Source organism: Cohnella sp. 56, from assembly GCF_037963805.1.
GTDB lineage: Bacteria > Bacillota > Bacilli > Paenibacillales > Paenibacillaceae > Cohnella.
This window is the reverse complement of the sequence record NZ_JAZDQE010000027.1, coordinates 1-57,671: the sequence shown is the minus strand read 5'-3', so window position 1 is coordinate 57,671 and position 57,671 is coordinate 1. Positions and strand designations below refer to the sequence as shown.

Annotated in this window: 42 protein-coding genes (1 of these 42 running past the window's edge); 6 read left to right on the top strand and 36 right to left on the bottom strand. The window is 62.8% G+C overall.

Annotated features, from left to right (window positions below; all coding sequences use genetic code 11):
- The 4 genes from VQ071_RS28265 to VQ071_RS28250 all read left to right on the top strand — a co-directional run.
- Positions 1-1,172, top strand: the 3' portion of a protein-coding gene (locus VQ071_RS28265; RefSeq protein ID WP_340518137.1) for a stalk domain-containing protein. 250 nt of this gene lie to the left of the window's left edge; the window shows 1,172 of its 1,422 coding nt (coding positions 251-1,422); its start codon lies beyond the left edge, outside the window; its stop codon occupies positions 1,170-1,172.
- 132 nt (positions 1,173-1,304) lie between these two features.
- A complete protein-coding gene (locus VQ071_RS28260) occupies positions 1,305-2,486 on the top strand; it encodes a copper amine oxidase N-terminal domain-containing protein (RefSeq protein WP_340518135.1) in 1,182 nt (393 codons plus the stop codon).
- 135 nt (positions 2,487-2,621) lie between these two features.
- Positions 2,622-4,058, top strand: coding sequence for an NAD-dependent epimerase/dehydratase family protein (locus tag VQ071_RS28255; RefSeq protein WP_340518133.1), 1,437 nt, complete (start codon positions 2,622-2,624; stop codon positions 4,056-4,058).
- Between the two features lie 142 nt (positions 4,059-4,200).
- On the top strand, positions 4,201-4,581 hold the full coding sequence (locus tag VQ071_RS28250; RefSeq protein ID WP_340518131.1) for a hypothetical protein: 381 nt from the start codon (positions 4,201-4,203) through the stop codon (positions 4,579-4,581).
- 726 nt (positions 4,582-5,307) lie between these two features.
- Here VQ071_RS28250 and cysK read toward each other — a convergent pair.
- From cysK to VQ071_RS28175, 15 genes are all read right to left on the bottom strand, one after another.
- The gene (gene cysK, locus VQ071_RS28245) at positions 5,308-6,246 is read right to left on the bottom strand and encodes a cysteine synthase A (RefSeq protein ID WP_340518129.1); all 939 of its coding nucleotides are present in this window, start codon (positions 6,244-6,246) and stop codon (positions 5,308-5,310) included.
- Positions 6,247-6,384: 138 nt separating this feature from the next.
- Positions 6,385-7,353 (bottom strand): peptidylprolyl isomerase, encoded by a 969-nt coding sequence (locus VQ071_RS28240; RefSeq protein WP_340518128.1) that lies wholly within the window; start codon positions 7,351-7,353, stop codon positions 6,385-6,387.
- A gap of 15 nt (positions 7,354-7,368) precedes the next feature.
- Entirely contained in the window at positions 7,369-8,250 is an 882-nt protein-coding gene (hslO, locus tag VQ071_RS28235) for an Hsp33 family molecular chaperone HslO (protein ID WP_340518126.1), read from the bottom strand.
- 136 nt (positions 8,251-8,386) lie between these two features.
- Positions 8,387-9,151: a type III pantothenate kinase gene (locus VQ071_RS28230; RefSeq protein WP_340518124.1), complete on the bottom strand. Its 765-nt coding sequence runs from the start codon at positions 9,149-9,151 to the stop codon at positions 8,387-8,389.
- The gene (nadC, locus tag VQ071_RS28225; RefSeq protein WP_340518122.1) at positions 9,148-10,047 is read right to left on the bottom strand and encodes a carboxylating nicotinate-nucleotide diphosphorylase; all 900 of its coding nucleotides are present in this window, start codon (positions 10,045-10,047) and stop codon (positions 9,148-9,150) included. The genes VQ071_RS28230 and nadC overlap by 4 nt, the downstream gene beginning before the upstream one ends.
- Positions 10,040-11,653: an L-aspartate oxidase gene (nadB, locus tag VQ071_RS28220; protein ID WP_340518119.1), complete on the bottom strand. Its 1,614-nt coding sequence runs from the start codon at positions 11,651-11,653 to the stop codon at positions 10,040-10,042. The genes nadC and nadB overlap by 8 nt, the downstream gene beginning before the upstream one ends.
- A 69-nt stretch (positions 11,654-11,722) precedes the next feature.
- Positions 11,723-12,661 (bottom strand): quinolinate synthase NadA, encoded by a 939-nt coding sequence (nadA, locus tag VQ071_RS28215; RefSeq protein WP_340518116.1) that lies wholly within the window; start codon positions 12,659-12,661, stop codon positions 11,723-11,725.
- Between the two features lie 203 nt (positions 12,662-12,864).
- Complete coding sequence (gene tenpIN / locus VQ071_RS28210; protein ID WP_340518114.1) at positions 12,865-13,353, bottom strand: type III toxin-antitoxin system TenpIN family toxin; 489 nt, start codon at positions 13,351-13,353, stop codon at positions 12,865-12,867.
- A 442-nt stretch (positions 13,354-13,795) separates the two neighbouring features.
- On the bottom strand, positions 13,796-15,814 hold the full coding sequence (ftsH, locus tag VQ071_RS28205; protein ID WP_340518112.1) for an ATP-dependent zinc metalloprotease FtsH: 2,019 nt from the start codon (positions 15,812-15,814) through the stop codon (positions 13,796-13,798).
- A gap of 103 nt (positions 15,815-15,917) precedes the next feature.
- Complete coding sequence (gene hpt, locus VQ071_RS28200) at positions 15,918-16,460, bottom strand: hypoxanthine phosphoribosyltransferase (RefSeq protein WP_340518108.1); 543 nt, start codon at positions 16,458-16,460, stop codon at positions 15,918-15,920.
- A gap of 23 nt (positions 16,461-16,483) precedes the next feature.
- Positions 16,484-17,920, bottom strand: a complete 1,437-nt coding sequence (gene tilS, locus VQ071_RS28195; RefSeq protein WP_340518105.1) for a tRNA lysidine(34) synthetase TilS — start codon at positions 17,918-17,920, stop codon at positions 16,484-16,486.
- A gap of 23 nt (positions 17,921-17,943) precedes the next feature.
- Positions 17,944-18,867 (bottom strand): protein kinase domain-containing protein, encoded by a 924-nt coding sequence (locus tag VQ071_RS28190; protein WP_340518102.1) that lies wholly within the window; start codon positions 18,865-18,867, stop codon positions 17,944-17,946.
- Positions 18,851-19,603 (bottom strand): vWA domain-containing protein, encoded by a 753-nt coding sequence (locus VQ071_RS28185; RefSeq protein WP_340518100.1) that lies wholly within the window; start codon positions 19,601-19,603, stop codon positions 18,851-18,853. Before VQ071_RS28185 ends, VQ071_RS28190 begins: the two co-directional genes overlap by 17 nt.
- Positions 19,604-19,985: 382 nt before the next feature.
- Complete coding sequence (locus VQ071_RS28180) at positions 19,986-20,717, bottom strand: hypothetical protein (protein WP_340518098.1); 732 nt, start codon at positions 20,715-20,717, stop codon at positions 19,986-19,988.
- Positions 20,718-20,729: 12 nt separating this feature from the next.
- Positions 20,730-23,432, bottom strand: a complete 2,703-nt coding sequence (locus VQ071_RS28175) for an Ig-like domain-containing protein (RefSeq protein WP_340518096.1) — start codon at positions 23,430-23,432, stop codon at positions 20,730-20,732.
- A 276-nt stretch (positions 23,433-23,708) separates the two neighbouring features.
- On the opposite strand from VQ071_RS28175, the gene VQ071_RS28170 reads away from it, so the two are divergent.
- Complete coding sequence (locus VQ071_RS28170) at positions 23,709-24,821, top strand: helix-turn-helix transcriptional regulator (RefSeq protein WP_340518094.1); 1,113 nt, start codon at positions 23,709-23,711, stop codon at positions 24,819-24,821.
- Positions 24,822-25,197: 376 nt separating this feature from the next.
- Here VQ071_RS28170 and VQ071_RS28165 read toward each other — a convergent pair whose 3' ends face one another.
- Positions 25,198-25,365 carry a hypothetical protein gene (locus tag VQ071_RS28165; RefSeq protein WP_340518092.1) on the bottom strand — a complete coding sequence of 56 codons (168 nt, stop codon included), beginning with the start codon at positions 25,363-25,365 and terminating at the stop codon, positions 25,198-25,200.
- A 253-nt stretch (positions 25,366-25,618) separates the two neighbouring features.
- Entirely contained in the window at positions 25,619-28,222 is a 2,604-nt protein-coding gene (gene spoIIE, locus VQ071_RS28160) for a stage II sporulation protein E (RefSeq protein WP_340518090.1), read from the bottom strand.
- An 84-nt stretch (positions 28,223-28,306) separates the two neighbouring features.
- On the opposite strand from spoIIE, the gene VQ071_RS28155 reads away from it, so the two are divergent.
- Positions 28,307-29,326: a peptidylprolyl isomerase gene (locus VQ071_RS28155; RefSeq protein ID WP_340518087.1), complete on the top strand. Its 1,020-nt coding sequence runs from the start codon at positions 28,307-28,309 to the stop codon at positions 29,324-29,326.
- 342 nt (positions 29,327-29,668) lie between these two features.
- Here VQ071_RS28155 and VQ071_RS28150 read toward each other — a convergent pair whose 3' ends face one another.
- The 19 genes from VQ071_RS28150 to VQ071_RS28060 form a co-directional block, all read right to left on the bottom strand.
- On the bottom strand, positions 29,669-30,580 hold the full coding sequence (locus VQ071_RS28150; RefSeq protein WP_340518085.1) for an IS1595 family transposase: 912 nt from the start codon (positions 30,578-30,580) through the stop codon (positions 29,669-29,671).
- Between the two features lie 611 nt (positions 30,581-31,191).
- Entirely contained in the window at positions 31,192-31,650 is a 459-nt protein-coding gene (locus VQ071_RS28145) for a S1 domain-containing RNA-binding protein (RefSeq protein WP_340518083.1), read from the bottom strand.
- A gap of 144 nt (positions 31,651-31,794) precedes the next feature.
- A complete protein-coding gene (locus tag VQ071_RS28140) occupies positions 31,795-32,112 on the bottom strand; it encodes an FtsB family cell division protein (RefSeq protein ID WP_340518082.1) in 318 nt (105 codons plus the stop codon).
- 122 nt (positions 32,113-32,234) lie between these two features.
- Positions 32,235-32,837, bottom strand: a complete 603-nt coding sequence (gene yabQ, locus VQ071_RS28135; protein WP_340518081.1) for a spore cortex biosynthesis protein YabQ — start codon at positions 32,835-32,837, stop codon at positions 32,235-32,237.
- On the bottom strand, positions 32,834-33,115 hold the full coding sequence (yabP, locus tag VQ071_RS28130) for a sporulation protein YabP (protein ID WP_340518078.1): 282 nt from the start codon (positions 33,113-33,115) through the stop codon (positions 32,834-32,836). The genes yabQ and yabP overlap by 4 nt, the downstream gene beginning before the upstream one ends.
- A 120-nt stretch (positions 33,116-33,235) precedes the next feature.
- On the bottom strand, positions 33,236-33,517 hold the full coding sequence (locus VQ071_RS28125) for an RNA-binding S4 domain-containing protein (protein ID WP_340518076.1): 282 nt from the start codon (positions 33,515-33,517) through the stop codon (positions 33,236-33,238).
- Positions 33,518-33,520: 3 nt separating this feature from the next.
- A complete protein-coding gene (locus VQ071_RS28120) occupies positions 33,521-33,793 on the bottom strand; it encodes an HU family DNA-binding protein (RefSeq protein ID WP_340518073.1) in 273 nt (90 codons plus the stop codon).
- A gap of 202 nt (positions 33,794-33,995) precedes the next feature.
- Positions 33,996-35,480 carry a nucleoside triphosphate pyrophosphohydrolase gene (gene mazG, locus VQ071_RS28115; RefSeq protein WP_340518069.1) on the bottom strand — a complete coding sequence of 495 codons (1,485 nt, stop codon included), beginning with the start codon at positions 35,478-35,480 and terminating at the stop codon, positions 33,996-33,998.
- A 180-nt stretch (positions 35,481-35,660) separates the two neighbouring features.
- A complete protein-coding gene (locus VQ071_RS28110; protein ID WP_340518068.1) occupies positions 35,661-37,484 on the bottom strand; it encodes an oligosaccharide flippase family protein in 1,824 nt (607 codons plus the stop codon).
- Between the two features lie 224 nt (positions 37,485-37,708).
- Positions 37,709-39,835 (bottom strand): alpha-galactosidase, encoded by a 2,127-nt coding sequence (locus VQ071_RS28105; protein WP_340518066.1) that lies wholly within the window; start codon positions 39,833-39,835, stop codon positions 37,709-37,711.
- A 147-nt stretch (positions 39,836-39,982) separates the two neighbouring features.
- Complete coding sequence (locus VQ071_RS28100; RefSeq protein WP_340518065.1) at positions 39,983-42,370, bottom strand: alpha-L-rhamnosidase-related protein; 2,388 nt, start codon at positions 42,368-42,370, stop codon at positions 39,983-39,985.
- Between the two features lie 598 nt (positions 42,371-42,968).
- On the bottom strand, positions 42,969-45,443 hold the full coding sequence (locus VQ071_RS28095; RefSeq protein ID WP_340518063.1) for a spermidine synthase: 2,475 nt from the start codon (positions 45,441-45,443) through the stop codon (positions 42,969-42,971).
- A gap of 6 nt (positions 45,444-45,449) precedes the next feature.
- Positions 45,450-46,292 (bottom strand): carbohydrate ABC transporter permease, encoded by an 843-nt coding sequence (locus tag VQ071_RS28090; RefSeq protein WP_340518060.1) that lies wholly within the window; start codon positions 46,290-46,292, stop codon positions 45,450-45,452.
- A gap of 6 nt (positions 46,293-46,298) precedes the next feature.
- A complete protein-coding gene (locus VQ071_RS28085; RefSeq protein WP_340518058.1) occupies positions 46,299-47,246 on the bottom strand; it encodes a carbohydrate ABC transporter permease in 948 nt (315 codons plus the stop codon).
- 297 nt (positions 47,247-47,543) lie between these two features.
- The gene (locus VQ071_RS28080; protein WP_340518056.1) at positions 47,544-48,899 is read right to left on the bottom strand and encodes an ABC transporter substrate-binding protein; all 1,356 of its coding nucleotides are present in this window, start codon (positions 48,897-48,899) and stop codon (positions 47,544-47,546) included.
- Positions 48,900-48,999: 100 nt separating this feature from the next.
- Positions 49,000-51,156, bottom strand: coding sequence for an amylo-alpha-1,6-glucosidase (locus VQ071_RS28075; protein WP_340518054.1), 2,157 nt, complete (start codon positions 51,154-51,156; stop codon positions 49,000-49,002).
- 147 nt (positions 51,157-51,303) lie between these two features.
- On the bottom strand, positions 51,304-52,323 hold the full coding sequence (locus VQ071_RS28070) for a LacI family DNA-binding transcriptional regulator (protein WP_340518053.1): 1,020 nt from the start codon (positions 52,321-52,323) through the stop codon (positions 51,304-51,306).
- 160 nt (positions 52,324-52,483) lie between these two features.
- Complete coding sequence (gene spoVT, locus VQ071_RS28065; RefSeq protein ID WP_340518052.1) at positions 52,484-53,026, bottom strand: stage V sporulation protein T; 543 nt, start codon at positions 53,024-53,026, stop codon at positions 52,484-52,486.
- A 316-nt stretch (positions 53,027-53,342) separates the two neighbouring features.
- Positions 53,343-57,671: Ig-like domain-containing protein (locus VQ071_RS28060; protein WP_340518050.1), on the bottom strand; the 4,329-nt coding region annotated here is incomplete at its 5' end.

The window sequence follows — 57,671 nt, the reverse complement described above, 5'->3', positions numbered from 1 at the left end:
CGCAGCTAACAAGTGATCTGGTGTTGAAAAAGGACGGAACCGTGTGGTCGTGGAACAGCGAGTCCGGAACGGTCGTGCAGGTGGAAGGGCTGGGCGGAATTGCAAAGATCACATCCGGACAGTTCGGGCATTTGGCATTAGAGCGCTCGGGCAAGCTCTGGGCTTGGGGCGGGACCTGCCAGGTCGCACTGGCGACAAAAAATGCTTATTGGGGCGATATTTGCAGCTCTACTGACAGCGAAGCGGTCAAGCAAGCGCTGGATGAACTTGAAATCATGCCAGCACTGGTCGGAGAGCATATAAAGGATGCCGACTTTAAGGCTGATCTCGCTTTTATTGACGCTAGCGGGACAGTCATACAGCATTATTCGGGAGATAACGTTCATTTCGGATTTTATTCTTACAAGGTCCCAGCGCCGCGTGAGGCCCTAGCAGTAACGGGGACGTCTACGCCTTCGAATCGTGGTATCGTTTTTATTCTCGATGATAAAGGGTCAATCGGGATCGGTGGCTTCGACGTCCTCGAGTCATACAAGTGGAATGTTACGTTCAAATCTATGGACGGCGGCGTCACGGGTTCGGCATACGCTCTGGCAATTGATAACAGCGACGCCGTATGGGCGTTGACGGGATTCGGCAATAAGCCTGCTGCCGTTAGATTGCCCGGCCTCGGCGACATTCGGAAGGTCGTCGCGCGCTCCATCAACAGCGGCCTGGCCTTGACTGAAGACGGACGAGTCATGCGCTGGGGACCAGCGGAACCCGACTGGCAGCACGAGAGCACGGCGCTAACTGCCAATGTCCATCCCCAGCCCGTGAACGCCGCCATCTCCGTCACCTGGAACGGCAAGCCGATGGTTTTGTCCGCCGCCCCCGTCCTGCGCGATGGTACCGTGCTCGTGCCCATGCGGGAGCTGTTCGAGGCGTTCGGCACGACGGTCGCTTACAAGGACAGCGTCGTGTCCGCCGCGAAGGGCAGCCGTGCAATCAAGCTGACGGTGTACAGCAGGACTGCAGTCGTGGACGGGCGCAAGGTCGCGCTCGGCACGGCGCCGACCTACGTTGGCGGCAAGACGTACGTCCCGCTGCGATTCCTCTCGGAGTCGCTGGGCGCGAAGGTGGCCTGGGAGACGGACCGCAACAATGCGGCGATCGTGCTGCCAGCGGGGTGAACGGGCGGGCCGACACCGGGCGGCGGCGGATTCGTCTATCGCTGCCATGGGGAACTGTGCTGTACGCCGTGTCGTCCGTAAGTTGAATAGAGACGAAGGCTACCACGACTATCAATATAATGAGGTGTCCGAATGCACCAGTATAAATGGAACAAGCATAAAATCCGCCTGTTCGGCCTGGCCCTGCTGCTGGCCGGTACGGCGACCGCAGCTTCATCCGGCGGCACTGTCGCCGCAGCCGCAACCGCGACCGCCAAGCCGCTGAAGCTTGTCGTGAACGGCAACGCGGTCTCGGCCGGCTCCCAGGCGCCCTTCCTGGACAGCAGCGGCAGCGTCTACGTCCCGCTCCGTATGGTATCGCAGCTGCTCAAGTCCTATGTAGACTGGGACGGGACCAAGAAGCTCGTCTCGATTTACGCGCCGAATCACACGGTCAAGCTGACGCTAGGTGCCAGGACGGCGCAGCACAACGATCAGTCCTTTACGCTGAATGCGCCCGCGAAGCTTAAGAACGATGCGGTTTATGTGCCGATCCGCTTCGTCGCCCAGTCGCTCGGCGCCGACGTCAAGTGGCAGAGCGAGACGCGCACCGTCACCGTAGACGATGGCAACCCTTACGAATTGGGCTATTCGTTTACGAGCGTGACGACCGTCTTCTGGCTGGACAAGAAATCCGGCAATCTGTATACCTCCGATCCGGCCAGCACGCCCGCCGTGCTGACGGGGAAGCTCGATTATACACACCACGACTTTACCAGCTTGCACGTAAACATGCTGAAGTCCGGCGAATTCGTCGTGACAATGACGGATGACTTCGGCGAGCCGCATGTGCACACGGAATATACGGCAGGCTATGTCAAGAACAAGAAGCTAATCGATCAGGCAGCGGTGCGTTTCTTCCAGCGTGTGACGCCGAATGTGACGCGGCTCGGCAATCAGGCCGTACTCTCGGACGGCAAGACTGTGCGAATTCTGAACGCGGACGGCAGCATTGACAAGTCGTACGATCTGAAAAAGCTGGGCGGGTTGGACGAGGTCTATGGCGTGGAGGGGATCGGCGAGAACTACCTGCTCATCCGTCCGAACCAGACCGGTCTGCTGATGCTGGTGAATCCGGAGACAGGCAGCAAAAAAGAGCTGTACGAACTGCTCGATCCGTCGGATCAGGAATACGCGCTCATGAACGATACTCCCTATCGCGGCGACGCGCTCGTCGTAGACGACGAGCACGACGGCGTGCTCGATCTTCATTACATCTCCATCAAGGACCACAAAGAGCATAAGCTTGAGGTGAAGCTCAGGGAATGGCTGTGAGCCTGGGCCATGTCCGCCCTGCAATCGCCCTGCGCTGCTCGCTCTCCCTTCAACCCCGCCGGCCGGCGGGGTTGTTACTTGTCCCGTGTTAGCGGGTACGTGACGTCAGAGACGGTCCTAAGGAGCAATCAAGCGATGACTATACAGAACGATAGCGCAGCCAAAAGGCCTGTCGTCGCCTTGACAGGAGCCAGCGGCTATATCGGCAGCAATCTGCTGAAGCGGTTGACGGCGTTCGCGGATGTGATCGCGCTGTCGCGCGGCGGTGACAGCCGGCAGGACGAGCCGCATGTCACTTGGCGCTCGTGCGATCTTTTCTCGCTGATCGATGCGGAGCGGGCGCTGGCCGGTGCCGACTATGCGGTGTATCTGGTCCACTCCATGCTCCCCTCGGCCAAGCTCACCCAAGCTCGCTTCGAGGACATGGACGTGGTGCTCGCCGACCACTTCGCCAGAGCCGCCAGCAAGAACGGCGTGCGCCAGATTGTATATCTCAGCGGCATTATCCCGCCGGATGTGCCGCCCGACCGGCTCTCCCGCCATCTGCGAAGCCGGTTGGAGGTAGAAAAGGTGCTCGCCTCCTACGGCGTTCCCGTGACGACTTTGCGCGCAGGTCTCGTCGTCGGGCCCGAGGGCTCCTCTTTTCCCATTCTGCTGAAGCTCGTACGTCGTCTGCCCCTCATGATTCTGCCCAAGTGGACCCGTACGCCGACCCATGCGATCGCCTTGTCCGAAGTGCTGGACGCTCTGACGGCAGCCATCGGGCGCACCGACGTATATCGCCGCGCGATCGATATCGGCGGACCCGACGTGATGTCCTACAAGGAGATGCTGCGCCAGACAGCGGACACGCTCGGCAAAAAACGGTTTTTTATTCCCTTTCCCGCCTTCTCCGTCTATCTGTCCCGTCTGTGGCTCGCGCTGATCACCGGCACGCCCAAGGAGATGGCCTATCCGTTGATCGAGAGTCTCGTGCATCCGATGGTTGCCCGGCAGGACCGGCGCGTACATGGCATCGGGGAAGGCGTTATCCCGTTCCGTCAGGCAGCCGAAGAGGCGATTGCGCATGAGCGGGCAAGGAGCGGCGGACGTACCGGTGACAAGCAGAAGCGCAGGTCGGGGGACGCATCGCGCGCGGCCAGGTCGGACGTCCGTTCGGTGCAGCGCATGAGGCTGCCCGCAGGCATGGACGCAGGCTCGGCGGCAACGACTTATCTGGGCTGGCTGAACAGGGTCGCCGGGCCGCTGATCAACGTGTCGCACGACAAGTCGAACATCTACCGAATCTACATCTCCCCGCGCAAGACGCCCCTGCTGGAGTTAACCTACTCGGAGGAACGAAGCTCCCCGACCCGGGCGCTTTATTACATTACGGGCGGTTCGTTCTCAAGTCCGAAGCAGACGCATCGCGGGCGGCTGGAGTTTCTGCAAGTACCCGAGTCTGACGACTGCATCGTCGCCATTCACGACTATCTGCCCTCGTTGCCGTGGTTTATTTACAAGTACACGCAGGCCAAGATTCATCTGTGGGTGATGCACACATATCGGCGGTATTTGAAAAAGAAAATATGAGTTTGCAGACATCGCGCGTGTCATCCGGGGATTGCGCCGGACTCGTGATGGCAGCAAGCGCTGCGCATAGCGCGCCAGCTCGTCATCCATACTACGTTGACCGGACCGGCGCCTGATGCCGGTCAAAAAGGAGGACGACGCAATGGCGGAACGGGCGGTGCTGGCCTACTTCAACACGCCGGACCAGGCCGATGAGGCGCTGGAGGGATTGAAGCGGCTGCGTCTCTCCGAGTATGAGATCGACAGATTCGACGGCTATCCCGGCACCGGTATGGAGCATCTCGACCAGTTGGGCGACACGATTGCCGGCACGTTTCGCAGCCTCGGCTTCCTGACGCTCGGCGGCGACTTCGACAGTCCCGACGCCGCTGCGCTGGCCGCGTCCAGCGTCAGCGCGAGCGGGATGAGCTCCGGCGGCCCGAACAATCGGGTGACGGGGCGCGACATTCTGCTGACGGCCATCGTCGACGTCGACGATTACGACGAGGCGGTAGCGATCTGCCGACAAGCGGGCGCGCTATAGTCGAAAAGAGGGCGCAAGCCCTCTTTTTTGCATACCGCAGCTCGACTGCTGTCTGCTGGACAAATAAGAATGCGGCACATCGTTATCCCGACCAAGTAGCTCTCTGCCTGCCAAATAAGGATGTGTCACATCGTTATCCCGACCATATCACCCTCTGCCCGCCAAATAAGGATGTGCCACATCGTTATCCCGACCATATCGCTCTCTGCCCGCCAAATAAGGATGTACCACATCGTTATCCCGGCCATATCGCCCTCTGCCCGCCAAATAAGGCTGTGCCACATCGTTATCCCGACCATATCGCCCTCTGCCGACCAAATAAGGATGTACCACATCGTTATCCCGGCCATATCGCCCTCTGCCGACCAAATAAGGATGTACCACATCGTTATCCCGACCAAGTAGCTCTCTGCCCGCCAAATAAGGATGTGACACATCGTTATCCCGACCATATCGCCCTCTGCCCACCAAATAAGAATGCGACACATCGCTATCCCGGCCATATCGCCCTCTGCCCGCCAAATAAGGCTGTGACACATCGTTATCCCGACCATATCGCTCTCTGCCAACCAAATAAGAATGCGACACATCGCTATCCACGCCATGCCGCCGCCAGCCGCGCCTCCGGAGCTGTCCGGCGTTCTGTGCCGCCTGCCTCACCCGTCGCGCCAACGCAAACAATCCGGCCACCCTCAAGGGGCGGCCGGATCATCTATGATGCCGATATTAGTTCTCGAAGTTGAACAGCGGCGTGCTCAGGTAGCGTTCGCCGTTGGACGGGACGACCGCGACGACGCGCTTGCCTGCGCCGAGCTCCTTGGCCACCTGCAGCGCTGCGTAGATGGCCGCGCCGGAGGAGATGCCGCACAGGATGCCTTCCTTCTTGGCTGCCGTGCGCGCCCATTCGAAGGCGTCTTCGTTCTCGACCGCGATGATCTGGTCGTAGATGTCGCGGTTCAGAATCTCGGGCACGAAGTTCGCACCGATGCCCTGGATCTTGTGCGGGCCGGCCTTGCCGCTCGAGAGCAGCGGGGATGCCGCAGGCTCGACAGCAACGACCTTGATGCCCGGGAAGTTGTCCTTGAGCACCTTGCCTGCGCCGGAGATCGTGCCGCCCGTACCGATGCCCGCCACGAACGCGTCCAGCTTGCCGTCGAGCGAGTTGATCGCCTCGACGATCTCGGGACCGGTCGTCTCGAGGTGGATCTTGAGGTTCGCCTGGTTCTTGAACTGATCGGCCAGGAAGTAGTCCGGGTTGTCCTTGAGCAGCTCCTCGGCCTTCTTCACGGCGCCGTTCATGCCTTCGGAGCCGGGCGTCAGCACCAGCTCGGCGCCGTAGGCGCGCAGCAGGTTGCGGCGCTCAAGGCTCATCGTCTCAGGCATAACGATAACCGCACGATAGCCCTTCGCAGCTGCGACGAGAGCAAGGCCGATGCCGGTGTTGCCGCTGGTCGCTTCGACGATCGTGCCGCCCGGCTTCAGCTTGCCTTCCTTCTCGGCTTCTTCGACGATGCTGATGGCGATCCGGTCCTTGACGCTCGCGCCGGGATTCTGATATTCCACCTTCACGTACACTTCTGCGCTGCCTTCGGGTACGATGCGGTTCAGGCGGACGAGCGGCGTATCTCCGATCAGGTCCGTGATATTCTGCACGATTCTTGCCATGGCGAATGATTCCCTCCTCATCATAGTACGGACGGCTCTCGTCCATTTATCCTATTCCGACAATTTCAGTCGGCTTTTATCTTTTCTCATATTATCAACGTTGCATAGGATTGTCAATAGAAGGATGATGCCGCATGACTAAAACTGCAGCGCCCCGTCTAGTACGCTGGCCCCGTATTTGTCCAGCAGCGACTGTTCGACCTGCGGCAACGGCAAGGATACGGACAGCGCATACTGACGCCTTGCTTCTTCGCGCAGCGCGGCTGCGTCCTGTTCGTCCGCATCGCGGCGTCCCGAGACGAGGACGAGCTCGTAGCCGGCCGCCGTGCGGATCGGTCCTGCCGCTTCGCCGACCTCGAGCTTCGCGGCCGCAGTCAGCAGCCCCGCATCCACGAATGGATCGTCCAACGCGACCCATCCCAGATTGCCGCCGTCCTGCGCCGTATCCGCATCCGTCGAGCTCGCGGCCGCGAGCTGCGCGAAGTCTTCGCCTTGCCCGAGCCGATCCAGCAGCCGCTCCGCGTCCCGCGCCCGGGCAACGACGATATGGGACAGCCTCAGCTCCGTGCGCGATGCGAATTCCTCCGCATGCTCGCTTATATAGCGGTCGACGTCCGCCTCCGTCACCTTCGCGCCCCGGATCGCCAGCGCCTCGAGCAGCAGCTTGTACGTCAGATCCTTGCGCACATCCTCGCGCGTCATGCCAAGCTGATCCTGCCGCGCCGCATAGAAGGCGTCCAGGCTATCGTACCCTGCGCTCGCCTTGCGCAGCTCGCGCTGTAACGCCTCATCGGACACCGACAGGCCTACGGCCTCGGCTTCCTTCTGAACGGCCACGCGCAGCATCATCGTCCGGATCGTCTGCTCTCCGTACGAGTCCAGCAGCGCATCCACCAGCTGCCGCCGGGTAATGCGCGTCTCCCCCACAATCGCCACGGTATCGCCCGCTCCCCCCGGCGCCCCCGTCATCGCCCCGGTCGGGAGCGAATCCGGGCCGGAGGGCTCCGCCGGATGCGCCGATTTTACCGTACAACCGGTCTCCGCAGCCAGCGCCCAGGTCAGAGCCAGCAGAACGATCGGCTTCGCCAGCCGCTTCGTCTGCCTCATGGCCGTATCCCTCCCTTAAGAAGACGTAGCGCGGTCCAGTATATCCCGGAGCTGCTCGCCGCTGAATTGGTAAGCTTCGTTGCAGAAGTGGCAGCTCAGCTCGGCTTGTCCGTCCTCGTCGATCAGCTTGCGCAGCTCCGCTTCGCCCATGCTGATCAGCGTGCGCTCCACGCGCTCGCGCGAGCAGCCGCAGGCGAACTTGGGCTCGATCCGGTCGTGAATCGTCAGATCGTCGCCCACGAGGAAGCCGAGGATGCCTTCGGCCGATTCGCCCTGGTCGAGCAGTGCAGTCACATGCGGCATCGCCGCGACGGCCTGCTCGAGCCGGGACAGCTGCTCGTCCGTGATGTCAGGCAGCACCTGGACGACGAAGCCGCCCGCGTGCAGGACGGAATTGTCGGTGTCCACCAGGACGCCCAAGCCCACCGCCGACGGCGTCTGCTCCGAAGCCGCGAAGTAATACGTGAAGTCCTCCGCCAGCTCGCCGGAGATGAGGGGCACGCTGCCGCGGTACGGCTCCTTGAGCCCCAGGTCCTTGATTACGTTGAGATAGCCGGTCTTGCCGACTGCGCCGGATACGTCCAACTTGCCCAGGCTGTTGCTGGGCAGGTGGGTGTGAGGGTAGTCCACATAACCCTTCACCTCGCCGGCCGCGTTGGCGTCCACGACGATCTGGCCGATCGGCCCGTCGCCCTTGACCTGAACCGTGAGCCTCTCCTCGCCCTTGAGCATGAAGCCCATCATCGCCGCCGCCGTCGCGGTCCGTCCCAGCGCGGCCGACGCCGTCGGATAGGTGTCATGCCTGCGTTGAAGCTCGCGCACCAGTTCGGTCGTCTTCGCGCCGAATACGCGGACCGCGCCGCCCCATGCCGTGCCTCTAATCAACTCGTCCGTCACTTCATCCGCTCCTCTGCCATTGATGTCATGAGCCGGAGTCGATACCCGCCAGCGTGCCGCGTGCCACATGCCGAACCGCGCCCCTGGCACGTCCTCGACACCACCCGACGGGAGGACATCGCTCCGGTCCCGATCTTTATAGGTTGCGTTCGTAAATGATTCTTAACCCTTCCAGCGTCAGCATCGGATCGACCGCCTCGATCGTCTCCGACTCGCCCGCGATCAGCTCGGCGAGTCCGCCGGTGGCGACGACGCGCGGGGTGCAGCGCTGCTCGGCGCAGATCCGCTTCACGATGCCGTCTACCTGGCCCGCGTAGCCGTAGATCGCGCCGGATTGGATCGCGGCCACCGTGTTGCGGCCGACGACCGCGCGCGGCTTCGCCAGCTCGACCCGCGGCAGCCGTGCCGCGCGCTGATACAGCGCCTCGGCCGAGATGCCGATGCCCGGCACGATGACCCCGCCCAGATACGATCCCGACGGGTCGATATAGTCGAAGGTCGTCGCCGTGCCGAAGTCGACGACGACGAGCGGGGCGCCGTAATGCTCGATGCCGGCGACCGCATTGACGATCCGGTCCGCGCCGACCTCCTTCGGATTCTCGTAGCGGATATTGAGGCCCGTCTTGATGCCGGGCCCGACGACAAGCGCGTCGCGGCCGACGTACTTGTCGAACAGCCGCTCGAGCGTGGGCATGAGCGGCGGCACGACGCACGACACGATGACGCCGTCGATGTCCGCCGCGCGGATGCCCGCGATGTTGAACAGGTTGGTCAGCATGATGCCGTACTCGTCCACCGTCGCCGAGCGGTTCGTGCTGAGCCGCCAATGATGGAGCAGGTCCGTGCCTTGATACAGACCGAGCACGATATTGGTGTTGCCGACGTCGACGACCAGAATCAAGACACTTCCCCCTTCTTGATCTCGTTCAGGTCCAGACTGATGTCCAGCGCCGCGAACGAATGCGTCAGCGCTCCGACGCTGATGACGTCGACGCCGGATGCCGCGACTTCGCTGACGCGCTCCGGCCGGATGCCGCCCGACGCCTCCAGCACGATATGCGGCGCGATGCGGCGCAGCTCGGCGCAGGCCTCCTGCATGCGGGCCGGCGACATGTTGTCGAGCATGATGATGTGCGCGCCCGCCCGGGCCGCCTCGACCGCCTGCTCCAGCGACTCCGCCTCCACCTCGATCATCATCGTGTGGGGAATCCGCGCCTTGGCCGACGTCACGGCCGCAGAGATGCCGCCCGCCGCCTTGATATGATTATCCTTGATCATGACGGCATCGTACAAGCCGAACCGGTGATTGCGTGCGCCGCCTACGCGCACCGCGTACTTCTCGAGCGTGCGGTGTCCCGGCGTTGTCTTGCGCGTGTCCACGATCCGCGCCGGATAGCCCTCCGCCGCGTCGACGTAGATGCGCGTCTTGGTCGCGATGCCGGACAGCCGCTGCAGCAGGTTCAGCGCGAGCCGCTCGCCGGTCAGAATGCTGTGCGAAGCGCCCTCGACGACCGCCAGCACCGTGCCGCGATCCACGCGGTCGCCGTCCTGCGCGCGCGAGTCGACGACGAGCGCAGGGTCGACGACGCCGAACACGAGCCGCATGAGCGGCATGCCCGCCAGCACGCCCGCTTCCTTGGCGTGGATGATGCCCTTCGACCGGTGTCCGGGCGGCACCGTCGACATCGTCGTCACGTCCCCGCTCCCGATATCCTCGGCGAGCCAGGCTCGCAGCTGCGCCTTGACGGCCTCGAGCGCCGGCCCCGCGATTTCCCAATCCTTTTCCGATTCAAACATCGCCTATGAACTCCTCTCCGATGCCCCGTTCCCTGTGCATGAGCGTATGCTTGCGCCAGAGCAGATCGTCCTTGTCCGGGAAGTCCTCCCGGTAGTGCGCGCCGCGGCTCTCCTCGCGCATGAGCGCCGACTCCATCATGAGCGTGGCGCAGATGAGCAGGTTCGCATACTCGAACTCCTCACGCGACGCCATCACCGTCTGGTACAGCGGCGCCTGCCGGTGAAGCTCCTCGACTCCCTTGGTCAGGCCATGGGCATCGCGGCGCAATCCCGCGAAGCGCACCATCAGCTTCTGCAGCTTCAGCCTGCGCTCCGCCATCTTGCCCGCGGGCGCGCCGATCCGCTCGGACGCATAGCCGGTGCGCGCCTCTGCCGACAGCGGCGGCAGCGAGCGGACGCGTTCGACGATGCGGCGGCCGAACACGATCGCTTCGGACAGCGAATTGCTCGCGAGCCGGTTCGCACCGTGCACGCCGGTCGACGATACTTCGCCGCAGGCGAACAGCCGGGCGATGCTCGACTCGCCGTTCATATCCGTGCGTACGCCCCCCATCATATAATGGGCAGCCGGCGCCACCGGAATCCAGTCCGTCGTCATATCGAGACCGTAGTTCAGACAGAATTCGTATATGTTCGGAAAACGATGCTTGATGAGATCCGGCGATTCATGCGTAATATCGATATAGACGTAGGTCGACTTCGTCAGTTCCATCTCGCTGACGATGGCGCGGGCAACGACATCGCGCGGTGCGAGCTCCAGCTGCGGATGGTACTTGTCCATAAAGCGGTCGCCCCGGATGTTGCGCAGCACGGCTCCCTCGCCGCGGACCGCCTCCGAGATGAGAAAGCGGGGCGCGCCGGGATAGCAGAGCGACGTCGGGTGGAACTGATTGAACTCCATATCGCGGATGACCGCACCTGCCCGGTATGCCATCGCGATGCCGTCCCCGGTCGCTACCTCCGGATTGGTCGTGTAGCGGTAGAGCTGGCCCGTACCGCCCGAGCACAGCACCGTCGCGTCCCCGCGCACGATGACGCGGCTGCCGTCCGGCCGCTGCACGAGCGCGCCGATGCAGACGCCGTCCTCCGTCAGCAGGTCGAGCGCGAAGTGATCGTCCCACACCTCGATCTGCGGCACGCTCTGCACCTTGGCCGCCAGCGCGCGCACGATCTCGTAGCCGGTCGCGTCGCCGTTGGCGTGGAGAATGCGGCGCTGGCTGTGCGCGCCTTCCTTGGTCAGCGCGAGATGCCCGTCTTCCTCGTCGAAATGCGTGCCGTACTGGATCAGCGCCTGTACGCCGTCCGGCCCCTCGTGCACGAGCACGTCGACCGCCTCGGGATCGCACAGGCCGGCGCCCGCGATAAGCGTGTCCTGCCGATGGAACTCGGGCGAGTCATCCTCCGAGATGACCGCAGCGATGCCGCCTTGCGCATAGCGCGTATTGCTGTCGAACAGCGACTTCTTGGTGATCATGAGGACACGCCTGTCCTTGGCCGCCTGCAGGGCCGTGAATAGTCCCGCGATCCCCGCCCCGATGATGATCATATCCGTCCGTACGGTCTCCAGCTGCGCCGGATCAAAATCGACGATGTACCGTGGTATCATAAGCCTCTGCGACTCCCCGTCTGAAGTTATTGGTCTTAGCCGGCCGCAGCCGGCCGTGCTTGGCGGCGTTTACTTGACGAGCAGCATGCGTTCGAGCGACAGGCGGGCCTTGTCGGCCACGTCCTGCGGCACGTGAATTTGCGGCTGCATCGTTTCGAGCGCCTTGACGACCTTCTTCAGGTTGTTGACCTTCATATTCGGACAGACGAGGAACTTGCTCGCAAAATGGAACGTCTTGTCCGGGCTGTCTACCCGCAGCTGGTATCCTGTGCCGTCCTCGGTGCCGACGATGAACTCCTTGTGGCTCGATTCGCGGCAATATTTCAGGATGCCGGTCGTACTGCCGACGAAGTCCGCCAGCTCGACGACCTCGGGACGGCATTCCGGATGCACGACGAACTGGGCGTCCGGATACTTGGCGCGCATCTCGTATACGTCCTTGACGGTCAGCATGTCGTGCGTGTTGCAGTAGCCTTCCCAGATGATCATCTTCTTGTCCGTATGCTGCTGCACGTAGTGGCCCAGATTTTTGTCCGGGCACCAGATGACCTCGTCGCTATCGACCGAGTTGACGACCTTGACCGCGTTGGCCGATGTGCAGCAGATGTCGGTCTCCGCCTTCACGTCCGCCGACGAGTTGATGTAGGTGACGACCTGCGCATTCGGATGCTTCGCCTTCAGCTCCCGCAGGCCGATCGGATTGACCATGTCCGCCATCGGGCAGCCCGCGCGCTCGTCGGGCACGAGCACAGTCTTGTTCGGCGCGAGGATCTTGGCGCTCTCGCCCATGAAGTGAACGCCGCAAAATACGATGACGTCCGCGTCCGTCTGCGCCGCCTTCTGGGCGAGCAGGAACGAGTCGCCGCGGAAGTCGGCCACCTCTTGAATCTCGTCGCGCTGATAGTAATGAGCCAGAATGATGGCGTTGCGTTCCTTCTTCAATTGCGCGAGACGCTCGCGCAACTCGCGATTCTGCTCCGCCTTGCGCTCAAGGGCCAAAGCTTCCATGATGAATTCTCCTCCTGCGGCGAAAAAACGCCGGCATCTATTTACTTGTGAAAATAAGCACAAATTAGACCGCGAAAGAAAAATGGGGTTGCCAAAAACACAACCGTTGCCAATGAGATAACAATAAATTTACACGTGCCAGGGGGTACTGTCAATGAATGTTCACAGATTTTTGGAAGAAGTTTTTCTCTTCATTTGTATAATTATTTATGGATTAGTCCAAATTCTGCATGATAATTTTGGAAAGTCGAATACTGATAATTTCTTAAAATATTTTGGTCATTTTTATTGACAGCGTTAATATACCTTCGAATAAATTTTTCAAAATCAGCAATAATTTTATGCTCATTATCATTAATTTTGACATAATCACTTTTGTCCGCAAGCATAAATTCACGTTGAGTAATAATAAATCGATCTTCAGTGATAATAACTGCTTTTGTATAATCTAGTCCATGCCTAACCTTCTTGCCCTCAGGACTGTGGATTTTCGTTGTGAAATTTCCAGGATGATTCATGCTCATTTTGGAACGCAAAGGAATAGCAAATTTATAACCTAAAACCTCAACTAGAAGCACACCGTAACCGCGCCCTTTATCATGCCCGGGTTTATCAGCCATTTCAACTAAATGCGTGTGCTCCTTATAAAAATCCTGAGAAAGCTGATGAAACACAATTTTTTTGTCAGACATAATAAACCCCTTGCATAAATTTTAATGAAGAAAAGACCTAAGATAATCTTAGGCCTTTTCTTCCAATCATACAATGGGGGTTTTAATTTTTAACGTGGGGATCTCACCCTTCCGCCACTTCATACAATGGGCTTTCTTTTTTTAACGTGGGGATTGCCCTTCCACCACATCATACGTGAGCTTTGTTTTTTTAACGTGGGGGTGCTCTCCCGCCACATCAGTATTTTTATTATATATGTATTATTCTATTCAGTCAAATCAGTTCCGGTTCTTCTCATTTTCATCCAAAATCGTTCCTGCCCAAAGCTTCGAAGACAGTAAAGTCGCTTAATCTCGCTGACGATGCCGGAATAATGACAGCTTACCGTGCCGACTCCTGCAAAAACCCGCGATCCCGCTGCCTTGGGCAGCGGAATTGCGGGTTTTGTCGTCGTACTGCTATTTACTTCGGCTCGTTGTCTTCGTCCGTGCGTTGGTCGGGATTCGGAGGCGTCTGGTTCGCGCTCGTCTCCTCGTCGCGCGGCGTGATGCGCACGCGGACGTTGCCGCCGAGCGTATCGATCGTCGGCTCTGCGCCAGTCGGCTCGCTGCCGGAGTCTCCGCCATCGCTGTCGACCGCTGCGTTGATGTCGCCCTTCTCGATGAGCGCCTTGATCTGTTCCAGATCGAGCGTCTCCTCGGAGAGCAGCGTGTTCGCCATCAGATGGACTTCGGCGCTCTTCTCGGTGAGCAGCTTCTTCGCCCGGTCGTAGCACGACTGGATGATCGACTGCATCTCCTGATCGATCTCGTAGGCGATCGCGTCCGAGTAGTTCTGCTCGTGACCGATGTCGCGGCCGAGGAATACTTGGCCTTGCGTCGCGCCGAACTGCATCGGCCCGAGCTTGTCGCTCATGCCGTATTCCATAATCATGCTGCGCACGATGCCCGTCGCCTGCTTGAAGTCGCTGTAGGCGCCGGTGCCGATCTCGCCGATGAACAGCTCCTCGGCCACGCGGCCTGCGAGCAAGCCCGTGACTTTATCCAGCAGCTCCTGCTTGGTGACCAGCATGCGATCTTCCTTGGGCAGCATGATGACGTAGCCGCCCGCACGTCCGCGCGGAATGATGGTCACCTTGTGTACCATGTCGGCATGCTCCAGGAAGAAGCCGACGATCGTATGACCGGATTCGTGATAAGCGACGATACGCTTCTCGCGGTCGCTGATGACACGGCTCTTCTTCTCCGTGCCGACGACGACGCGGTCGATCGCTTCGTCGACTTCCTGCATCGCGATGTCCTTCTTGTTCTTGCGGGCGGCGAGCAGCGCCGCTTCGTTGAGCAGGTTCTCCAGATCGGCGCCGGTGAAGCCCGTCGTCCGCTTGGCGATCGTGCCCAGCTTGACGTCCTTGGACAGCGGCTTGTTGCGCGCGTGAACCTTGAGCACCGCCTCGCGGCCCTTGACATCCGGACGGTCGACCGTGATCTGACGGTCGAAGCGGCCCGGACGCAGCAGCGCGGGGTCGAGGATGTCGGGACGGTTCGTCGCGGCGACGATGATGATGCCCTCGTTCGCGCCGAAGCCGTCCATCTCGACGAGCAACTGGTTCAGCGTCTGCTCGCGCTCGTCGTGTCCGCCGCCGAGGCCTGCGCCCCGCTGACGGCCGACGGCGTCGATCTCGTCGATGAAGATAATGCATGGCGCGTTTTTCTTCGCATTCTCGAACAGGTCGCGCACGCGGGATGCGCCGACGCCGACGAACATCTCGACGAAGTCAGAGCCCGAGATGCTGAAGAACGGCACGCCGGCTTCGCCCGCTACGGCGCGAGCCAGCAACGTCTTACCGGTACCCGGAGGGCCTACGAGGAGCACGCCCTTGGGAATGCGGGCTCCGAGGGCGGCGAACTTGCGGGGGTCCTTCAGGAATTCGACGACTTCGACGAGCTCCTGCTTCTCTTCGTCCGCACCCGCCACGTCCTCGAACGTCACGCGCTTTTTCTCTTCATTATAAAGACGGGCCTTGCTCTTGCCGAAGTTCATCACCTTGCCGCCGCCGCCCTGCGCCTGATTAATCAGGAAGAAGAACAGGATGAACATAATGACGAACGGTATGATGGAGGTGAGGAACGTCAGCCAGAAGCTCTCGCCCTGCATCGGTTTGTTCTTGAGATCGAAGCCCTGCGCTACCGCCGCGTCATTAATCGCGTTGGCGTCGCGCTCGGTCTGAATCCGGGTCGAGAACGCATCGCCCTTGTGATCTGCAGGCGCCATATCCTTCTTGAAGTGGCCGGTCAGCAGATAGGTGCCGCGGTTGACCTGCATCTCGAGGTCCTGGATGGCCTTCGACTGGATCGCAGTCATCAATTGGTTGTAGGTGAGCGGCTCGGTGGTCGTGTTCTTGCCGATAAAAAATTGCACGATCCCGACGGTCACCAAAAATATAAGCAAATAAAATCCTGTATTCCGGATAAACCGATTCATCCCTGACCTCCTCCCGACACGCTTTCATCATTTTACCATAGCCTGTCTTGGTATCTCAATAAAACGCGCGGCTGCGCGGAAAAACACCGGAAGGCGGCAAAACTTAGCGGTTCGAGTAAATTTCCTCTTTTAAGATGCCAACGTAAGGCAGGTTGCGGTAGTGCTCCGCATAATCGAGTCCGTAGCCCACGACAAATGCGTCGGGAATGGTGAAGCCCGTATAATCGGCGTTCAGATCGACGGTGCGGCGGCCCGGCTTGTCGAACAAGGCGACGACGCGCACGGACTTGGCATTGCGGCGCTCGAGTACGTCAATCAGGTAGCTGAGCGTCAGACCGCTGTCGATAATGTCCTCCACGATCAGAATATCCCGGCCTTCGACCGAAGTGTCGAGATCCTTGACGATGCGAACCTCGCCGCTCGAACGGGTCGAGTTGCCGTAGCTCGATACGGCCATGAAGTCCAGCTCGAGCGGGATGGCGATGTTCTTGGACAGATCGGCCATAAAAATAAAGGCGCCCTTCAACACGCAAATTACAAGCGGGTTGCGCCCCTCGTAATCGCGGCTGATGGCGGCTCCCAATTCCTGTACCTTCGATTGGATCTGTTCTTCCGAGTAGAGTACTTCTTGAATGTCATTCTGCAACGATGGGACCTCCCGGGCCGATATTAAACGGTATGATGGCTTGACTCCGAACATGTCACGCGAATGGCCGCGCCCTCGCCCCCCGGCATGGCATGCCGCGATCGTCTGAGCCCCGGCAGCCATAGAATACGGCCGGAACCGTCGGCGAGCAACGGCAACAGATCGCGCCGGCTGCGGGGAACCTTGGCGTCGATGAATATATCTTGCACCTTCTTGGAGCCTTTTAGTCCCAGAAGGTCTATACGGTCGCCCGGTCTGCGGCTGCGCACGACGAGCGGCATAGACAGCTCCGATTCGTCAAAAAAAGCCTCCCGGCGGGAGTCCGGCGATGCATCGCGGAGCTCGTCCTCGCGCCTGAAACGGAATATAAGTCCGCACTCCGGCACGATCAGCTCCAGCTGCCCGGAGCGTCCAGGGAACGCTGCGACGGAATGGCTATAGCCGGCATGCGCGAGCGGCGCAGGCCCTATGTATGCGAAGCCATACTCCCGGATCAGCACGGAGCCGCCCCCGACATCCATGCGGGCGACGCTCGGCCTCTCGGCTGCCACCGCCGACACAATGTCGTCCACACGCTCATAATGAGCCTGGGAATGCAGTCCTGCAAGACCATTTAATATTAGTTTAATCATTCTGCGTTGTAAAGCAAGGTGAAGCCCACGGAAATACGCCGCGTCCAGGCGCCAGCCCTCGCCCGACCGCTCGGCTCCCGCGGCCAGTCGTCGTCTCGCCTCCGCCTCCATATAGTCGTCCTCCGCCGAGGCCAGCTCCGCAAGACGGCCCAGGCCCGTCCGCAGCTCCGGATTGTACCGTTCGAGGAACGGCAGCGCCTCCAGGCGCACGGCATTGCGAAGATAATTCATCTTGACGTTGCTGCTGTCGTTCGCGGACGGCACGCCGAAGCGCTCATTATAAGCTAGCAACTCACCTTTGGTAATACGCAGCAGGGGGCGGATCAGTTCCAACTCCTGCTCGGACCGTCGCATGGGAATTCCTGACAGGCCGGTCATGCCGCTGCCGCGGAGGAATCGCATGAGCACCGTCTCCGCCTGATCGTCGGCATGGTGAGCGACGGCGATCGCGGAAGCGCCGTACGCCCGCGCCGTCTCCCGCAGAAACGCGTACCGTCGCTCCCGGGAAGCCGCCTGCGGATTGAGGCCGGTAGCGGCGATATAGGCCGGCATGTCGATCTCGGCGACCGCCAGCTGGATGCCCCAGGCAGCGGCCGTCTCCCGCACCAATGCCGCCTCGGCATCGGACTCGGCGCCGCGGAACCCGTGATTGACGTGGGCCGCCACGACCCGCCAGCCGTCCCGCTCCGCCGCCGTCTTCATCATATGAAGCAGCGCCATCGAATCCGGCCCGCCGGATACTGCGGCGACGACGCAGTCGCCCGGACCGATCCCGAACATGTCCCGCAGCGATCGTGCGACCCGGTCCGCCGTATCTAGAGCCTTCACACGTACTTCCCCCAATTCCCCTTCTATTGAAGCAGCCAGAACGCCGCGGCGGAGACGCATAGCAGGAGCGAAGCTGCGAACAGGCCGGCCATCCATCCCGGCACCTTGCCGCGGCTCGGCGCCATGGCGGCCGCCGAGGCCGCCCTCATGCATGCGCGCCAGTGCTCGGACGCCTCGCGCGCGTCCCTGAAGCGGCCCCAGAGCGCGCGCTCCATCCAGCTCTCCATCGGCTTGAGATCGGGGCAGCCCCTGACCAGCGCCATCAGCTCGCGGGGGTGGCGGTTCTGCGGCAGCAGCATCTTGGTCATATGCAGGAGGCGCCTGCCGTCGAACGCGTGAATCCACAGCACGGCCACGGAGAAAAGGTCGTAGCCGGAATCCGCCGTCCGGCTTCCCGCCGACCAGTAGCCGCGGTCGTAAACCTCGGTGAACTGGCGCACCGAGCGGCCGAGCGCCGTCATGCCGCCGTAATCGACGAGCGAGACGCGCCCGTGGTCCGTCACCAGAATATTGTCGCTCTTCACGTCTCCGAACGCCCAGCCGGCCTCGTGCAGCTCGGCCAGGCGGTTCAGCAGGCGGTAGCCGACGACGCCGAACCAGGCTCCCCCGTGCTCCGCCAGATAGGCCTTCACCGGCACGCCCGGTATATACTGCATGACGTAGAACGGCAAGAGGCGACCGCCCCACTCCGCATCATCCACATCCAGCAGAAAAGGCGGACGCTTCCGCTCCCTCTGGTCCAGAGAGGCGAGCACGTTCGCTTCCGCCTGCAAATCCTCGATCTGCATTCCAATCTTCAGCGCATAAGCGCGCAAGCCGCTGATCGCCATGTATACTTGTCCGTTGGCACCGGCTCCGAGCATGCGCTCCAGCCTGTACGAGCGACCGTTCCATTTCCCGCGCAATACCGTCCCCGCCGGCACGCGCGTATCAGACGACGTAATCACTCCGCATCCCGTCCGTATCTTCACGCCTCGCAGGCGCGCTCTTCTGCGGTTCTGCATCCAGTTTACCACAAGTTTCCCGGAAAAACTCAACCACGCGCAGAAGCGCCGGCCCTGTCGGCGTCGTCCCCTTCATGCTGAGACGCCCGAATATGGAGCCGAGACGGTCCGCACGATCCGTCCAATCCTGGTCGAGCAGGCAGGCCTCGTGCGAGCGCTCGCCCGGAAAGTGGAACACCGCGACCGCGCTCTCCCCCCTGCGCGCCTGCAGGCTGAGCGCCAGGTCACGAACCGCTTCCTCGACGGCTCTGAGCTTGGGCTTCATGCTCGCGCTGGCGTCGATCAGGAGCGCGACGCGCAGCTCCGCCGACTCCCCCAGATCCTCCATGACGCGCACGACGTCCGCACGCTTCGCCGGCGGCAGCTCCGCGACCGAGGAGGCGCCGAAAATCTGCTTCAGCTCGCGGTTCACCTCGCCGCGGATCGTGCCCTGCACAGTCTGGCGCGTCACCATCTGCACCGTCTGCGACAGCAGGGCCGGCGAGACAATCCGGCTCATGCCGCCGCCCGCCCGCGCGATCTCCGCAATCTCCAGCGCGCCCTGCTCTCCGATCCCCCCGTCGTCCACGATGCCCACGACATTGACGGAGATGCCCTCCGCCTGCGCGATCGACGCCGCGATCGCCGGGCTGTCCCCGACGTTCGAGCAGCCGTCCGTAATCAGCAGGATTTGTCTCATGCCACTCATCCTTTCTATTAACATCTTAATAGCAAGTGTCGCCAGGAGCTGGGAGATTTAACCCCGCTCGCGGGCGGACTTCGCGGGAGAGCGGCCGGGGGCGGCTGGGGGTGGCGAGGTATCCGTCGGGCCCGCAAGGATGGATCGCCTCTCCCGGTGAGGGCATCCAGGATGTGCGATCTTGCCGGCGGACGCCGCAGCAAAAAGAGAGAGACCGCGAAGGTCTCTCTCCATGCAGCATGCAGCATGCCCACGGCACGCACAACAAAACCTACTACATCCTCCCGTCTGTCATCTGCACGATCCGATCGGTCTGTCCCGGTTGCCACTTGGCCCGATGAGTCCGCTCCCGTGGCCACCACCCGTTTCGGCCGCGCTGCCGCTACCGCCCGATCCGATCGATCTGCCGCACGTCGGCGAGCAGCGGCTCGATCTGCCGGGCAGCCGTCTCCGCGCCTGCGCGCTTGTCCTGGACCTTGGTCATCAGGTCGAGCTGGATGAACTGCACCCGCTTCCTGGCGGCGCCGATGAACACCTGATCGGCCGGCGTCGAGACCGGGAGCGCATCCAGCCGATCGAGGATCGACTTCGCCTGCAGGCGCGTCTCCTGCTCCATCGCCCTGCCCTGGTCCGCGGCCTCGCGGAGCCAAGTCAGCGCTAGCCCGGCCGCCTCCTCATAGTCGTCGAGCATGCCGTCATAGGCCGCCGCGGACGCAGGATCGCGAGCGATCTCCATCAAGGCGATCGGGTTGCGGATGCCGCCGAGCGGATCGGCCGGGAACGCCGCCGCAGCGTTCAGCAGCCGGCCGGTGTCTGCCACGTAGCCGTCGATATTGGCGCGGATGCGCTCGATCTCCTGCTCGAACGGCTCCACCTTGCCGACGGCGATCAGAACCAGCGCCAGATACTGGGCATGAACCTTGTGATAGTCGAAAAAGTGGTTGGCGTTCGGGCTGTTCGCAGCCAGCTTCACCAGCTGCTTGAGCAGGAAGTTGGCGCCCTCCCGCGCCGCCATCAGCCCGTACTTGTCGTAGACGGCCTTCGCCGCGCTGCGGAGGGACTTCTCCCCGAGCACCTTGTCGTCGTTGCGCCTGGCCTTGACCGCGTCGCCCATCGCTGCGCCCCCCTATCTGGACCCGGCGGCCACGAGCGGCGAAGATCGGGACCCTGCATCTTCCTGTTCGTCCGCTGCGGCAGGCGCAGGATTAAGCAGCGCATAAATCTGCGCGGCGGCCTGATCCTTGTCCGTCAGAATCTGCACCGCGAGCCGCTTCATCTCCACCTCGGCCTCGAGCAGCGAGTTGCGCAGCTCCTTTTCCCGGACCGACTCGGTCTGCAGATTGCGTGAATAGCTGTCGAGCGCCTCGCCCTGGCCGAGCAGCGCCTCGACGACGATGCCGTCCGTCCGCAGCACATGGCGGTTGGCCGCCAGTATGATGCCCGGCACCGCGATGCTCGTCCCCGCCGCTTCGTCGCGATAGACCGAAGTGTAGTCCTTTTTGACGCGCAAATAGTTCGAAGACGGGATGGTGTTGCCGTCCTGATCCTTGAAGGGCAGCTCCTCGACGAAGCGATGATGCTTGTCCTGATAATCGAAAATGTTGGCGAGCTGATAGATGATGGCGTTGCGGACCTCGGTCCGCTTGTCCGGGACGATGACCTCCTCCAGCAGCGTGTCGAGCTGCGGCAGCGTCACCTCGCGGTATACCTTCTTTTCCAGACCGTTGACCAGATCAATCGTGAAGTAGCCGATGCGCACATCGACCAGATGCAGCAGCGTGATGAACTCCTGGTTCATCTGGCGGAACACGTAGTTCAGCGTGCGGCTGACGTTGATGTTCTCGATCTCGCGCACGATCGACGTCTCCTCGCCGGTCGTGGTCTTATCCTCGTATGTCGTGTTGATCTGCATGTCGCGCCGTGCGGACGCCTTGGCGACATGCTTCTGCGTATTGTTGGCGACGTTCTTGGCGAACTGCTCGCGCGCTGCGTTGGAGCCGCCGCTCATGCTGGCGCTCACCTTGGCGCTGCCCCAGCCCCAGCTCGCTCCCGCTTCGGCCGACAAGCTGTACTCGTTGCTCTCCTCGTAGTTTTTCTTGTCAGCTTGCTCTTTGGCAATCGACTGCTCGAACTCGTCGGAGATGTCGTCGGTCACCGAGTCGAGGATCGTGGCCGCACTCTTCATCGTCGATTCGCTCTGCGCGTAGGAACGGATGCTGATCTTGCTCTTCTCCCCCGGCAGCAAGGAAAACGTCTTGATCGTGCGGCCTGCGCCGTAATTGGCGAGATACGAGGACAGCCGGTACGACTCGACGAGGATGATCCGCTTGAGCCGCGAGTTCACCTCCGGCGTGATCGTGACATTGACGGCAATGGTCGTCTCGACGACGTTGCCCGCCTTGTCGTAGGCGCGGGCGGTGACGGTATGCATGCCGCCTTCGTTCACCGACAGCGTGCCTGTCCACGTCGACCAATCCTCGGGCGCCCGCTCGGCGGCGCGTACGCCGACCGGATTCAGGTCGAGCGCCAGCTCCACGTACGCGATGCCGCCCGCATCCGATGCGGTGCCCGACACCTGGATGACGGCACCCGTGGAATAAGGACCGGTCACCTGGGCGTTGTTCGCGGGTGAGGTGATGGCGACGGACGGCGGCGTATTGTCCACGTGCAGCGTGATGCTGTGCGTGCCCGCGTTGCCCGCGGCGTCGAACGCCTTGACCGCAATCGTGTGGCTGCCGCCGGTCAGGGAGACCGTCTTTTTCCAATGGGCATAGCCGTTCGCGCTCTCCGCGAGCTGCGGGTCGGTGCTGTCGACCGACAGCTCCACGCGGGCGATGCCTCTGTCGTCCGCTGCCGTGCCCTCGACCGTCACGTTCACCGCAGCGCCTTTGCTGCTGAGCAGCGCGCCTGCGGTGGGCGAGACGATCTTGACAGTCGGGACGGATACGTCGGGCTGCGGCGCGAGCTGAACTGTCACATTGATCTTGCTCGACGCCGTGATCAGCTTGGCGGCATGCTTCGCCTTCGCCGTGATCGCCAGCGGACCGGCCGTCTTGAGCACGGTCTGGTACGACCATTCATTGCCCGACAGTGTCGCCGCCTGAAACGCGCCGTCGCCGACCTGCACCTGCACGGAGCCGATGCTGCCCCCGCCGCTCTCGACATAGGCGGTGCCGCGAATCTCCACCGGCGCGCCGGTGTAAGGGCCGGACACCGTCGTGTTGGCCGCCGGCGCGGCGATGCTCACGGCGAGGATGACCGGGTCTTGCTCCGGCGGCGGATCGCCCGGCCCCTCCGGCTCCCGCGGCAGCATCGACGGGACGATCCCGTCCGTCTCGCCGCTGCCGGTCCCGCCGGCCGGCGCCCTCAGCAATCCCGCACCCGCGCGCAGAGCCATAGAAGGCCCCGACTCCAGCGCCGCTTCGGTCGCCAACCTCGCCGGCGTGAATACATATGACAGCGCGCCGGTCATCGTCCTGACGATGTTCAGCTTGCGCCCCTCAGCCTCCTGCCGCTCGACTTCCTCCGGCGTGAGATTCGCCAGACGGGTCGTCATCCGCTCGCCCGAGCGCTGCTTCGAACGCAGCAGCTCGACACCCGTCGGCTCCCGCTCGTCCGCACCCGCAGCCGCGGCAGCGAAGCTCTGCAGGCCCGCCGCGTCGGCGGCGGTCGGCATGAAGTAGCCGTCATGCAGCTGCAAATCGATAAAGTTGCGGCCGCTGTAGGCGGTAGGCTCCGGGACGTTGTAGCTCAATACGGGAGCGACGCCGTTCGGCTGCAGCTTGATCATCGGTTCCTGGCCGGGCTTGGCGGGGGTTTCGTTTGCCATTCCATCATTCATCTCCGTTTCGGTTCAAATTCGGACAGCAGACCGTTATCCGTCTGTCACCCCCTAATATTGTCAATCGTACCCATCACAGACTAGTGCCGACGGTCATACAAAAGTGTCATGCGCCGGGAGTCTCGCAGCAAACGCGCCCACAGGCCACTTCTTGTCGAAGCAGAGCCGAAGCTGTCGAAAATGAGAAGCCCGCATACAAGACAATAGCTGTCATATATACATGTTAAAATAACGAATAAACCGCTCGCGAAGGAGAAGATGACGATGAGAGCCGATCGGCTGCTGCGAATACTCCACTGTCTTCAGACGAACCGACTGACGAGCGCGCGCGAGCTGGCGGCGCAGCTCGAAGTATCCGAGCGCACGGTCCACAGGGACATGGAGGCGCTGGCTGCGGCGGGGTTTCCCGTCTATGCGGAGCGGGGCCCTCGCGGGGGCTGGATGCTGCCCGAGGGATATCGGACCCGGCTAACCGGACTGACCTCGGCGGAGATCGCGGGGCTCATCGCCCTGCAATCCTCGAGCGCGGTCGGCGATCTGAAGCTGGCCGGAGAAGCGGGGAACGCGCTCGCCAAGCTGGCCGCCGCGCTGCCCGCGCCGGCCCGCAACGAAGCGGACTTCGTGCGCAAGCATCTGCATATTGACGGCGCGGGATGGCACGATGCCAGAGAACCCGCGCCGTATCTGGAGCTGGTGCAGCAGGCGGTGTGGGAGCGGCGCAAGCTGCGGATCCGCTATGTGTCCGCAGAAGGCAAAGACGGCACAGAGAGCGTCGTACTGCCCTGGGGGCTTGTAGCCAAGCGGCATACCTGGTACTTCGCCGCCGTCAAGGATGCGTATGAGCCGGAGGGGAGACCGGCTGCGGAGAAGACGAACAAGCCGGCGGTCGTCGCCGAGACGCCGACGGAACCACGCGAGCTGCCCGGGGAAGCCGACACATCCGGCATACCTGAGCCCCGAACTTACCGTGTCTCCAGGCTCGCTGCAGTCAAGCTGCTGGAGGAACGGTTCGAGGTGCCGGACGGCTTCGATCTGGGACGTTGGTGGGAACGGTCGGTCGCTCGCTTCCGCAGCGAGCTGCCTGTCTATCCTGTACGCGTCCTCGTTCGCGAGGCGGCGTGGCATCGATTTTCACGGGAAAACTATATTCGCGTGCGGAAAATGCACACCCGGGACGACGGATGGGTCGATACCGAGGCTGATTTTCATACGCTGGATTCTGCTTTGACACTCCTCCTCGGGTATGGCGCATCCGTGCGCGTTCTGTCGCCCGAAGCGCTCGTAAGATCGGTCGAATCCGAAGCAAAGGCGCTTCTGGCGCTGTACGAGGGGCCGGACTCGGCCCCCCATGACCAAGGCCATATATATGTCAACTGACGCGGCGCGCGGCCGCTGCCATTCATCATTACAGATTGCTTGTTGCCGTATAGCCAGAAAACGGTTCTCACCTCCAGGATGTCAGCTCTGCGACGGTAATCTATGAGAAGCTGGCGGACCTGTCTTGCTGGTCTCGCCTTCTTGTGTATGGGGTTCCGCCGGCTGTCTGCGATCGCGCGCGCGTACCGCCAGCCGCAGTGCAGGCTGCCTTGCGGCGCGGATCGGCCATGACGCCCTGCCGCGTGCGCGCGGCCTCGCTGCGGACGGGACCGCGATCCGCCCCTGCTCGGCAGCGGCATCTCCGCCGCCGGACATCTGCATCAGCCGGCCTTCGGCAAGCGCCTCCGCCCCGCGCCGCCCGCTGGCGGCACCGCTTCTAAGCTCGAGCAAACGTCTGCTGATCGAGGAAGACCAATGCGGAGGCGGGGCGTAGCTCCGACGGGAACGCGCCGTCGCGCCGTCGCCAATGTCCGCTGCGGATGGACGCAATGACAGCCATGATGCGGACGCCGGCCTTGACGGAGATGGCGATGAAGGCGGCCATGACGCCAAAGGCTGCTCTTGGGTATGCCGGGCTGTCAGCGACTCCAGCCGCTGCACCACCTTATGTACCTCTTCGGCGATGGCCTGCATGCGCGTGTCCGGCGGGAAGGTCTCATGTCCGGTTGATACAGCCGGCACAGTCGTCAACGTTGAGGACGAGTGCCTGACGAGCCTCACTCTTTTACCCATGCCCAACTTGCCCTGAATCCGCTTCGCCATCTGAATCGCTCCCTCTTTTAATTTAGAGATCATGCTCAGCTCACCGTCCTCGGCCGCTCGAATCTGGAGGCGCCGGACCAACGGAAGGACGCCCATTCGGGCTGATGCTTGTTGATGCGGGTGACGACGACCGTCATATCGTCCTTGACCGCGCCTCCCGGATATTGCCTGAGCGCGATGTCCAGCAGCTCGTCCGCAATCTCCTGCGGTTCCTCCGCTTCGATCTCCTGCAGCACGCGCTTCATCCATAACTCCTTGTTCATCGCATGCACGGCATGGCCCGGCGAGTCCATGATGCCGTCGGTCATCATGACGAGCGTATCGCCCGGCTGCAGCTGTACCCGCAGCACGTCGATCTCGATATCCTTGAGAATGCCGATGGGCAGATTGTTCGCCGCGATCGGGATCACCTCCTTGCCCCGCTTGATGAAGCTCGGCGTCGAGCCGATCTTCAGCATCGTGGCGTTCGCGCTGTACAGATCGATGAGCGCCAGGTCGACGGTCGCGAACGTCTCCTCCGGGGAGCGCAGCAGCAGCACCGAATTGACCGACTTGATCGCGAGCCGCTCGTCGATGCCCGACTGCAGCAGCTGCTCCAGCATCGACAGCGCCGCACTGCTCTCCGCCCGCGCCCGCGCGCCGTTGCCCATGCCGTCGCTGAGCGCGACCGCATACTTGCCGCTGCCCAGCTCGATCGCGCTGAAGCTGTCTCCGGAGAGCACGTCGCCGTCCTTGGCCGCGCCCGCCATGCCCGTCTCTACCTCATAAGCCTTCGCCGATGCAAAGGTCACCGTCGTGAGCTGTCCCGGGCGATCCGATGCGCGCTCATGCCGGACGGACACCGTCTCGCCCAGAATATCGGACAGCAGCGGCGCGATCACCTTGCGGCTCTCGTCGAAGCCCGGCTTGAACGCATGCACGATCTCAATCTCGATCTGTCCCTCCTCGAGGCTGATGATATCGATATGCTGGATGGCCAGCCCGAGCCGATCCAGCTCCTCGCGAATTTGCTCCTCGTGATGACTCTGCTCGCGCGCTTCCCGCCGAATCTCCTTCACCAGATCGTCCATCACCTGCGATACCCCCGACAGCTGCTCGGCGACGAGCATTCGGCTGTCCTGCAGCTGCGTGCGCCAATGCAGATCGTGCCGGTACAGCTCGTACTGCCGCTTCAGCACGTCCAGCACCTGCGGGACTTTGACGCACTGCCGGTGCATCGGCTTCGGGATCTCGCCCGCAGACAGATCCGGCCGTTCCTCTACGGCGGACATGAGATCGGTCATCAATTTATAGGTTTGGAAAAATTGTTCGTCCCAGCACTGCCCACGCTTGTGACAGCTGGCACAGTTGCGCTCATGCACCGCGTTGATGAAGTGTTCGAAGTCCTGGTTCTGCCTCGTCGTCTCCCCCGCCTGCGTCATCTGCGTGAAGCTGCGGGACAGCTGACGGAACACCTCCGAGAACCGTTCCACCCGCGCAGCCGTCAGATCGCGAACTTTTTGCGCGTATTCTTGCTGATTGCGTGCATAATTGGACGTCCCCGGAACATATTGTGCTATAGAGTCCGTCCACGACTTCGGGGTGACCGCAATCAAGATCGAAGCGGCGAGCGACGCCCATATCGAAGCCATCGTCTCGGCGGAGCTGCCCGTATACAGCGCCAGCACCGTCGTACCCAGCAGCAGGCCGAACACGGCTGCGGCCTTGCCGCCTTCGCGCAGCAGACCGGCCAACAAGCCGCCGAAGGCAAGCAGGCTGATCTGCGGTACGGAGCCAAGGTCGGACAGGCTGAGGATGATGCCCGCGACGACGCCGGCCGACGTCCCGAGCGCAGGGCCTGCGGACAGTGCGAACAGCAGGACGATATAGCGTGTGAACACGGCGCAGAGGGCAACACCGTAGATCGTCCAGCCGGATAAGCCCGTCATGACCGAGGCCAGCAGAATCATGAGCCCGATCCATTCTTCATGCCGGAGCTTGGCCACCTTCGATGTCTTCGCCAGCAAGGGCATCGCATGGACAAAAAGCAATGTTAGGACCAGGGATAGCCCGGCTTCTACACCGGTGAGCACGTAGGGCAGCCAGCTCTTGTCGTCCTGCATGATTGTGCCGAACAATCCGACTAGCAGACTCGCAGCGAAGACGACGATGGGCGCGTGGGAGAGTTCGGTCCGTTCATAGGCGTCCAATCCGCGAAACAACAGATAGATGACGCCGATCTGCGCGGCGATGGCCGCAGGCTCCGGGGCCTGCGCCCAGAAGCTCCCCGCGATCAGCGCAATTGCCGCCCACCAGGCATGCTCCCTCCGCAAATATAGCGTGACGCCATAATAAGCCGCCGCAAACGGCGCAATCCCTTCCAGCATCGAAGCGCGCCCGAGCAGAAAGCCCAGCACTACGACGGCCAATACCCACAGACCCTTTTTCTTCTGTAAAGACGAACCCCATGCGCTTCGCTCCTTCACTGCAGCCGGAGACGGATAACCGACCGCAGCGAGCGCAGCCCCCGCCATCGTCCCGCTCCTCTCCTTATGGCCGAACCAGTGCTTTCCTTTTGCCTTGCGCTTGTCCGATGCTGCTGCGCCCGGTCCGTACCCGGAGCGGGGAACGAATGGAATAACGGATGGCTGCTTGTCCATGCCTGGCACCTGCTTTCCTTTAGTTCAATCGCGTGAATGTTTTTAATTATAGAAGCGCGCAAGCAGGAAGTTTGTCAGAAGGCGTTGGCGAACCAAAAGTTTTTTCCGACAGAACTTCCCGACGATCCGCGCGGTTTGTGCGGCTTGTGTGGTTTGCGGAATACCGCGCCACAGCAGCGGTTGGCGATATGTTCGCGGCCTAACCGCAGCCGCCAGCGCTTAAAAACCGCCGCTATCCGACGGCAATTCGAGGTTGCTGCACTGACGGCATTCGGGACCGGAATGGCGTACCGGCGCGAATGGCGCTATCCGGTGTTGCGACATGGAATTACTTTGGAGCGATATGCTATGATACGGGAGGTGAATGAGGATAAAGGGGGCATAAACATAATGAATGGCAAACGAACACAAGCTTTAAGCATGCTGCTCCTGCTTGCAGCTGTATTGACGCTAATCGCGGGCTGCGGCAGCAGGCTGAACGAGAACCGGTCAGGCGGCGCTATATCTTCGCCCGCGACGGCAACCGCCACCGCTTCAGCCTCGGCAACGCCAGCGTTCGATCCGTCTTCGGACAACGATCCCATCGTCATGATCGAGATGGACAGCGGAGACAAGATCGTCATCGAGCTCTATCCCAAAGTCGCGCCGAATACCGTCAACAACTTCATCTCTCTGATCAAACAAGGCTTCTATGACGGCACGATCTTCCACCGTGTCATACCGGGCTTCATGATCCAGGGCGGGGACCCGGATGGCACCGGCATGGGCGGACCCGGATACGCCATTAAAGGAGAGTTCGCTGCAAACAACGTGGACAACCCCTTGCTCCATACGCGCGGCGTCCTCTCCATGGCTCGCTCAAGCAAGAGCAACGATACCGCCGGCTCCCAATTCTTCATCATGGTGGCCGAGCAATACCCCTCTCTTGACGGCCTCTATGCGGCCTTCGGAAAAGTCGTATCCGGCATGGAAACCGTCGACCAGATCGTCAGCCTGCCTACGGACGAAAACGACCGCCCCAAAACACCGCCCGTGATGAAAAACGTAACGGTCGATACAAAAGGCGTTACCTATCCCGAACCCGAGAAGGTTACTCAGAGCTAGTCCGTTTGCTCCGCTGAAATATAAAAAGGGCAAGGCAAGGAAGCTCCAAGTGAGCGACTTTGCCTTGCCTCTTTTGCGTTACATGGGGTCCGCGCAGAAGTATATATGAGCTTTTTTCCCTTTTCGGGCCTTATCCCCTTCGCTCAATTTGGTAGCCTCTCTACCTACACTCTATCTACCCCATGCCCAACGCTATGTTGATTTCAGTTCCACTTACGAAGCCCCATCCTATGTGCGTGACCTGCGAAGCTCGAGTACTTGTCAATTTTGGCGCATGCTACGCAAAGCAAGCCATGGATTTTGCGTCCAACAGGTACCAGAGATAAAGCTATGCAAGATCCGTTAACAAACTCTAGAAAGATGTCTCCACTTGCTGACCCGCAGCTGCAATCGCCGCCTCGTCAGCTGACGGCAGGTCACCGTCCGCCGCGTTCCGCACAGCTGCAGCAGATGCCCGAGCACTTGGTCGCCGCGCTTCGATATGTTGAACACAAACGATTGATGGTTTAAATACGCCTGCAAATACTTCGGTCCAATCCCCTGCAGCCTGTGGTCGAACCAATTCATCGCATGCCGAAGTAGCGCCGACAGCGGCTTCAGGCTCTTGACTCCATAGTAGGGGTACATTTTCATCGACTTCACGCTCTCCGGCGCATGGTGCTCCGCGAACTCCTCATATACGAACCGGCCCAGCAGCCGCGAGTTGCCCGTCACGCTCCGGTCCATATGCTCCATCTTGATCTCGAGCAGCTCTTCGTTATCGTCCATCGCCGCGCCGATCACGACCGGCTGATGCTCGGGCTTCATATGCAGGCTGCCGCCCGAATACCACTTGAATCCATAGATGCCGCCCGTAACCGCCACTGCACCTGTGAGCTGCTGCCCCTCCGCCTCCTGCGTCAGCGCATCGCGCAGCTTGTGACCGATCAGCCATGCCGTCTTGTAGGTCACCTGAAGAATCTCCGCCAGCTCGACGGACGTGCCCTCCTCCGCCACCCACAGCATCGCCCGGAACCACAGCCGAAGCGGCGTGCGCGTACCGTGCATCACCGTGCCTGCCGTGATCGACGTCTGCCGCTTGCAGGAGGAACAGATGTAGAGCGGATACTTGCGCGTCCGGAGGACCGAGCAGTGCGCGTAGTTGCAATCCGGGCAACGAAAGCCGTGCGGCCAGCGCGCCTGGTACAGCGCTTCGACACACTGCGCCTCCGTCCACGACTCCCAGGAACCTGCAGGCAGATCGATCAACAGCATAGGTCACGCCTCCAAATAAGGAACATTTGTTCCCATTTTAAATGGTGACAAAAGCGGTTGTCAATTGTTCCCTGGAGATTCGTTGAGCGAGCGGGATGAGCCCCGAAAAGGAGGAAAAGGGGACGATCACGGGTCCCGGACTGAGCGAAAGGGATAAGCCCCGAAAAGGAGCGAATGGGGACGATCACGAGCCCCCGGACTGAGCGAAAGGGATAAGCCCCGAAAAGGAGTGAACGGGGACGATCGCGGGGCCCGGACTGAGCGAAAGGGATAAGCCCCGAAAAGGAGTGAACGGGGACGATCGCGGGGCCCGGACTGAGCGAAAGGGATAAGCCCCGAAAAGGAGCGAATGGGGACGATCACGGGTCCCGGACTGAGCGAAAGGGATAAGCCCCGGAAAGGAGCGAACGGGGACGATCCTGAGCCCCGGCGTGAGCGAAAGGGATAAGGGCCGAAAAGAGGCGGAGAAGCAATAGCGCCTGCCAAGAGTGAGCGAAGGGGATTAGGCTGTAAAGAGGCGGAGGAGCGGGCATGCGGTAAACAACAAAAAACCGGACCCTGGGTCCGGTTGGTATCTATATAACGCGAGAACGATGAACGACGAATGCCGTTCAGGAACGGCGTCCGCCGCGTCCGCCGCGCTTAGACTCTGTGCTTTTCTTCAGGTTAGAGATACGTTCTTCACTGTCCTTTAGGAAGCGGGATACTTTGTCCTCGAAAGTGGCGCGGGTCGGTCCTCCGGGTCTGAAGTTCCTGCCTCCGCGATCGCCTCCGCCGCCGCGCGGACCGCGGGGTGGATATTGCTGCTGTTGCTGCTGTTGTTGCTCTGGCGGTTTGTCGACCGCCTGCCGGATCGACAGCCCGATCTTCCCGTCTTTGTCAACGTTGATGACCTTGACGGTGACGACATCGCCGACCTTCAGATGGTCCTTGACGTCCTTGACGTAGCTGTCTGCGATCTCGGAGATGTGCACGAGGCCCGTAACGCCCCCGGACAAGTCCACAAAAGCTCCGAAATGCGTGATGCCGGTTACTTTACCCTCCAATTTGGAGCCCACTTCGATGGCCATAAAAACCGAATTTCCTCCCTGAAGAAAGTGTGCCGAGATCCTAGCGGCTTCAAACGATAAGTCCGGCTGTGCTGATTATAACCGATGTAGAAAAGTAAGGTCAACCGACGTCCGCCCTTGCAGGGCTTGGCCTCCCGGATTTGCTCACGGCGCCTTGGGCTTCAACTGGATGGACTGCTCGCCAGGAAGGGTCATCCCCTGCTGTCTGGCGATCTGTCCGATGTATTCGTCGTCGTTCAGCCTGGCAATCTCTTGCTTCAGCGCCTGATTCTTCTGTTCCGTCTCGGACAGCTTGGTTCTGGCATGATTCAGCTGAGTCGATCGGTCGGACGCATGGCTCTGTTGAACAATTAAAGTGTAGATCGCCCAGCTCATGAACAGAACGACAAGGAGCAGCAGCAGCTTCAGACGCCGCTTAAGCCCGACCGATGCCGACGTATTCGCAGATGTACTAGTAGGCATGCAGCCGATCCTCCTTGCAGTTCACACGCGAGTGCTACATCTTTGGTAGAATTCATTATAGCATAGTTGGGAAAAATCAAAATATCCATCTTGCGTCATGCTTTGCGAGCGGAACTTGTCGGTTACTCGTCTTTATTCGAGCCGCGCAAGATAAGCCATACTTCCTTTACCCGGTCCCGGATACGTTGAAACATCTCTCTCAATCGATTAAATTGCCGGCGTACCGGGAGCAGCCTGTCCCACAGCCAGCGGCCAAGCGGAGTCAACGGTCGAAGCAGCAGCTTGGACACCCACAGCAGCACTGCCGCAGTCACGACGAACACGGCATCGAGCAGAGCCGCCAGCGTGCGCACAATCCACAGCACGGGGACGACAAGCAGTATCCGGATCGTGCGCCAGATCAATATTCCCACTTTGCGGAGCATATCGAAAAGCCACCCGGCCGTCCGCAGAACTGTCGAACTGAATAGGCCAAAGTATCCAGTAACCCCGATGCCGATGCCCAGAAATACGTAAAGTCGTACTTCACCATGATTGACGCCGATCAGGATACGAAAAACGATCAACGTCGCCGCTATCCAGTAAACGAGGTCGAGCATGGGGAATAGCCAGCGGCGAAAATGAAGGCGCCCCGCAGCCGCCCGGTAGATGTCGAAGACGGTGCCCATGCCGAGGCCGCACAGGATCATCGCGCCGATCGTCGACCAATGGACGGCGGCGTTCACCGGAACAGCTTTCCGAGCAGGCCTTTGGATTTGGACGAGCCCTTGCCGTCAAGATAGATGAAGGCGTCGATCGAGCCCTCGATGGTCACGAGCCCCTGCTCCAGACTCAGGTTTTTCATATGAAGGTTATGTCCGCGCACGGCAAGCGCACCGCAGACCGTGTCCAGCAGAAATTCCTCGCTGTCGAAGCTCTCAACCTGGCTCACGCCCGTGATATCCATTATTTTGCGACTTTGCAGACGGACATCCTGCATCTTGCCGCTCTTTCCCTGGTCCATGGCGCGTCCCTCCTCTTTGGATGAGACTAGCATATGGGGGAGCAGAGGCAATTAGAACAAGCAAGAGGCGGCGGCGACAATAAAAAAATCCTCTATCCCCGCCAGGGAGATAAAGGATGATTAGAGAAAAGAATCGTCGCTCTCGCGCTTGCGCATTTCTTCCTTCACAATCGAGTAGAGGCCTTCTGCGTCTTCTTTTTTGGTCGACTCCAGCAGCTTCTCCACGCGGACGGTCAGTATTCGCTGGCCGTACTGGATCTCAAGCTCGTCGCCAATCTTCACGTCGGCGCTCGGCTTGGCTTCGCGCCCATTGAGAAGGACGCGCCCCTGATCGGACACGTCCTTCGCGACGGTGCGCCGCTTGATAAGCCGCGACACCTTCAGGAACTTGTCGAGACGCATCGATTACTTGACAGCGTCCTTCAGCTTGTTGCCGGCTTTGAAGGCAGGAACCTTGGAAGCGGCGATCTCAATCGTCTTGCCCGTTTGCGGGTTGCGGCCAACGCGGCCGGAGCGGGAGCGGGTCTCGAACGTGCCGAAGCCGATCAGTTGAACCTTGTCGCCTGCTGCAAGCGCGTCGGATACTTCGCCCAGAAAGCTGTTCAGTACGTTTTCTACGTCTTTCTTCGTCAGGCCGCTTTTTTCGGAAATGTTGTTGATCAGGTCCGTCTTGTTCATGATTAATTATTCCTCCCGTATTGGAAAATCCTCATTTAGGTTGGCGCTGTTCGCCTTACAATCCGTGTTGTCTTGCAGAGCACGAAGAGTATTATTCTTCGCAGTCTGATAAATTCCTGCAATTTCCGCAAAAATTAATTCGAAAAAAAGCGGAAAAAGGCGGCAATTCAAAGAAAATGGAACCTTTGGACTAGTCGCCGCGCTAGAGATCGGTGTGCTTGGCTTGTTGCCACCATTCTTCCATCTCTAGTAAATCAGTCTCGTCAAACTTGCGGCCGCTTATACGCAAGCGCTCTTCGATATAGCCGAAACGGGCGGCGAATTTGCGGTTCGTGCCGGCCAGCGCCTCCTCGGGGTCGGCGCCGATGAACCGGGAGGCGTTGATGACCGCAAACAGCAGATCGCCAAGCTCCTCGCGCTGCCGCTCGGCAGGTTCCTCGCGCACGGCTGCCCTCAGCTCGTCCAGCTCCTCGGCGATCTTGTCCCAGACGCCATCCAGATCCGGCCAGTCGAAGCCGACGCCGGACGCCTTCTTCTGAATCTTGTGGGCGCGCGGCAGTGCGGGCAGGTCCTTCGGAATGCCGTCCAGCAGCGAGATGCGCTCGGGCCGGCCCTTGAGCCGCTTCTCCTCGGCCTTCATCGCTTCCCAGTTGCGCAGGGCTTCCTCGGCATTGTCCGCGTCATGCGTGCCGAAGACATGCGGATGACGGAAGATGAGCTTGTCGTTAAGCTCCGCAAGCACGTCGAATACGTCGAACGCGCCGGTCTCCTCCTCCATCTGACTATGCAGCAGAATCTGGAGCAGCACATCGCCGAACTCTTCCTTCATCCCGTCCGGGTCGTCGAGATCGAGCGCCTCGATCGCTTCGTAGGTCTCCTCGATAAAGTTGCGGCGGATCGACTGGTGCGTCTGCTCGCGATCCCACGGACAGCCCTCGGGGCTGCGCAAAATCGACACGATCTCGTGCAGCCGCTCGAACGAATGCCGCTGCAGGCTCGTATCGTCGCTGGCGGGGACGTAGACGAGCATCAGATTGCCGTAGCTCTCCTGGCGATCCAGATCGTGAAGCGGAATACGCGCGATTCGCTCTTCGCCCGCCACGCCGAGGGCTTGTCCGACCACGATCTCGTGGTCGTCCGGGTACACGCCCATCAGCGTCAGCTTGACGTCGGATGCGGTATAACCGTCATAAACCTGACCGATGACGGTATGCAGCGACGGCCGCAGGTGCTCCCGCTTGAGGCTCGCCGCGTCCAGCAGCTGGAAGCCCTCGATCGGGTCGAAGCCCAGGCGTACGAACGCCTGGTCGAGAAAGCTCTCGCCGCCGAGAATGCGCAGCGATACGCCCCGCGTCCCGGCGCGTTCGCGCAGCAGCTGTACCGTGCGCTCTGCGACCATCGGATGGCCCGGCACCGCGTATACGACGGTGTCTTCAGGATGCTCCGCAGCCCGCGCCAGCAGCGTCTCGGCGATATCCTCGTATACCTGCTCGAAGCTGTCGCTCTGCTCGTACAGGGCATCGAACGGCTCGAACGCAATGCCGCGACGCGCGAGATCCGCGACTGCCGGATGCTCGGCCGTACGACAGTAACGGAGCCGGGCGGCTTCGAGCGACTTCAATATGCCGAGCGTCAATTGGTCCTCCCCGCCGGAGCCCAGCCCGACGACGATGATGGATGGGGGCATGCAGATTCATCCTTTCCGGTGCCATAGGTCGATAAGCCAGTATAGTTGGAAAAGGAAGGCGAAGTCAAAACGACGGGCGCTGTCCGCTGCGAATCAATCAAAACGGCCGACGGCATCGGGGGCCGCCATGGAGTCCGAAAGTAAGGAATAGGGCAGGTCGATCGCTGCGACGGATGACGACTAGCGGTGCGGGCTGGCCTCGCCATCGTGCGGCGGCAGCCCTTCGGGGCGGCGCGATGCGGGGCGGAGCCGCATCAGCCAACGCTCGGCGCGCGAGCCGGCGATGCCAGGCAGCGCGCGCCATTCGCGCGGGCCGAGCGCGCCGGCGGCGATCAGCGCCGCCGCGAAGGCGACCGCGCCCAGCGCGATGCACGGCAGCGCTGTGAGCGCGGCAGCGGCGCGCGGCGCGAGCTCGCGCGTGAGCGCCGTGAGCGCGAGGCGCCCGCCGCCTGCCGCGGCGGCCAGCGCTGCGAGCGCAGCGGCGAGGCGCCAGGCGGCGCCGGCGCCGGTGTCTGCGCCCGGCGCTGTGAGCGCGGCCCGGCGGCGCAGGGCGCGCAGGTTCAGGGCGGCCGCGACGCCGTAGGCGCAGGCGGCGGCAGCGGCAGCGCCGGCGATGCCGTAGGCCGGCGCGAGCGCGGCATTGAGCGCCGCCTTGACGAGGGCGGCGAGGGCCAGGTGCAGGGCCGGCGAACGCAGGTCGCCGAGCCCCTGGAGTACGGCGGCGCTGACGGCCTGCAGCGCGGCGCCGAGCGCGGCGGCGCCCAGCACGGCCATCGCCGCCGTGCCGTGCGCGTCCGCGAAGAGCGCGACGTTGATCGGTCGCGCCAGCAGTGCGAGCCCGAGCGCGGCCGCCGCGCCGAACCACCAGGCCAGACGCATCGCAAAGGCGGCCTGGGCGCCGCTCTCGGCGTCGATGCCGCCGCCGGAGCGGGCCATGGTCAGGCTGGGAACGAGCGCGGCGGCCGCGCCTCCCGCAGCCATCGACACCAGCTGCAGCAGCGCGATGCCGCGATTGTACTCGCCGAACGCCGATATGGCGGCGGACGCGGTGGCGCCCGCGCTCTGCAGCAGCCGCGGCAGGGTGAACGCGTCGATCAGGCCGAACAGCGGCGCCACCACCGACCCTGCGGCGACGGGCAGCGCCACCCGGACGATCCGGCGAAGCAGGACGCGGCCCGGCTCCGGATGATGGGCCGCTGCTGCGGCGGAATCGACGGAGGCGCCGGGGGTGCGGGAGGCGTCTGTGCCGTCCGGCGACCGGGGCGCGCTTGCCGCCGCCGCGTCAGCGACGGCCGCGCGCTTGCGTGGCGGCGCTGCGGCGTCTGCCGTCGCGGCCCCGGCAGCGCGCCTGTCCGCACGCCGGCGCCAGCTGCGCCGGCCCGCGATCAGCATCGCGGCCAGCCCGGCGACCGCGCCGGCCGCCAGGCCGCCGTGCACGGCCGCCGCCGTGGCGGCCGGCGACCAATCCCGCCGCAGCGCCCAGCCCAGGGCGCACAGCATAAAGGCGACGCGCGCGCACTGCTCCGCGAGCTGAGACAGCGCCGGGCGGCCCATCTCGAGCCGCCCCTGCGAATAGCCGCGCAGCGCGGCCGTCAGCGGCGCCGCGAGCAGCGCCAGCGAGGAGGCGCGGATCGCATCCGCCGCCTCGGGCGCGCCCATCCAGGCGGCCAGCGTATCCGCGGCCGCCCAGAGCGCGGCGAACGCGACGAGCCCGCTCGCCGAGAGCAGGACGGCGGCATAGCGAAGCAGCCGCCTGACTCCGCGCTCGTCGCCGGCGGCGATCCGCTCCGCGACGAGCGCGGACACCGCGACGGGTACGCCCGCCGCCGCCAGCGTCATCCACATGACCGCCAGCGCGTACACCGCGCTGTACAAGCCGAATACGCGGTCGCCCGCCAGGTTTTGCAGCGGGATCTTCTGGAGGGTGCCGATGAGCTTGGATAGCAGCGCGGCGCCGCCGAGCAGGGCCGCGCCGCGCATCAGTTGAGAAGATGGACTTTTCAAGACGATTGTCCGGCTGCGGCTTGCGCGGCCGGCGCTCCTCCGTTCATGCGTTTCGAGTGAGAACATTATAGCACAATCGCAAAGGAGAGCCGCCTGCCTGCCCGCTCGCTGCCCGATTCCGACCAACGCAAAAAGAGCGCCGCTCCGCCGCCTCATAGGCGGCCATGCGACACTCCCTGTACCGAGCCGCCACGCATGCATCTGCGTTTCCGCTCGTATGCGGCCTACCTGCCGCCTTCCATTTTCCGAAGGACAAAAAGTCCCGACTGCTCCTCCGCGAAGTCCGCGAACAACAAGCCCTCGCTCATCAGCTCCGCGCCGCTCGCCTGCCGCGCCGGCCCGCCGTCCAGATCCTCGACCGCATAAATCGCGTCCGCGTCCAGCGCCCTGAGGGCGATGCGCCGCTGCGTCTCGTCGCCGTCGAGCCGGAATACGAAGAGCAGATGCTCGCCGCCGCCCGCCAGCGCGTACTGGAACGCGGCCCAGCGGGAGCCTCTCCCGTCGCGCAGCGGCTGCTCCGTCAGCCGGTACAGCTCGCCTTCGCGTACGAAGCGGCGGACGACCGTCCGGTACTGCTCCGTGTGCCTGGCGAGCCGCTCGGCGAGACGAGCCGGCAGCTCGGGCAGGCGCTGGGAGACGCCGAAGGCGCCGAGCATGCCGATGCGGGTGTAATAATCGAACCGCGCCGTCGTGAGCGCGGGATCGTGGGGATCGAAGCGCTGCCGCGGATGATCGGCGATCCAGTCGGAATAGCTCCAGTGCAGCGCCCGGTCGGGCGCCATAAAGGTGGAGACGCCCCAGAAAACCTGAAGGCTGTGCTCCGGCCAGTCGGGATCGCTGAGAAAGGAGGCGTGCGTATGCCGGGCCATCCCCAGATCCAGCCGCAGCCCGCCGGAGGAGCAGTTCTCGAGCAGCACGTCCGGATGCGCCGCGCGGAGCCGGTCGAGCACCTCGTACAGTCCCTCAATGTGCGCGTACAGGCCGTCTCCCTCGCCGTGACCGTGATCGATCCGGTCGCAGCCCGCCTTCGGATCGACGTTGAAGTCGAGCTTGATCCAATCGCAGCGATACGTGCGGATCAGCCGGTCGAGCTCGGCGAACGCCCACGCCCGCGCCTCGGGATTGCCGAGGCAGACGTAGCCGAGCGGCTCCCCCTCGCGCAGCGCCGGGAAGGTGGGATGCCGCCGCGACAGGGCCGCATGGGGCCCGAGTCCCTCGATCTCGCACCACAGGCCGAATCGCATGCCGAGGCCGCGCACATGCTCGGATATCTTGAGGAGCCCGTCCGGGAAGCGGGCTTCGTTCACCTTGTCCCAGTCGCCCCGGATGTCGTGCCAGTGCAGGCTGCCCTCGGCGTCCCCGAACCAGCCCGCATCCAGCGTACAAGCCTCGAAGCCGAGCTTCGCCGCCGCGTCTGCGTTGGCCATGAACGTGGCCGCGTCGATCCGTTGGTCTTCGTAGCTGAACCAATGGTTCCACTCGGCGGGCAGCTGCTCGATCAGCGGGCCGCGCGGATACCAGTGCCGCCGGCCGACGCGGGCGAGCGGGAGCGAGATCGTATGCAGATCGGCATGGCGGCCGAGCGCCGCCGCGATATGCGGGCTGTCCATCGACTCGCCCGGCGCCAGCGTCCTGGCGAACGCCCAGTCGTGCAGCCCCGCGCATACGGCGATGCCGCCGTCCTCACGGCGTTCGCCGCGCACGATCCAGTTGCCCGACCACATCGGGCTGACGTGCAGCAGCGCGCCGTCCTCCCGCACGAGCGTCGCCCAAGGATGCATGCCTTTGGAGGAACGGCCCCAGCGGGTCTCCGCGATGAAGCCGTCGACGATCGGCGCCGCCTCGGGCTCGAACTCGGCTCCCCAGTCGCTCCGGTACGTCAGTACCTGCCACTCGCCCTCGGACAGCTCCAGCTGCAGCGGGTCGATCCGCTCCACGAGGAGCGCGGCGTCGCTTGTGTTGCGGATCGTGAGCCACCGCTCGAACACCGGCTCGCCCTCGTATACGATCGTATGGCAGTCGATCTCGAACCGCAGCTTGTCGCAGCAAAAGCGCACGGTATAGCGCTTCAAGCCGCTCTCCGGCGCCGCCACCCATGACCCGAGCGGCCTCAAGCTCCTGGAGCGGCTCCCGACGCGGATGCCGCCGCATTGCACGATAAAGTCGCCGCTGCGTCTCTTGTCGTGGCTGAGCTCCCGGCAGCCGTGCAGTCCAAGACGGCTTAGACCGGCGCCCTGCGTCTCTTCTTGAACGTAGAGTAGACTGCCGTTCGACCAATCGTGCCCGGCCGCGGTTGCTCCTCCGTCTTCACTCTGCTGCCAATCGTGCCGCACGTCGCCCGCCATCGTCATTCTCCTTTCTCCTGCCGCGCGCTCGGCTCGGCTCGACTGCTGCCGACGCGCGTATCGCCTGGTTTGTCCGCATCTATCACGAATATATCTCCTGGCCGCTCGCTGTCAAGACTCGGTTTGCAGTCGGCGCCCCCGGCCAACCAACGCTCAGATGTCCCGCTCGACGCGGACCTCGTACGATCCCGCTCCCGCCAGGACGATGCGCGCCTCTCCGTCCGGCCCGTCCTCCTGCCGCTCCGCCGGGCTGCCGTCGACGAAGATGCGTGCGCCCGCGGCCCGCGGCAGATCCAGCTCCACGGTCCAGCCTTGGCCCTCCACCTTCACCCGATACGTATCGGCGCGGTCGCCGAGCGCGATCTCCAGATCAAGCTCCGCCGCGCATGCGCCGTGGCCGACGGCGACCCGCCGGATCGCCGCCTCGCCCCAGGCGGACGGCAGCCTCGGCCGCAGCGACAGCCGCTTGCGATGCGCCTGCGGCGCGATGCCGAACATGAACCGGACGATCGGCCAGTGGATGCCGTAGTTCGTCCAGGCCTGGACGAAGCAGCCGTAGTCCGGCGACATCTCGCTGATCGAGCCGGGCAGACGCCGCCCGAAGGTGGAAGCGATCAGCTTGACATAGCGCAGCGCCTCGTCCATGCGATCGTAACGCGCCTCGGCCACCGCCTGCACGCCCGTGGAGATCGTCATCATCTGCGTCCGGTACATGCCGGACAGATACGTGCCTGCCGGGCCCGTGAACTCGTCGGTGCCCATGCGTTCCAACGCCCGCAGCGCTTGGCCGCGCGGCGCCAGTCCCGCCTCCATCGGCGTGTTGATGACCCAGTTCTTGAACAGCCACGGACGCTCCGCGTCCGGCGGCAGGTCCGCGATGTCCGCCTGCATCGCGCGCATCTCGTCCACGGCGCGTTCGGCGCCCATGGACTTGGCCCGCTCGATGTAGATCGGCATGCGCTCCCGCACGGCCGCCACACGCGCCATCGCGTCCGCGTACAGACCGTCGGCTTCCAGCCACAGGTCCGTATTGATCTTGTCCGCCAGCCGGGCGGCGGTCTCGCGCCAGCCTGCCGCGTCCTGCGCGTCCCCGAGCAGCGCCGCCATCTCGGCGCCCGCCAGCAGCGCGGTCCACGTATAGACGGCCGTGTCGATCAGCTCGACGTTGAGTCCCTCAATCTCCGTGATGCCGTAGCCCTCCGGGAGAAGATCCCCGTCCGGGTCCATCTCGCCGAGCAGCCATTCAAGGCCCTGACGGACCGTCGGATAGGCGCGCTTCAAGTAATCCCAATCGCCCGTCCAGTTGAAGATCTCCCATACGCTCTGAATATAATGCGGCGTCTCCTGCGTGTTGCCCGGATTGGCGACCAGTCCCCATGTCGTCAGCTCGTGGATGATGCGCCCGTTGCCGTTGGTCCGCTCGGACGTCTCGCGGATCAGGTCCGACGTCTCCAGCGCGAGCGCCTGCCGGCCGGTCGCCAGCAGCGCGGGCAGCGCATAGCTGTTGTCGCAGCCGAACCACCAAGGGTACTCCGGGATGCCCGCGGTCAGACCTCTGCCGACGCCGGGCACGTCCAGGACAAGCCACTCGTTGTGAACCTTCACCCAGTCGAAAATGCGGGTCAGCTCCGCATCCGGAATGTCGAGCGCCGAGCGCGACAGCAGCGACTCATAGCGCGCCCGCTTGGCGAGGCGCATCGCGGCATGATGTTCGCGGATATGCGTAAATGCCGCCAAGGCCTCCTCTTCGGAGCGGGCGGAGCCTGCGATAACGAACCGCAGCTCGGCCGTGCCGTTCGCGGGCAGCGCGACGCGCAGCCGCAGGCTGCCGGATGCGCCGTTGCCGGCCGTAGGCAGGCGGGAGGGCAGCGGGGGCGTCGACGACTCGTCGCGTGCGGCGGCGTCTTCGCCCGCAGCGGGCTCGCAGCCCGGCGCGTCGCTGCCGAACGCGACGAACCACGGGTGGTCGCGGTCTCTGGCGACGACGGCGCCGAGCGCGGCGTCGGCCCGGGCTTCGTCAGGCGCGTCGACGACGCCGGCCTGCTCCGAGAACCATACCGGGCGCAGCTCCGTCCGGCCGTGAAAGACGGCCGTCAGCTCGCGGTCGCGGCCGCTCGTGTCCCGCAGGCGATATTCGACGACGAAGCCGGCATGCTCGTCCGGGCAGAACTGGCTGCGGACGGCCTCGATGCCGAGACCGTTCAGCCTGTAATCGTGCTCGTTGAAGTAAGCGTAGTTGCGGAACGCATCGGCCTTCTCCAGCCAGACGCCGCCGGACGAGTCGCCGCTCTCGGCGAGATGAAGCCAGAAGCCGTCCATGAGCTTGATCGGATGCGCCCACAGGCCGCCCATCTCCTCCGGAATATGGTGGCCGAAGTCGGGAAATCCGCCGTCCTGGCCGCCGATCATGGAGCTGCGATGCCCGGCGCAGACGAATAAATCCATGACGTCCGTCTCCTTCGTCTCCCGGCCCTCCGCCAGTCCGTCCAGCCGCAGGGCCGTCTCGACCTGCTGCAAGTTTTCCTCCGATTGATGTGCCATGCGCTGCATGCTCCTTCCGTAGTCGTCAGTCGTCGTTGCGTATCGTTATGTGCGATTGGATACCGGCTGCTGCGGCATAGACCGGCCAGTGTGCGCGGCCCCGGCAGGCGCGATTGCCTGCTGCGAAGCCCGGAACGTTGCGAATATGCAGCGAATTGCGCCGAATGCAGGAGCTCGTCGTGCGATAGCTGCCAAAAGACATCTAACAACGGGAATTGGGCGAAAAAGAGAAACGAATCGGCGAATTAACTGCCATGTAGCAGCTATCGGCGCGCAAAAACGAGGTTTCGTGAAAAATAGATGCATGCCGGACATAATCGTCCTGTTCATGCGGGATATACGCGGTCGTGCGAGTAGAAAGGGAGCGGTGGCCGGGCGCGATCAAGCGAGCTGCAGAACGTTCGCCCTGGCCGCGAGACGCCGCTGGCGTTCGAGGACGCTTGCGGCTTCGGCTGCCGGCAGCACAGCGCGGGATCCAGGCTGTTCGGGCGGTGCGCCCGCCAGGCCAAGCACGGCTCATCGCGCTACGCTTCGATCCGTGCCGGCACCGCCAGGCACACCCGGCCCGGCACCGCGCCGCAACAGCACCCCCGCCGCCCTAAGCTCCGCCGGCGTCCGGCGACTCGCCTGGCGCAGGCGCGCGCCGCAGCGCGGACAGCAGCAGCACGAGCGCGTAGCAGGCGCAGGCCGCCGCGAGCGCCCAGCGCAAGCCTGCGGCGAGCGACAGCGCTGCGCCGAGCCAGGAGCCCCACACGCCCGCGATGCCGTTCACCGCGAACAATAGCGGCGCGCTGCCGCGCTGCCTGCCCTCCGCGGCCTCCATGCGCAGCGGCAGCGGGACGCCCATGAGCAGCCCGAGCGCGGCCGCAGCCATTCCCAGCACCGCCAGCCGGGCGCCGAGCCCCAGCTCGAGCAGGCTCGCGCCCCACAGCGATTCGGCGACGGCGAGCAGCACGATCAGCAGCGCGGCGCCACCGGCGCCGACCGCTTCGGTCAGCCGCCGCCGCCCGGCGAGCCGGCTGCCGAGACTGCCGCCGACGAGCATCGCCAGCAGCACGACGGCGGTCGCCGCCGCGGGACTGCCGGCGTACTTCATCGCCTTCTGGATGAACGCCGCCTGCAGACACATATAGCCGATGCCGACAAGCATGCTGACGAGCAGCGGCTTGCCGCCAAGGCGCAGTCTGTCCGGCGCCGGCATGCCCGGCGCCCCGCCCCGCGACGGTCTGATCCCCGCCTCGGACTGCTTCGGCGGCGCGACCTCGCGCCACCATACCCATACGGCGAACAGCGCGGTGAGGCCGACGATGACGCCCAGCCAGGTCTGGAGGGACCCCGGCATGCCCGGCGTCAGCTTGTAGAAAAACGGCCGGTCGTCGGTCGTCGGATACACGCTGTAGTCGCTGTCGCGCACGAACGTGTCGAACGACTGCTTGCCCGAGACGAGCGGCTGCAGGAATTGTTCGTTCGAGCCCGGCAGGAACAGCGGCTGCAAGCCAAGCGCTTGCGCGCCTGCACGCAGCGTATTGAGCTGCGCGTCCGCGAGCGGCGAGCGCTGGATGACGGTCAAGGTCAGTCCCGGACCGGCGGACTCGGACGACGCCATGAGCAGCGCGGCATGCTTCACCGCGGCCGAAGGCGCAGATCCGGTCTCGTCCATCAAGGCGCCGAGGCCGGTATAAAACGCCCGCACGCCCTCGATGCCCTGGTGCGAGATGACGATGAGCCGGCCGCCTTCGTTGAGCCGGTCCAGATAGGCGCGGAACGCTTCGCGCGTGAACGCGTAGTTCTCCGTCAGCGCATGCCCGTTCACGCCGCCGACCTGCGAGTACACGAGGTCGAGCGCGATCAGGTCGTAGCGCTCGCTGCTGCGCTCCAGCACGGTGCGGCCGTCGCCGACGACCGCGGTCACATCCGGGCGGTCCAGCAGCCCGCCATTGTAGGCGGCGTCCTCGCGCATAGCCCGCACGATGCCGTCGCTGAGCTCGACGGCGGTCACCTGCTTCGCGCCGGCGAGCAGCGCGTACAGGATGTCGCGCCCGCCGCCCGCGCCGACGATCGCGGTCTTCGCAGCCGGACCCGCCGCGAACGGCAGGAACTCGATATCTTTGGCGAGCCCCGCCACCGAAGCGAGGTTGCCGTCGAACTTGTACATATAGCTGCCTGCGCCGCCGTCGATGAACACGGTCTTGCGCGCAGGATCGCTCCCGGAGACGACGTCGGCCCGTGCAAACGCGTCCCATTCGGTCCGCTCCAGCGTCGCGCCGCTCTGGCGGAGCGCGCCGACGATCGTCTTGTCGGGCGCCGCGCCGCGCATGCCGGCGAAGTCGATCGCCCACCCGCCGGCGCCGGCGAACAGCCCGCCGAGCACCGCCGCCAGCGCGAGCAGCGGCAGCAGCGGCACGAGCCGCCTGCGGCCGCTCGCTGCGGCGCCGCGAACGGTCGGCGCGAGCAGCAGCAGGGCTGCCGCGAACGCGGGCGCGGACAGCGCGAACATCGCCTGCAGCCCGCCCCACAGCTGGATCAGCCCGTAAGCGGCCGCCACGCCGACGCCTGCGCCGAGCAGGTCCGCGGCGTACAGCGAGCGCGTGGCGGTGACGGCGGACAGCGCCTTGCCCATGCTCCAGCCGAACAGGACGAACGGCACCGCGCCCAGCAGCGCGTACAGGGCGAGCTGGTCGACGTACGGGAACCGCGCGAGGAAGAAGCTCAGCAGGGCGGTATATGCGCCGAGCGCGAGCGCCGCGAAGCCGGCCGACCTGCCGGCGTCCGCGGCAGCCGCATCTGCGCCGCGAGCCCCGTCGTCCGCTTCAGCGGAAGGCGAGGCTGTACCGGGCCGTACCGGTCTCGCCTCCGCCGCGGCAACGGCGGCGGTTCCCCGTCTTCGGGCCGCGTAGCTGCCGGCCCCGATGCCGAAGACGGCGAGCGAGACGACGAGCGACACATAGTGATACTGCAGCAGCACGCCGAATACGTTGGTCAGCGCCATCTCCAATCCCAGCGCGGCCGCCGACAGGCAGCCGACGCCGAGCATCCAGCGATACGTCCCGCTTTTTCCTCCCGCCGCTGCCATCGCATGTCACCCTTTCATGCCGGTCAATGTAATGCTCTCGACGAAGTATTTCTGCCCGATGAAGTAGAAGAGCAGCGAAGGCAGCATCGTCACCATCGAGGCGGCCATCAGATAGTTCCACTGCACGTTGTTCTGGCTCTTGAAGAAGTTGATGCCCAGCGTCAGCGTGTACAGCTCGGGCTTGCTCAGGTACAGAATCGGCTGCATGAAGTCTTTCCAGCTGTCGTTGAACTGGAAGATCGTGATCGTCACGATCGCCGGTATGGTGAGCGGCAGGATGACCCGCAGCAGGATGCCGAAGGTGGACGCGCCGTCGATCTTGGCCGCCTCCTCGAGGTCGGTAGGTATCGACATGAAGAACTGCCGGAGCAGGAAGATGAAGTACGCCTTCCCGAAGAACAGCGGCACGATGAGCGGATAGAAGGTGTTGATCCAGCCGAACTGGGTGAACATGTAAAACTTCGGAATCATCGTCACGGTGTCCGGCAGCATCATCGTCGCGAGCGTCAGGATGAAGAGGAGCGAACGTCCTCTCGCCTTGAAGCGGGCGAAGCCGTACGACACGATGATAGTGGACAGCACGGCGCCGACGATGGAGAGCACGGTGATGAGGATCGTGTTGTTGAACCATTGGCCGAACGGCAGGCTCGTGAACGCCGTCTTGTAGTTGCTCCACTTGATCGGATCGGGTATCCACTTGGGCGGCCAGGTGAACACCTGGTACGACTCCTTGAGCGAGGTGGACAGCATCCAGATGAAAGGAATGAGCATGACGAGCGAGCCGATGCCGAGCAGGGCGTAGATGAGCGAATTTTTAAGCAGCAGTCTGCCGCGGTTCGTAGTGGTCATAGGGCGTCAGTTCCTTTCCCCTTCGTAGTAGACCCAGGCGGCCGAGGACTTGACGACGAACGCCGTGAGCGCCAGGATCAGCAGGAAGAGCACCCAGGCGAGCGCGGAGGCATAGCCCATCCTGAAGTTCTGGAACGCATGGTCGAACAGGTAAAAGTTGAAAAACAGCGTCGAGTTCATCGGGCCGCCCTTGGTCATGACGTAGGCTTCGCCGAACGTCTGCATGGCGCCGATGATGCCCATGACGAGGTTGAAGAAGATCGTCGGCGTCAGCATCGGGATCGTCACGTTGCGGAACTTCTGCCAGCCGCCGGCACCGTCCAGCTCGGCCGCCTCGTACAGCGACGGCGGGATGCCCTTGAGGCCGGCCAGCCAGATGATGACGCTGCCGCCGACCGTCGACCACAGGCTCATGATGACCATCGAGGGCAGCGCCCAGTGCGGATCGAAGATCCAGCCGGGTCCGGCGATGCCGAAGTAGCCGAGTATCGTGTTGAGCAGGCCGATCTGCGGGTTGAAGATCCACATCCACAGCACCATGACGGAGACGCCGCTGACGACGGCCGGCAGGTAGAAGATCGTGCGGAACAGCCGCATGCCGCGCACCGCCTGGTTGAGCAGCAGGGAGAGCAGCAGCGAGGAGATGAGGCCGAGCGGCACCGATAAAACCGAGTACAGCGCCGTCACCTTGAGCGACTGCCAGAAGAGCGGATCGTGGTTGAAGGCGGTGTTGTAGTTTTTGAGGCCGACGAACTTGGCCGGCGTCAGCATATCCCATTGGTTCAGGCTGATCCAGAGGGAGGCGACCATCGGCACCGCAAAAAATACGAGCAGCCCGATCAGCCACGGTCCGGTCAGTAAGTAGAAGGTTCTCTCTTCCTTGCGCTCGGCCTTGGTGAGGCGGCGTTTGCGCTTGCCGGCGTTGTTGTCGGGTCCTGTCGCTGCCGTTTCCATGGGCTTGCACCTCTTTCTTTTTTTGAAAATGCCGACGAGCGGCGGATAGCTGCAAAAATGCAGTTAAATCAGGCCGAAAATCGATTGCTGCTTCGCATGACGCCCACAGCCGGGACGAGAATTAAATGCATTTTTATAGCCATCTTTGTATAAAGGGTCTCGGGTGATGCCATGCGCCTAGTTTGCCGCAAACGCGGCGGGAAGCTCGCTTCCCGCCGTCGCTTTTGGCTGTCGCGGCTTGGGGCGCCGCCGGTCCGCCTTGACTGCTTGTTCGCCAGGCCGGACCCTCTGCCCTTCTTACTGGTTCTTGGCCGTCGCGAGGTCGGTCGTCGCCTGCTTGGCTGCCGCGTCGAGCTCCTTCTTGACGTCGATCGGCTTGCCGAGCATCATCTTGTCGAGCACGGTCTGCATCGCCTTGGCGCCGGAAGCGCCGAAGAATTCGCTCGTCTTCTCCGGGAATTCCTTGATGTTCGGAATATCGTCGAGGAACGGCTTCAGATGCTCATCCGTCGCGAGACCGAGCTTCTCGGTCGTCGACTTGACCGCCGTGAAGGCGAATTGGGCCATGACCTCTTGCCCTTGCGGACCGGTCAGATACTTCAGATAGTCCCATGCCGCTTCTTTGTTGGCCGACTTGCTGTACAGGCCGTAGCCTGCATAACAGATCGTGTTGGCCGCGCCGCTCGGGCCGACCGGCATCTGGGCGACGCCGAAGCTGAGATCCGGGTTTTTCTTGTAGTCGGACACCGGCCAGCGTCCGGTCATCGACATCGCGACCTTGCCGGCTGCGAACAGATCGACGCCCTGGAAGGCGGCGGAGTCGGAGCTGGACGGGCTGATCTTATCCTTGAGGTACATATCCTGGTACAGCTCGAGCGCCTTGACGGTGCCGTCGCTGTTCATGTAGCCGTCGAACGATTCGCCGTCCGGGCTGATGACGCTGCCGCCGTAGCTGTTGATGAGCGGCAGAATCGCGCGCAGCCAGCCGCCCGGCAGATTGACGCCCCACTGGACCGTCTTGCCGCCCTTTTGAACCGTCAGCTTCTTGGCCGTGTCGTAGAACTGATCCCATGTCCATCCGGCTTGCGGATAAGGCATACCAGCATCGTCGAACAGCTTCTTGTTGTAGTAGATGCCGATGTCGGAATAGTCCTTGGGCAGCGTGTAGTATTTGTCGCCCAGCTTGCCGACGTCGAGGACGCTCGTGTAATAGTCGCCCAAGTCGATGCCGGAGGAGCCTTGGATATAAGGCGTCAGGTCTTCAAGCGCGCCCTTCTGCATGAACATCTTGACGTCGCCGTCGCCGATCTGGAAGATATCGGGCGCTTGGCCCGCAGCCACCTGGGTGAGCAGCTTCGTACCGTACTGGTCCGGGACGGATTCGATGTTGACCTTGACGTTCGGATGTTCCTTGGTGTAGTTGTCTGCGATCTGCTGCTGCTGCTTCAGTCCGTCGCCGCCGTCCCATGTGCCGACGCGCAGCGTGACGTTTTTGGCCTCAGGCGATGCCGAAGGGCTTGCCGAGGTGGAAGCGCTTGCGGATTGTGTCGCGGCATCCGTCGCAGCCGGCGAAGACGAGCCTGCGTTTTTGTTGTTTCCTCCGCATGCCGTCACCGCCATCGCAGAAGCCAAACCGAGTGCAAGTAATGCCATTCCCCTTTGTCTCATGCACGAACACTCCTTTGGTTAGGTGTATTTATGTTTAAGGGAATCCGCCGCGCCGTATGGGCGGCGGACCCTCTGAAACCGATGTTCAAGCGTTCGCGGCCATGGTCTGGCGCGCTGCGAAGGCGACGGAGAAGCCGCTCGTATTGCGCACGATCTCGACGCGGCAGCCGTCGCCCGCGCGCTCGATGTCGACGTCGAGCTCGCCTGCGCCCAGGCGGATGCGGCGCGCCGCGAGCCGGTTCATGCCCGGCGGCAAGGCCGGCGCAAGCCGGACGGTGCCGGCCGCCCCGTCGATGGCGAGGCCAAGCATCGCCGTCAGCATGACGAGCGGCGTGCCGGCCGCCCACGCCTGCGGCGAGCAGGCGACCGGGTATCGCACCGGGCGGCCGCGCTCTCGGCCGTAGCCGCAGAACAGCTCCGGCAAGCGGGCGTTCTCGAAGTGTGCGGCGGCCGCCAGCAGGCCTTCGATGACCGTGCCGCTCTGTTCGGAGAAGCCGCCGGCGGCGAGCCCCATGAGGCACATCGAGTTGTCGTGGGGCCAGACGCTGCCGTCGTGGTAGCTCATCGGGTTGTAGCCAGTCTGCCCCTCGGCCATCGTGCGGATGCCGTACCCGCCGAACAAGTCCGGCGCCGTGAGCCGCTTCGCCACGGCGGCGGCACGCTCGGGTGCGAACAGGCCGGAGGCGAGTGCGTGACCCGGGTTGGAGGTGACGGACCGCACCTGGCGTCCGTCGCGATCGAGGGCGATCGCGTAGTAGCCCTCGTCCTCCATCCAGAACGCCGCCTCGAACCGTTCGCGCAGCGCCTCTGCTTCGGCGGCGAGCCGGTCCGCATATGCGGGCCAGTCGCGGCCCGGCTCCTCCGGCAGGCGCGGCAGCTGCTCGGCGAGCAGCCGCTTCGCCTGGTACACGTACCCCTGCACCTCGACGAGGGCGATCGGCGTCCTGGCATATTCGCCGTCCCGGTGCACGACCGAGTCGGCCGAGTCCTTCCAGCCTTGGTTGGCGATGCCCTTGGCCGATTCGCTGTGATAGGTGACGAAGCCGCCGGAGCGCTCGGCGTTGCGGTCGATCCAGCCGAGCGCCGCCTCGACATTGGGCATCAGCTCGCGCAGTGCGGCGAGGTCGCCGGTCCACTTGACGTACTCGGCCAGCAGCACCAGGAACAGCGGGGTGGCGTCGACCGTGCCGTAGTACGGCGTGAACGGCACCTGGTTCGTGTTCGCCAGCTCGCCGCGGCGCAGCTCGTGCATGATCTTGCCCGGCTGCTCGTCGCGCCAGGCGTCGTCCCGCTGGCCCTGATAGCGCGCCATCATGCGCAGTGTCGCCAGCGCCGCCTCCGGGCGGACCGGCAGCATCTGCAGCGCGGTGATCAGGCTGTCGCGGCCGAACAGCACCGCGTACCAGGGCAATCCTGCTACGGGGAAGCGGCCGAGCCCCTCGTCGTTCATCAATACGCGCAGGTCCAGCAGGCCCCGGGCGTACAGCGCGTCGAGCTGCGGGACGTCCGTCTTAAGCGACGCGGACCCCGACACCCAGTCGGCGTAGTCGGCTTCCAGCTTCGCCAGCGCTTCCGCGCGGGGCGCGATGCCGGGCTCGGCGCCGCCGATCGAAGGCACGAGCAGCAGCTCGAACGTCCGGGACGCGCCGGGCGCCAGCGACACGGCCAGGCGGATCGTGCCGTCCTCCGCTGCCGTCGCGTCCGGATCGTCCCAGCGAATCCGCAGCGCGCGCCGGACGCCGTCGGCACCCTCGTAGCCGAAGCGCAGCTCCCCTGCGTCCGCCTGCGGACGCTCTGGCGAACCCAGCTTGCCGCCCATGAAGCCGCGGACGACGAACATGTCGGTGAAGTCCGCCTCGAACCGCAGCGTCACGTCGAAGGCGAGCGGACCCGGGCTGAAGTTGGTCATCGTCAGCTTGTCGTACAGGACGTCGCCATATATAAATCTTGCCCTGCGCAGCTCCACGGATTCGCGCCACAGGATCAGCCGGCCGTCCTCCTCCATATGAGGATTCGTCAGCACCGTCTCGGATACATAATTCTGGTCCGCCTCCGAGGACAGCACGATCGGCTTGCGGCCGTTGACGAGCAGCTCCATGCGGCTCAGAAACCGCGTATCGCTGCGATACAGCCCATAGCCTGCCTGTTGTCCCTCGCCTTCGCCCTCGGGCGGCGGCACGATATCCCCCGCAAGATCAGTCAGCAGGAAGAGATCATTTTCTTTAATCACCCGGTAGTTCATGCCGCAATTCTCCTTCCTGCCGCCGCTGCGGGCTGCGCTAATCGATGCCGATTAACCGCCTGCAAAGGAACGGCAAGGTTTTCCAAAACGTTTCGGTTTTCGGGGAAATAAAAACGCCTCTCAGTCATCATGGCTTATGCCAAACGATTACCCGGATAAAGGCGCGGTGCTGTGGCGTACGATTAATTCGGATTGAAGCGTGATCTTGCGTCCGACCTCCCGGCTCTCCAGCATATCGACCAAGAGCTGCGCGGCTTGGTAGCCCATCTCGTAGCGGTCCTGGCGAATGGTGGTCAGCGGAGGCGAGCAGTGCGCGGCGATGGCGATATCGTCGTAGCCGACGATCGACATCCGCTCCGGCGCCTTGTGCCCGAGCCTCTCCAGCGCCCGCAGCGCGCCGAGCACCATCAGGTCGCTCGCCGAGAATACTGCGGTCACATCCGGATGCTGATACAGGATGCCGTACATCGCTTCGAATCCGCCTTCTTCCTTGAACCCTCCGTTGTAGATCAGCTGAGGGTCGAAGGGAATGCCGGCTGCCTCGAGCGCCTGTCTGTAGCCCTCCAGGCGATCCCGGCTGACGGCTGCCTCGTCGTGGCCGTTGATCATGGCGATGCGGCGATGGCCGAGCCCGATCAGATGGTTCACGGCCGTGACTGCGCCCCGGATATTGTCTGTCGTGACATGGCCGACGCTGCGATTCTCAGCCGGAATGTCGATGAGCACGCACGGGAAGTTCGTCTTGTGCACGACCTCCTCGAGATAAGGATCGTGCAGCCGCAATCCTGACAGGATGGCGCCGTCGACGTTCCGTTCCTTGCATAGATCTGCGTACGACTTCGACAGCTGTTTTTTCGGATTGGTGCTGAAAAGCAGAATATCGTAATCCAACTCGACAGCCCGGTCGTTGATCCCGCACAACGTCTCGAAGGCCAGCGAATCCTTGGCGCCCTCCCGGTTGATCTCCGACAGGATCACGCCGATCGTTCGCGTCTTCTTGGTCACCAGGCTCCTCGCCACCGCATTCGGGCGGTAGCCCATCTGGTCGGCGATCGACTGAATGCGCTTGCGGGTCTTCTCGTTGACGTCGCTGTAGCCGTTGAGCGCCCGGGAGATGGTCGTGATGGATACGCCCGCTGCCTTGGCCAGATCCTTGATTGTCGTCAACGTACCCACCCTCTTTCCAAAACGTTTCGGTAGCTCGTGAACTCATTATATGCGCTCGTGTAAGCCTTTGCAACAATTATTTATGCAAAAAAAGCTTCCGAATCCGGATCTCTCCGTCCGCGAAGCTCCTTTTGTATGGCTGTCCAGTCACAACGCCGTCTTATTGCTCCATCTGCTTGGCCAAAAATCCGGCCGCCGTCTCCACCATCTTGCTCTCCATCTCCGCCATCTTCACGCCTTCTTCGCGGCTGAGCAGCACGACCGTCCCGATCGGGTCGCCTCCTGCCACAATCGGCGCTGCGACGAACGAGGTCAGACTCTCGTTGTGATCGCGCAGCAGATCGAATTGTCCGCCCGTCGCCTCCAGCAAAATCTTCCGGTTTTCCATGCAGGTTTCCAGCGTCTGTCCGATCGCCTTGTCCAGGTACTCCTTTTTGGAGACGCCGGCTACGGCGATAATCGCATCCCGGTCGGAGATGAGACAGATGTGATTCGTACTCTCCGCCAGCGACTCGGCGTACTCCTTGGCGAAGTCGCCCAGCTCGCCGATCGGCGAATATTTCTTAAGGATAACTTCACCATCGCGATCTACGAAAATCTCCAGCGGATCGCCTTCGCGGATGCGAAGCGTCCTGCGGATTTCCTTAGGGATGACTACGCGGCCTAGGTCGTCAATGCGGCGTACAATTCCGGTTGCTTTCATGGTTCGAGATGCCCCGCTTTCCTTAGATGTTTTGGACCATGACCCGAAGCCGCACGAGACACGGCATACGGCATGTATGACGAACGCAGTCGCTCACGGATAAGATTGATCTTTTACCATGGGAGTAGTATTTAACCCCTCCCATATTCTTATGCGCTCGCCCACCGACGGGTATAGCGGCCAGTCTCGGGTTTCCATTTATTACCCGCCGCGGTCTGTGCATGAATCAATGCATGCGCTGCCGCAAACAGGACAGGGCCCGTCCCGGTCTCCTGGAGACCTGCCGGACGGGCCCTGCTTGAATCGTTGTTGCGTGTTATTGTACGTTGTCGTCGATGCGGTTCACCATGGTCTCGCTGCCGTCGGCAGCTCTGGCCGCTTCATGCGATCTCGTCGCTTCTTCGACCTGACCGAACGACCAGCTCGACTTCGGCACATCCGGGAAGGATGCCTCGACGCCGCCGAGCGGACCGCGGTACAGCATGCGGTTAATCATCGTGACCGCCTCTTGACGGACGATCGCCGCTGCCGGCTTGAAGGTGCCGTCGGCATAGCCGGTCGTCAGCGCATTGCGCGACAGCGCCTCGATGGCCGAGGACGACCATCTGCCCTCCGCGTCCGCGAACTTGGCATCGAGCGGCTTCGCGGTCTTCAGCTTGAGATAGCGGACCATGACGGCCGCGAGCTCCTCGCGCGTGACAGGGCTGTCCGGATGGAAGCTGCCGTCCGTATAGCCCGTAAAGATCCCGTTGTCCGAAGCGATGCGGATGTATCCGCTCGCCCAGTGACTCTCGCGGACGTCGCTGTATTGCGCCTTGAGCGTCGTGCCGCCCCCGTCGATCAGACGGGCGATGATAGCGGCCAGCTCGGCTCTTGTCAGCGTCCGGTTCGGGAGGAACGTCTTGTCCGGATAACCTAAGATGTAGCGAGTATGCTTGACGTTGCCATAACGGTTGGAGAAAATAAGCAGCTTGACCGATGCCTCCGCGTTGGCGACGCCATCCGCCTTCTGATTGGCTGCCGTTGCCTTCGCGCCCAGTTCGGCCATCCGCTCCGCGGCGTCGATCTGCGGCCATTTCAGCTTGACCGTATATTGCCCGCCTGCGGCAGCCTCGACGGTTCCGGGCTTCCATACGATCTCGCCGCCCGATACCGTACCTCCGGCAGCGTCCAGCACCTCCGCGCCTTCAGGAATCGAGAGCACGATTTGTGCATCCGTGGCCTTGGCCGTACCGTCGTTTTTATACTTGACGACGACGGTCGCCGTGCTGCTCTCTTCATAGGTGCTGCGGTCGATCGAGATATTGACGATCAGATCCGGCGTGCCGACAGGCTGGGGCTCGACCGTTGCCGGCGGCGGTGTGCCTCCGCCCGATTGCGGCGTCAGCGGCGCGTCATGACGTACGATCGCGAACTCGACAGGAATCGTCGGGCTGACGTACTGGTCGTAGCCGGCAGCCGTCACGATCAGATAATAATCGGTCTGCGGGTATACCATATAAGCATACTTGCCGCCGTCCTTGCTTGTCTGCGGGTTCGCGTTGTCGTTCGGCGCGAAGCCCGGGATGGCAGGCAGCACGACCTCCGTGCCCGGCGTGATGCCGGCAGCTCTGTTGCGCGGCGTATCCGCGTAGTACAGCACGACTTTGGCGCCGTCGACTGCGGTGCCGCTAACCTTGTCCGTGATGTCTCCGTACGGGTCGATCAACTCGTCGAGAATGTTCAGCTCGCCGTCCGCGGACAACTCGAATCTCGGCAGCGTTCCGTCGTTGTCGACGGCGTTCATGATGATCTCCTTGGCCGCTCCGCCGTTTTGGGCATCGGGCAGGCTGTACACGATTGCGAGTCCGTACTTCTTGCCTTTGACCAGTCCCGGGACGCTGAACACGCCGCTCGGATCGAGCGCGAACGCGTCCTGTCCGTTGATCGTGATGAATTCGCCGGTATCGGGGTCCTGAATCTTGATCTTGATCTGCGCCGCGATATCGCGATCGGCGGCATTCTGGTCGTTCAGCAGCTTCTGCGAGCCGTCCGGCTTCGCCAGCACGACGATGCCCGTCGCGACCTTTTCGGAGTCGAAGTACTCGTCCCCCGACCCGGTGATACTCCCGACCGACGCCGTCTGCTTGAACGATACCTGCTTGGTCTCGCCGCCGACGGTGACCGGTTTGATAATCTCGATGTTATATATCAGATCTCCCTCGGGCACCGGAACGGCATACTGACCCAGCTCGTCCGTCGTCGTCTCGGCCGAGAAGTGGATATGCTCGTTCGAGATGCGCACCGTGACGCCCGGTTCGACCAGACGCTTGCCGTCCACAGTCGAGGCGACCACGCCTCGGATCGCAGCAGGCTGGAATGTAACATCAATCTGCTGACTGCTGTAGATTCCCTTTTCCGTATCGTGCGCATCCGCCGTCACCTTGATTACCTGGGCCGTCGTACTCGATATCTTGGACGTCCGGTATACGACGACGGCTTGACCGGCCGCGTTCGTCACGGCCTCATCCCCGCTCGGGAACGTGCCGGAAGGTGCGGCGAACTTGATCGTGACGCCTGCGACAGGCTTGCCGTCGCTGTCGAGCAGCGTCGCCGTCAGCCTGGATTCGGACTTGCCGTCCCCGATGAGCGTATCCGGATCGGCCGCCATACGGATCACGTAGGTTCCCGGCTCCGCGATCGCGATCGTCACCTTGGCCGGCGCCGACGTCGCACCGTGGCTGTCGGTCACCGTGAAGGTGAAGCTGTCGGAGCCGCTGTAGCCCGGAACTGGCGTATACGTGTAGGTGCCATTTTCGTTTACCTTCACTGTGCCATGCGCAGGGTCGGTTGCTTTGTTGAAGGTCAGCGTATCGCCCGTATCGGGGTCGCTTCCCTTCAGCTCGCCGCCGTATACTGCGCCGTTGACGCTGATGATGACATCTTGCGCAATCGCTATCGGCGCGCGATTGTTGACGTTGATCGTCACCGTCGCCGTGTTCGAATAGGCTTTGCCGTCGTATGCTTTGAACGTGAAGCTGTCCGGGCCGGTATAGCCCGCATTCGGCGTGTACGTGTACGTGCCGTTCGCATTGACCGTCACCGTGCCGTGTGCCGGATCGGTGGCTTTGCTGTACGTCAGCGTGTCCCCGTTCGCATCGCTCGCGCTCAACGTTCCGTTAACTGCGGTATTCATGTTCGTCTGCTTCGTATCACCCGTCGCTACCGGCGCGACGTTCGCTGCCGCGATCGGACCGGCTGCCGCGCTGACGGCCGGCGAGCCAATCAGTACACCCGTCTTCGCCTTCGGCGTCACTTCAAAGAAGATGTACTTGCCTTGGTCTTCGGCCGTCAGCGTATAGTTTGCCGACGTCGCGCCCCCGATCGCGGTCTTCCCCGTGCCGTTTGCGCTGTCTCCGCGATACCACTTGTACGCCGGTGTGTCCTCCAGATCGTTGTCTGTGTCACCATATGTGTAGCTGCCCGTCAGCGCTTCGCCAACCGTCGGCGTACCGCTAACTTGTACATTCGTCGCCACTGGCGGTGCGTTGACTTCAATCGTGACCGTCGCCGCGTTCGAATAGGCTTTGCCGTCGTATGCTTTGAACGTGAAGCTGTCCGGGCCGGTATAGCCCACAGTCGGCGTGTACGTGTACGTGCCGTTACTGTTCACCGTCACCGTGCCCTGTGCCGGATCGGTGACTTTGCTGTATGTCAGCGTGTCCCCGTTCGCATCGCTGGCGCTCAACGTTCCGCTAACTGCGGTATTCATGTTCGTCTGCTTCGTATCACCCGTCGCTACCGGCGCGACGTTCGCTGCCGCGATCGGACCGGCTGCCGCGCTGACCTTCGCATCCCCGGACAGTACGCCGGTCTTCGCCTTCGGCGTCACTTCGAAGAAAATGTACTTGCCTTGGTCTTCGGCCGTCAGCGTATAGTTTGCCGACGTCGCGCCCCCGATCGCGGTCTTCCCCGTGCCGTTTGCGTTGTCTCCGCGATACCACTTGTACGCCGGTGTGTCCTCCAGATCGTTGTCTGTGTCACCATATGTGTAGCTGCCCGTCAGCGCTTCGCCAACCGTCGGCGTCCCGCTAACTTGTACATTCGTCGCCACTGGCGGCGCATTGACGTTGATCGTCACCGTTGCCGTGTTCGAGTAGGCTTTGCCGTCGTATGCTTTGAACGTGAAGCTGTCCGGGCCGGTATAGCCCGCAGTCGGTGTGTACGTGTACGTGCCGTTACTGTTCACCGTCACTGTGCCGTGCGCCGGATCAGTGACTTTGCTGTACGTCAGCGTGTCCCCGTTCGCATCGCTGGCGCTCAACGTTCCGCTAACTGCGGTATTCATGTTCGTTTGCTTCGTATCACCCGTCGCTACCGGCGCGACGTTCGCTGCTGCGATCGGACCGGCTGCCGCGCTGACCTTCGCATCCCCGGACAGTACGCCCGTCTTCGCCTTCGGCGTCACTTCAAAGAAGATGTACTTGCCTTGGTCTTCGGCCGTCAGCGTATAGCTTGCCGACGTCGCGCCCCCGATCTCGGTCTTCCCCGTGCCGTTCGCGCTGTCTCCGCGATACCACTTGTACGCCGGTGTGTCCTCCAGATCGTTGTCTGCGTCGCCATACGTGTAGCTGCCCGTCAGCGCTTCGCCGACCGTCGACGTACC

What these genes read in the sequence shown, in the direction of transcription:
- VQ071_RS28260 (WP_340518135.1), top strand. Translation starts at nt 1,305, where the DNA reads ATGCACCAGTATAAATGGAACAAGCATAAAATCCGCCTGTTCGGCCTG.
- VQ071_RS28255 (WP_340518133.1), top strand. Translation starts at nt 2,622, where the DNA reads ATGACTATACAGAACGATAGCGCAGCCAAAAGGCCTGTCGTCGCCTTG.
- VQ071_RS28250 (WP_340518131.1), top strand. Translation starts at nt 4,201, where the DNA reads ATGGCGGAACGGGCGGTGCTGGCCTACTTCAACACGCCGGACCAGGCC.
- cysK (WP_340518129.1), bottom strand. Translation starts at nt 6,246, where the DNA reads ATGGCAAGAATCGTGCAGAATATCACGGACCTGATCGGAGATACGCCG.
- VQ071_RS28240 (WP_340518128.1), bottom strand. Translation starts at nt 7,353, where the DNA reads ATGAGGCAGACGAAGCGGCTGGCGAAGCCGATCGTTCTGCTGGCTCTG.
- nadC (WP_340518122.1), bottom strand. Translation starts at nt 10,047, where the DNA reads ATGTTTGAATCGGAAAAGGATTGGGAAATCGCGGGGCCGGCGCTCGAG.
- nadB (WP_340518119.1), bottom strand. Translation starts at nt 11,653, where the DNA reads ATGATACCACGGTACATCGTCGATTTTGATCCGGCGCAGCTGGAGACC.
- nadA (WP_340518116.1), bottom strand. Translation starts at nt 12,661, where the DNA reads ATGGAAGCTTTGGCCCTTGAGCGCAAGGCGGAGCAGAATCGCGAGTTG.
- tenpIN (WP_340518114.1), bottom strand. Translation starts at nt 13,353, where the DNA reads ATGTCTGACAAAAAAATTGTGTTTCATCAGCTTTCTCAGGATTTTTAT.
- ftsH (WP_340518112.1), bottom strand. Translation starts at nt 15,814, where the DNA reads ATGAATCGGTTTATCCGGAATACAGGATTTTATTTGCTTATATTTTTG.
- VQ071_RS28185 (WP_340518100.1), bottom strand. Translation starts at nt 19,603, where the DNA reads ATGAGACAAATCCTGCTGATTACGGACGGCTGCTCGAACGTCGGGGAC.
- VQ071_RS28180 (WP_340518098.1), bottom strand. Translation starts at nt 20,717, where the DNA reads ATGGGCGACGCGGTCAAGGCCAGGCGCAACGACGACAAGGTGCTCGGG.
- VQ071_RS28175 (WP_340518096.1), bottom strand. Translation starts at nt 23,432, where the DNA reads ATGGCAAACGAAACCCCCGCCAAGCCCGGCCAGGAACCGATGATCAAG.
- VQ071_RS28170 (WP_340518094.1), top strand. Translation starts at nt 23,709, where the DNA reads ATGAGAGCCGATCGGCTGCTGCGAATACTCCACTGTCTTCAGACGAAC.
- VQ071_RS28165 (WP_340518092.1), bottom strand. Translation starts at nt 25,365, where the DNA reads ATGGCCGCCTTCATCGCCATCTCCGTCAAGGCCGGCGTCCGCATCATG.
- spoIIE (WP_340518090.1), bottom strand. Translation starts at nt 28,222, where the DNA reads ATGGACAAGCAGCCATCCGTTATTCCATTCGTTCCCCGCTCCGGGTAC.
- VQ071_RS28150 (WP_340518085.1), bottom strand. Translation starts at nt 30,580, where the DNA reads ATGCTGTTGATCGATCTGCCTGCAGGTTCCTGGGAGTCGTGGACGGAG.
- VQ071_RS28145 (WP_340518083.1), bottom strand. Translation starts at nt 31,650, where the DNA reads ATGGCCATCGAAGTGGGCTCCAAATTGGAGGGTAAAGTAACCGGCATC.
- VQ071_RS28140 (WP_340518082.1), bottom strand. Translation starts at nt 32,112, where the DNA reads ATGCCTACTAGTACATCTGCGAATACGTCGGCATCGGTCGGGCTTAAG.
- yabP (WP_340518078.1), bottom strand. Translation starts at nt 33,115, where the DNA reads ATGGACCAGGGAAAGAGCGGCAAGATGCAGGATGTCCGTCTGCAAAGT.
- VQ071_RS28125 (WP_340518076.1), bottom strand. Translation starts at nt 33,517, where the DNA reads ATGCGTCTCGACAAGTTCCTGAAGGTGTCGCGGCTTATCAAGCGGCGC.
- VQ071_RS28120 (WP_340518073.1), bottom strand. Translation starts at nt 33,793, where the DNA reads ATGAACAAGACGGACCTGATCAACAACATTTCCGAAAAAAGCGGCCTG.
- mazG (WP_340518069.1), bottom strand. Translation starts at nt 35,480, where the DNA reads ATGCCCCCATCCATCATCGTCGTCGGGCTGGGCTCCGGCGGGGAGGAC.
- VQ071_RS28105 (WP_340518066.1), bottom strand. Translation starts at nt 39,835, where the DNA reads ATGACGATGGCGGGCGACGTGCGGCACGATTGGCAGCAGAGTGAAGAC.
- VQ071_RS28100 (WP_340518065.1), bottom strand. Translation starts at nt 42,370, where the DNA reads ATGGCACATCAATCGGAGGAAAACTTGCAGCAGGTCGAGACGGCCCTG.
- VQ071_RS28095 (WP_340518063.1), bottom strand. Translation starts at nt 45,443, where the DNA reads ATGGCAGCGGCGGGAGGAAAAAGCGGGACGTATCGCTGGATGCTCGGC.
- VQ071_RS28090 (WP_340518060.1), bottom strand. Translation starts at nt 46,292, where the DNA reads ATGACCACTACGAACCGCGGCAGACTGCTGCTTAAAAATTCGCTCATC.
- VQ071_RS28085 (WP_340518058.1), bottom strand. Translation starts at nt 47,246, where the DNA reads ATGGAAACGGCAGCGACAGGACCCGACAACAACGCCGGCAAGCGCAAA.
- VQ071_RS28080 (WP_340518056.1), bottom strand. Translation starts at nt 48,899, where the DNA reads ATGGCATTACTTGCACTCGGTTTGGCTTCTGCGATGGCGGTGACGGCA.
- VQ071_RS28075 (WP_340518054.1), bottom strand. Translation starts at nt 51,156, where the DNA reads ATGAACTACCGGGTGATTAAAGAAAATGATCTCTTCCTGCTGACTGAT.
- spoVT (WP_340518052.1), bottom strand. Translation starts at nt 53,026, where the DNA reads ATGAAAGCAACCGGAATTGTACGCCGCATTGACGACCTAGGCCGCGTA.